This window comes from Fructobacillus tropaeoli (assembly GCF_016860625.1).
Lineage (GTDB): Bacteria > Bacillota > Bacilli > Lactobacillales > Lactobacillaceae > Fructobacillus > Fructobacillus tropaeoli.
The window spans coordinates 1-57,187 of record NZ_BOJU01000002.1; the positions used below are offsets into that span (position 1 = coordinate 1).

At 43.1% G+C, this 57,187-nt stretch carries 59 protein-coding genes and 1 pseudogene (1 of these 60 cut by a window edge); 2 read left to right on the forward strand and 58 right to left on the reverse strand.

Annotation, left to right across the window (positions count from 1 at the left end; all coding sequences use genetic code 11):
- Positions 1-212 precede the first annotated feature (212 nt).
- The 32 genes from FT12353_RS02125 to FT12353_RS02280 form a co-directional block, all read right to left on the reverse strand.
- On the reverse strand, positions 213-2,003 hold the full coding sequence (locus FT12353_RS02125; RefSeq protein WP_203617842.1) for a VirD4-like conjugal transfer protein, CD1115 family: 1,791 nt from the start codon (positions 2,001-2,003) through the stop codon (positions 213-215).
- Positions 2,003-2,545 (reverse strand): DUF3801 domain-containing protein, encoded by a 543-nt coding sequence (locus tag FT12353_RS02130; RefSeq protein WP_203617844.1) that lies wholly within the window; start codon positions 2,543-2,545, stop codon positions 2,003-2,005. Before FT12353_RS02130 ends, FT12353_RS02125 begins: the two co-directional genes overlap by 1 nt.
- Positions 2,546-2,765: 220 nt before the next feature.
- Positions 2,766-2,870 carry a putative holin-like toxin gene (locus FT12353_RS08610; RefSeq protein WP_059393014.1) on the reverse strand — a complete coding sequence of 35 codons (105 nt, stop codon included), beginning with the start codon at positions 2,868-2,870 and terminating at the stop codon, positions 2,766-2,768.
- Positions 2,871-3,041: 171 nt separating this feature from the next.
- Positions 3,042-3,896, reverse strand: coding sequence for an aldo/keto reductase (locus FT12353_RS02140; RefSeq protein ID WP_203617851.1), 855 nt, complete (start codon positions 3,894-3,896; stop codon positions 3,042-3,044).
- A gap of 291 nt (positions 3,897-4,187) precedes the next feature.
- A complete protein-coding gene (locus FT12353_RS08490) occupies positions 4,188-4,319 on the reverse strand; it encodes a putative holin-like toxin (protein WP_308438118.1) in 132 nt (43 codons plus the stop codon).
- 156 nt (positions 4,320-4,475) lie between these two features.
- Complete coding sequence (locus FT12353_RS02150) at positions 4,476-4,850, reverse strand: ASCH domain-containing protein (RefSeq protein WP_203617859.1); 375 nt, start codon at positions 4,848-4,850, stop codon at positions 4,476-4,478.
- Positions 4,828-5,904, reverse strand: coding sequence for a hypothetical protein (locus tag FT12353_RS02155; RefSeq protein ID WP_203617861.1), 1,077 nt, complete (start codon positions 5,902-5,904; stop codon positions 4,828-4,830). The genes FT12353_RS02150 and FT12353_RS02155 overlap by 23 nt, the downstream gene beginning before the upstream one ends.
- Positions 5,905-6,013: 109 nt before the next feature.
- On the reverse strand, positions 6,014-8,215 hold the full coding sequence (locus FT12353_RS02160) for a phage tail tip lysozyme (RefSeq protein WP_203617862.1): 2,202 nt from the start codon (positions 8,213-8,215) through the stop codon (positions 6,014-6,016).
- Positions 8,216-8,265: 50 nt separating this feature from the next.
- Positions 8,266-9,363, reverse strand: coding sequence for a hypothetical protein (locus tag FT12353_RS02165; RefSeq protein WP_203617865.1), 1,098 nt, complete (start codon positions 9,361-9,363; stop codon positions 8,266-8,268).
- Between the two features lie 59 nt (positions 9,364-9,422).
- Complete coding sequence (locus tag FT12353_RS02170) at positions 9,423-9,620, reverse strand: hypothetical protein (protein ID WP_203617867.1); 198 nt, start codon at positions 9,618-9,620, stop codon at positions 9,423-9,425.
- Positions 9,607-10,209, reverse strand: a complete 603-nt coding sequence (locus tag FT12353_RS02175; RefSeq protein ID WP_203617875.1) for a hypothetical protein — start codon at positions 10,207-10,209, stop codon at positions 9,607-9,609. The genes FT12353_RS02170 and FT12353_RS02175 overlap by 14 nt, the downstream gene beginning before the upstream one ends.
- Positions 10,210-10,211: 2 nt before the next feature.
- Positions 10,212-12,560, reverse strand: coding sequence for a VirB4-like conjugal transfer ATPase, CD1110 family (locus FT12353_RS02180; RefSeq protein WP_203617883.1), 2,349 nt, complete (start codon positions 12,558-12,560; stop codon positions 10,212-10,214).
- 3 nt (positions 12,561-12,563) lie between these two features.
- Positions 12,564-12,863 (reverse strand): hypothetical protein, encoded by a 300-nt coding sequence (locus FT12353_RS02185; RefSeq protein ID WP_203617885.1) that lies wholly within the window; start codon positions 12,861-12,863, stop codon positions 12,564-12,566.
- A 3-nt stretch (positions 12,864-12,866) separates the two neighbouring features.
- On the reverse strand, positions 12,867-13,670 hold the full coding sequence (locus tag FT12353_RS02190; protein ID WP_203617887.1) for a hypothetical protein: 804 nt from the start codon (positions 13,668-13,670) through the stop codon (positions 12,867-12,869).
- Positions 13,671-13,740: 70 nt separating this feature from the next.
- Positions 13,741-13,968, reverse strand: a complete 228-nt coding sequence (locus FT12353_RS02195) for a hypothetical protein (RefSeq protein ID WP_203617910.1) — start codon at positions 13,966-13,968, stop codon at positions 13,741-13,743.
- Positions 13,969-14,053: 85 nt separating this feature from the next.
- On the reverse strand, positions 14,054-19,576 hold the full coding sequence (locus FT12353_RS02200) for a SpaA isopeptide-forming pilin-related protein (RefSeq protein WP_203617917.1): 5,523 nt from the start codon (positions 19,574-19,576) through the stop codon (positions 14,054-14,056).
- Positions 19,577-19,648: 72 nt separating this feature from the next.
- Positions 19,649-20,584 carry a PspC-like choline-binding domain-containing protein gene (locus FT12353_RS02205; RefSeq protein WP_239061161.1) on the reverse strand — a complete coding sequence of 312 codons (936 nt, stop codon included), beginning with the start codon at positions 20,582-20,584 and terminating at the stop codon, positions 19,649-19,651.
- A gap of 112 nt (positions 20,585-20,696) precedes the next feature.
- Complete coding sequence (locus FT12353_RS02210; protein ID WP_203617924.1) at positions 20,697-21,245, reverse strand: DnaJ domain-containing protein; 549 nt, start codon at positions 21,243-21,245, stop codon at positions 20,697-20,699.
- A gap of 124 nt (positions 21,246-21,369) precedes the next feature.
- Positions 21,370-21,645 (reverse strand): type II toxin-antitoxin system YafQ family toxin, encoded by a 276-nt coding sequence (locus tag FT12353_RS02215; RefSeq protein WP_203617926.1) that lies wholly within the window; start codon positions 21,643-21,645, stop codon positions 21,370-21,372.
- Positions 21,638-21,889: a type II toxin-antitoxin system RelB/DinJ family antitoxin gene (locus FT12353_RS02220; RefSeq protein ID WP_203617928.1), complete on the reverse strand. Its 252-nt coding sequence runs from the start codon at positions 21,887-21,889 to the stop codon at positions 21,638-21,640. Before FT12353_RS02220 ends, FT12353_RS02215 begins: the two co-directional genes overlap by 8 nt.
- A gap of 66 nt (positions 21,890-21,955) precedes the next feature.
- Entirely contained in the window at positions 21,956-22,264 is a 309-nt protein-coding gene (locus FT12353_RS02225; protein WP_203617930.1) for a hypothetical protein, read from the reverse strand.
- Entirely contained in the window at positions 22,257-22,673 is a 417-nt protein-coding gene (locus FT12353_RS02230) for a hypothetical protein (protein WP_203617936.1), read from the reverse strand. Before FT12353_RS02230 ends, FT12353_RS02225 begins: the two co-directional genes overlap by 8 nt.
- Positions 22,663-22,896 (reverse strand): hypothetical protein, encoded by a 234-nt coding sequence (locus FT12353_RS02235; protein ID WP_203617938.1) that lies wholly within the window; start codon positions 22,894-22,896, stop codon positions 22,663-22,665. Before FT12353_RS02235 ends, FT12353_RS02230 begins: the two co-directional genes overlap by 11 nt.
- The gene (locus FT12353_RS02240) at positions 22,893-23,612 is read right to left on the reverse strand and encodes a ParA family protein (protein ID WP_203617940.1); all 720 of its coding nucleotides are present in this window, start codon (positions 23,610-23,612) and stop codon (positions 22,893-22,895) included. Before FT12353_RS02240 ends, FT12353_RS02235 begins: the two co-directional genes overlap by 4 nt.
- A complete protein-coding gene (locus FT12353_RS02245; protein WP_203617942.1) occupies positions 23,593-23,919 on the reverse strand; it encodes a hypothetical protein in 327 nt (108 codons plus the stop codon). Before FT12353_RS02245 ends, FT12353_RS02240 begins: the two co-directional genes overlap by 20 nt.
- A 288-nt stretch (positions 23,920-24,207) precedes the next feature.
- Complete coding sequence (locus FT12353_RS02250; protein ID WP_203617943.1) at positions 24,208-24,951, reverse strand: replication initiator protein A; 744 nt, start codon at positions 24,949-24,951, stop codon at positions 24,208-24,210.
- Position 24,952: 1 nt separating this feature from the next.
- On the reverse strand, positions 24,953-25,165 hold the full coding sequence (locus FT12353_RS02255) for a helix-turn-helix domain-containing protein (RefSeq protein ID WP_203617944.1): 213 nt from the start codon (positions 25,163-25,165) through the stop codon (positions 24,953-24,955).
- A gap of 464 nt (positions 25,166-25,629) precedes the next feature.
- The gene (locus FT12353_RS02260; protein ID WP_203617945.1) at positions 25,630-26,700 is read right to left on the reverse strand and encodes an IS30 family transposase; all 1,071 of its coding nucleotides are present in this window, start codon (positions 26,698-26,700) and stop codon (positions 25,630-25,632) included.
- A 612-nt stretch (positions 26,701-27,312) separates the two neighbouring features.
- Positions 27,313-27,570 (reverse strand): hypothetical protein, encoded by a 258-nt coding sequence (locus FT12353_RS02265; protein ID WP_203617946.1) that lies wholly within the window; start codon positions 27,568-27,570, stop codon positions 27,313-27,315.
- Positions 27,571-27,650: 80 nt separating this feature from the next.
- Entirely contained in the window at positions 27,651-29,726 is a 2,076-nt protein-coding gene (locus FT12353_RS02270) for a DNA topoisomerase (RefSeq protein ID WP_203617947.1), read from the reverse strand.
- A gap of 267 nt (positions 29,727-29,993) precedes the next feature.
- The gene (locus FT12353_RS02275; protein ID WP_203617949.1) at positions 29,994-30,494 is read right to left on the reverse strand and encodes an NUDIX hydrolase; all 501 of its coding nucleotides are present in this window, start codon (positions 30,492-30,494) and stop codon (positions 29,994-29,996) included.
- A 122-nt stretch (positions 30,495-30,616) separates the two neighbouring features.
- The gene (locus tag FT12353_RS02280) at positions 30,617-30,778 is read right to left on the reverse strand and encodes a hypothetical protein (protein WP_203617951.1); all 162 of its coding nucleotides are present in this window, start codon (positions 30,776-30,778) and stop codon (positions 30,617-30,619) included.
- A gap of 119 nt (positions 30,779-30,897) precedes the next feature.
- On the opposite strand from FT12353_RS02280, the gene FT12353_RS02285 reads away from it, so the two are divergent.
- Positions 30,898-32,448 (forward strand): multicopper oxidase family protein, encoded by a 1,551-nt coding sequence (locus FT12353_RS02285; protein WP_203617960.1) that lies wholly within the window; start codon positions 30,898-30,900, stop codon positions 32,446-32,448.
- Between the two features lie 99 nt (positions 32,449-32,547).
- Here the strand turns inward: FT12353_RS02285 and FT12353_RS02290 are convergent, their stop codons facing one another.
- The 9 genes from FT12353_RS02290 to FT12353_RS02330 all read right to left on the reverse strand — a co-directional run bounded on the left by FT12353_RS02290 (position 32,548) and on the right by FT12353_RS02330 (position 42,456).
- A complete protein-coding gene (locus tag FT12353_RS02290; RefSeq protein ID WP_203617962.1) occupies positions 32,548-33,369 on the reverse strand; it encodes an oxidoreductase in 822 nt (273 codons plus the stop codon).
- Between the two features lie 4 nt (positions 33,370-33,373).
- Positions 33,374-34,282, reverse strand: a complete 909-nt coding sequence (locus FT12353_RS02295) for an alpha/beta hydrolase (RefSeq protein WP_203617964.1) — start codon at positions 34,280-34,282, stop codon at positions 33,374-33,376.
- Positions 34,283-34,453: 171 nt separating this feature from the next.
- Positions 34,454-35,272 carry a MetQ/NlpA family ABC transporter substrate-binding protein gene (locus tag FT12353_RS02300; RefSeq protein WP_203617966.1) on the reverse strand — a complete coding sequence of 273 codons (819 nt, stop codon included), beginning with the start codon at positions 35,270-35,272 and terminating at the stop codon, positions 34,454-34,456.
- Complete coding sequence (locus FT12353_RS02305) at positions 35,269-36,435, reverse strand: amidohydrolase (RefSeq protein ID WP_203617968.1); 1,167 nt, start codon at positions 36,433-36,435, stop codon at positions 35,269-35,271. The genes FT12353_RS02300 and FT12353_RS02305 overlap by 4 nt, the downstream gene beginning before the upstream one ends.
- A gap of 371 nt (positions 36,436-36,806) precedes the next feature.
- Positions 36,807-37,748: a metal ABC transporter substrate-binding protein gene (locus tag FT12353_RS02310; RefSeq protein ID WP_168778329.1), complete on the reverse strand. Its 942-nt coding sequence runs from the start codon at positions 37,746-37,748 to the stop codon at positions 36,807-36,809.
- Positions 37,749-37,813: 65 nt separating this feature from the next.
- A complete protein-coding gene (locus tag FT12353_RS02315; protein WP_203617976.1) occupies positions 37,814-38,662 on the reverse strand; it encodes a metal ABC transporter permease in 849 nt (282 codons plus the stop codon).
- Entirely contained in the window at positions 38,655-39,398 is a 744-nt protein-coding gene (locus tag FT12353_RS02320; protein WP_203617978.1) for a metal ABC transporter ATP-binding protein, read from the reverse strand. Before FT12353_RS02320 ends, FT12353_RS02315 begins: the two co-directional genes overlap by 8 nt.
- A gap of 349 nt (positions 39,399-39,747) precedes the next feature.
- A complete protein-coding gene (locus tag FT12353_RS02325; protein ID WP_203617980.1) occupies positions 39,748-40,260 on the reverse strand; it encodes a GNAT family N-acetyltransferase in 513 nt (170 codons plus the stop codon).
- 168 nt (positions 40,261-40,428) lie between these two features.
- On the reverse strand, positions 40,429-42,456 hold the full coding sequence (locus FT12353_RS02330) for a glycosyltransferase family protein (RefSeq protein ID WP_203617982.1): 2,028 nt from the start codon (positions 42,454-42,456) through the stop codon (positions 40,429-40,431).
- A 238-nt stretch (positions 42,457-42,694) separates the two neighbouring features.
- Here FT12353_RS02330 and FT12353_RS02335 point away from each other — a divergent pair, with 238 nt between their 5' ends.
- Positions 42,695-43,447, forward strand: coding sequence for a DUF1003 domain-containing protein (locus FT12353_RS02335; RefSeq protein WP_168778334.1), 753 nt, complete (start codon positions 42,695-42,697; stop codon positions 43,445-43,447).
- 53 nt (positions 43,448-43,500) lie between these two features.
- Here FT12353_RS02335 and FT12353_RS02340 read toward each other — a convergent pair whose 3' ends face one another.
- From FT12353_RS02340 to hisG, 17 genes and pseudogenes are all read right to left on the reverse strand, one after another.
- Positions 43,501-44,676 (reverse strand): pyridoxal phosphate-dependent aminotransferase, encoded by a 1,176-nt coding sequence (locus FT12353_RS02340; protein WP_203617984.1) that lies wholly within the window; start codon positions 44,674-44,676, stop codon positions 43,501-43,503.
- 12 nt (positions 44,677-44,688) lie between these two features.
- Entirely contained in the window at positions 44,689-45,708 is a 1,020-nt protein-coding gene (locus FT12353_RS02345; RefSeq protein ID WP_203617986.1) for a 5-oxoprolinase subunit C family protein, read from the reverse strand.
- Positions 45,701-46,420: a 5-oxoprolinase subunit PxpB gene (gene pxpB / locus FT12353_RS02350; RefSeq protein WP_168778337.1), complete on the reverse strand. Its 720-nt coding sequence runs from the start codon at positions 46,418-46,420 to the stop codon at positions 45,701-45,703. Before pxpB ends, FT12353_RS02345 begins: the two co-directional genes overlap by 8 nt.
- A gap of 11 nt (positions 46,421-46,431) precedes the next feature.
- Positions 46,432-47,658 (reverse strand): annotated as a pseudogene (locus FT12353_RS02355) (NRAMP family divalent metal transporter).
- A gap of 20 nt (positions 47,659-47,678) precedes the next feature.
- Positions 47,679-48,428: a LamB/YcsF family protein gene (locus FT12353_RS02360; RefSeq protein WP_203617988.1), complete on the reverse strand. Its 750-nt coding sequence runs from the start codon at positions 48,426-48,428 to the stop codon at positions 47,679-47,681.
- A 10-nt stretch (positions 48,429-48,438) separates the two neighbouring features.
- Positions 48,439-49,209: a putative hydro-lyase gene (locus FT12353_RS02365; protein ID WP_203617996.1), complete on the reverse strand. Its 771-nt coding sequence runs from the start codon at positions 49,207-49,209 to the stop codon at positions 48,439-48,441.
- Positions 49,210-50,553 carry an acetyl-CoA carboxylase biotin carboxylase subunit gene (locus tag FT12353_RS02370; protein WP_203618004.1) on the reverse strand — a complete coding sequence of 448 codons (1,344 nt, stop codon included), beginning with the start codon at positions 50,551-50,553 and terminating at the stop codon, positions 49,210-49,212.
- Positions 50,553-50,957 (reverse strand): acetyl-CoA carboxylase biotin carboxyl carrier protein, encoded by a 405-nt coding sequence (locus FT12353_RS02375; RefSeq protein WP_203618006.1) that lies wholly within the window; start codon positions 50,955-50,957, stop codon positions 50,553-50,555. Before FT12353_RS02375 ends, FT12353_RS02370 begins: the two co-directional genes overlap by 1 nt.
- Before the next feature lie 148 nt (positions 50,958-51,105).
- Entirely contained in the window at positions 51,106-52,200 is a 1,095-nt protein-coding gene (hisC, locus tag FT12353_RS02380; RefSeq protein ID WP_203618008.1) for a histidinol-phosphate transaminase, read from the reverse strand.
- A 4-nt stretch (positions 52,201-52,204) separates the two neighbouring features.
- Complete coding sequence (gene hisE, locus FT12353_RS02385; protein WP_203618010.1) at positions 52,205-52,519, reverse strand: phosphoribosyl-ATP diphosphatase; 315 nt, start codon at positions 52,517-52,519, stop codon at positions 52,205-52,207.
- Positions 52,520-52,569: 50 nt separating this feature from the next.
- A complete protein-coding gene (gene hisI, locus FT12353_RS02390) occupies positions 52,570-52,941 on the reverse strand; it encodes a phosphoribosyl-AMP cyclohydrolase (RefSeq protein ID WP_203618017.1) in 372 nt (123 codons plus the stop codon).
- The gene (hisF, locus tag FT12353_RS02395) at positions 52,938-53,702 is read right to left on the reverse strand and encodes an imidazole glycerol phosphate synthase subunit HisF (RefSeq protein WP_203618019.1); all 765 of its coding nucleotides are present in this window, start codon (positions 53,700-53,702) and stop codon (positions 52,938-52,940) included. The genes hisI and hisF overlap by 4 nt, the downstream gene beginning before the upstream one ends.
- A complete protein-coding gene (hisA, locus tag FT12353_RS02400) occupies positions 53,662-54,414 on the reverse strand; it encodes a 1-(5-phosphoribosyl)-5-[(5-phosphoribosylamino)methylideneamino]imidazole-4-carboxamide isomerase (RefSeq protein ID WP_203618542.1) in 753 nt (250 codons plus the stop codon). Before hisA ends, hisF begins: the two co-directional genes overlap by 41 nt.
- Complete coding sequence (gene hisH, locus FT12353_RS02405) at positions 54,411-55,028, reverse strand: imidazole glycerol phosphate synthase subunit HisH (RefSeq protein ID WP_203618541.1); 618 nt, start codon at positions 55,026-55,028, stop codon at positions 54,411-54,413. Before hisH ends, hisA begins: the two co-directional genes overlap by 4 nt.
- A 16-nt stretch (positions 55,029-55,044) precedes the next feature.
- On the reverse strand, positions 55,045-55,635 hold the full coding sequence (hisB, locus tag FT12353_RS02410) for an imidazoleglycerol-phosphate dehydratase HisB (RefSeq protein WP_168778346.1): 591 nt from the start codon (positions 55,633-55,635) through the stop codon (positions 55,045-55,047).
- On the reverse strand, positions 55,628-56,914 hold the full coding sequence (gene hisD / locus FT12353_RS02415; protein WP_203618021.1) for a histidinol dehydrogenase: 1,287 nt from the start codon (positions 56,912-56,914) through the stop codon (positions 55,628-55,630). The genes hisB and hisD overlap by 8 nt, the downstream gene beginning before the upstream one ends.
- Positions 56,911-57,187, reverse strand: partial view of an ATP phosphoribosyltransferase gene (gene hisG, locus FT12353_RS02420; protein ID WP_203618029.1) — the final stretch only. Its footprint extends 1,340 nt past the window's final position; the window shows 277 of its 1,617 coding nt (coding positions 1,341-1,617); its start codon lies off the right edge, out of view — the gene reads right to left on this strand; the stop codon is at positions 56,911-56,913. The genes hisD and hisG overlap by 4 nt, the downstream gene beginning before the upstream one ends.

Below are 57,187 nucleotides of genomic sequence, written 5' to 3' on the forward strand. Positions count from 1 at the left end.
GAGATGTTGATGAGCAGCGGCTTTATGAGGCAATTGAGTTGATCAACAATCGACCCATGAAGTTACATAACTACCAGACGCCACTAGAAGTTTTTCGGGGTTGTTCGAATTAAACTTGTAATCTGCCAAATAAAAAGTAGAGAAAACGCTACTTTTCTCTACTTTTCTCTACTTTCCTCTACTTTTATGTTGGTTTGACTATCGAGATAGCCTCACAGTGTCCCGTGATCAATCAGCGGAATGCCTTCTTCTTGACTAGCACGCCACATTTCAGCGAATGGCAGCGCATACCGAACAACTTCATACCAATTCTCATCAGTCGGTTTATTCGCCAATTTAGCTGCCTTGGGATGGTCAAACGTGGAATATTTATAATCCATCAAGACATTTTCGCCGTTAATAAAGACCAGCGCCTTTTGACCATCTAACCGTCCGATTTCATCCGGTGTTAGTAAGTCACGCGCTTGTGTTTGGCGGTTTTCAGAACCACCACCCTTTGAATTTAAGGAATGGTTCCGAATCGAAATGGTTTGTTTTCCAGAACGTTGCGATAAATATTCGATGGTCTCTTTTTCATTACCGCCCAAGAAAAGCAAAGTATCAGCGGTCGCTAAGAGACTGGCCCAACCTTTGTTATACATTGTTTTCAATTGATCCAAGGCTTGCAAAATGACCACAATCGACATTTCACGACTCCGCAAGGTTGCCATGGCTTTATCAATATTGGGTAATTTGCCAATATTGGCAAATTCATCCAAATAATAGCGCACATGTTGTAAGGGCTGTTGGGTCTTCAAAAGCCCTTGGTTCACCTGATCGGCCTTCTTCGATAACGTGGTAATTGAAGTGGCCACTAACATCGAGGCCAGGAAGTTATATGAACTACTTAATTCTGGAATTGAAATAAAGACGGCCGTCTTCTTTTCATTCCAAGAACCAATGTCCATGGTGTCATGCTCAATCATTTGCTGGACAGCTTGGTGATCAAAAGAAGCAAAGACTGCGACTGCATTCCCAACAATCCCGGCTTTGGTTTCGGCTGCACCACCCGTTGATTGAAAACTTTGCCATTGTTTGACCGCATAATTGCCGGGATGCTTTTGTTCCAATTCAATCATCCATTTTTCAACTTGACTGGGCTCCTCTTGATCAACACGTATAATGTTCCGTAACAAATCAGCGACTTGACCGATGTGTGGCAAATAGCCGTTATCACGGCCATCAAACCATAAAAAGGCAATCAATGAGCGCAACAACATGTCCGAAGCCAACTTCCAAAAATCAGGTTTCTGCTCATTACCCGCAATGGAAATCGAGATGCTTTCGAGCACCCGGTCAACATCCAATTCGGTGGGCATATAAGCAAAGACGTTAAAAGTATTGGAATTACTTAAATTCGCCAAATCAAAGACTTTAATTTGATAGCCCGCTTCCCGCAACATTTGGCCAACTTCATGCACCAACAGACCTTTGGGGTCGGTTACGACCATGGAGGCATTCATTTGCATCACATTCGGCTTCACAAATGTGAAGGTCTTTCCAGAACCAGAACCACCAATCACCACCATATTTTTATTACGTTGGACCGGCATTGGTAGGCGGGCATTGAACAGCCCCATCTGACCATTTTGCGTAAGCAATGTATTTTTTTCAAAGTCCTCATCGGCATATTTCTTCATTTCGCGGGTCGTGGCAAAACGGGCTGATCCATGTTCTTCCCCTGCCCGATAAATCCCGTGGTCATTACGATAAATATAAAGCAACATGGCGGATATGAAACCAAGCAGCGCGGCTAAAAAAGACCAGAGAGAAGGAATCAAAAGCAGTGGCCAATGTTGCAAAGTTTTTTGTGATTCGGCGCTATAAGTCAAAAAAGCAAATTCTTTTTCTGCAAAGCCGTTCAAAGGAATTGCAAAAAACCAATTCGTTAAGAAATAAAATAAAATGGCCAAAAACAGACCCAGCCATAGATGTGGGACAATGTGTTTTTTATAGCGTTGCATTAGCGTGCCCTTCCTTTCCCAGCAGTTGGTGCTGCTTGTGCCATGTTTTGTGCTTGCGTTTTCATCGTAGATGCCGTGTGCTTTTCGGCTTGTTTGAACTCTTCGGCAACCGAAGACCGTAAGTCAGGGTCTTTGACAATATCTTGCCAAAGTTTGGCGTCAGGATCATGAATGTCCTTTAGTAAATCGTCCATGGCTTTGTTAATAACCTCTTTGTCTTGAAAACGAAAGAGTAAATCGGTTTTGCCATCATATTGACGAAAGGCAAAGGCCACGCCATGTTCAGCCAGAACTTCTCGTAAACGTTCAAGATTAACCGGTTGATTGAAAGAGGACGGCAACGTGATGATGGACTTGCCTGATTTTTCAGCCATAAATTGATAATAACCGAGTTCACCGGTGCGCTGTCGGTACTGCGCAGCACGATCGGCCAGATAGTGTCGTAGTGACTCCCCCGTTAACACACTAAAGGCTTTTAAGATTTGGATGACAGTAGTTTGCCCGCTGTTCGTAAATTTATGCAGTGCTTCTTTTTGTTCCATAACAGTTCCTTCCCAAATAAAAAAAGTAGAGAAAGCTCTACTTTTCTCTACTTTTCTCTACTTTTCTCTACTTTTTAACTTTGCTTCATTCGTGCTATAATAAAGATATAAAAAAGGAGTAGCTGCTGGACACAACTACTCCTCCTAGTGAACCCGTTAAACGGTGGCTAGCCTAAGTTAATGTTTAATAACCATCATCAGCTCGCTAAAGTAGAGATGGTTATTTTTTTTGACTTAATTTAATTAGGTCAATGACAATACCAATTAACGCTAGAATAAACATTCCAAACGTTAATAGTAAGGTCAAGACGTCCTTGGTGGACATCTGGCATCTCCTTTCCTAGAATGTGGGGATTGGGTCATTACACCATACGCACCACCTCCAATCGAGGATAGCCACCATCTTCACTTGTTTGCGTAATAATATTTTAGTACAAAAACGCCTTAACCATGCAGTCAAGACGCTTTTTTCAACTTAATATTTTTTCATAACAATTTAGATTGACCAACCAGTTAATCGTTCAACAAAAATTGGATCATTATGATCAAAGAAAGCAGATTCTTTTTTGTCCAGACCTTTGATTAAATCCATGTCTTCTTCTGAAAGATTAAAGTCAAAAACATCAAAATTTTCGCGTATACGTTCCTCATGAACGGATTTGGCTAAAACAACAATATCTCTTTGTATTAACCATCTTAAAACCACTTGCCCAACTGTTTTGTTATATTTCTTACCAATTTCCTGCAAAATCTTGTTGTGAAATAGGTTTAACCGTCCCTCAGCGAATGGCGCCCATGCTTCTGGTTGAACAGAATATTTTTTATTCCACTCTTCATCTTTTTCTCGTTGATTCCATGGATTAAATTCGAGCTGATTAACTTGCGGGGTTATTTTAACTAGTTTTGCAAATTCAACAATTTTCCCTGCATCAAAATTTGAAACGCCAAGTGATCGTACTTTTCCGGCATTCAGAGCACTTTCCATTGCACGCCAAGCACCATAAATGTCACCATAAGGCTGATGCAATAATAACAGATCTAAATAATCGAGTTGCATTTTCTGTAAACGCCCGTTAATGGCACTCTCAGCATTTTGCTCTTTGTACTCATTTATCCAAAGTTTGGTCGTAATAAATAAATCTTCGCGTTTAACAATTCCCGTATTAATGGCTTCTTTAACAGCTTCTCCCACTTCAACTTCGTTTTTATAAGCACCTGCTGTATCAATTAAACGATATCCAATCTTAATGGCATGCAGGACTGCCTCTTTGGTTTCACTCTCAGGGATTTGGTAGACACCAAATCCTAATTTGGGCATTTTAACGTTATTGTTTAATATTGAGTACTCCATCAATTCATTTCCTTTCTAATATAGCAATACTTTTTCCATCAAAAATATAAGAAAAAATTTTTTTCATATTAAACCGTTTAAAATCCGGTTTAAATTCAGTAACTTCTCCTTTCTTACAAAGACTATTAAACACCTTAGAGTGAACTCCCAGTCAAGCCAATATTACTTCTTTTGAGTATCTCGTTTCACGTGCTATAATAAAGACATTAAAAAAGGAGCAGTTGCTGGACACAACTACTCCTCCTAGCGAACCCGTAAAACGGTAGCTACCCTAATGTAATATGATAATCATCAAGGCTGTGCTAGAGCGAAATGATGGTTATTTTTTTGACTTAATTTAATTAGGTCAATGACAATACCAATTAACGCTAGAATAAACATTCCAAACGTTAATAGTAAGGTCAAGACGTCCTTGGTGGACATCTGGCTTCTCCTTTCCTAGAATGTGGGGGTTGGGTCATTACACCATACGCACCACCTCCAATCGAGGATAGCCACCATCTTCACTTGTTCACTATGATCATTATTATAACATGTGCGGATTTAGACTAGTCAGAATAACAAATATTTTGGCGAATCTTATAAATAGATAAAAGACTGTGGAGCCGCTTTGAGACTGGCATCAAAATCTTTCAAGGTTTTTGGCTCAATGTATGGGGTTACCTTCCCTAATTGAATGGCGTGAGCCTCTTTTTTTCCTTTAAAATATGCAAATAAATCCCGACGCGATATACCACTATATTTTTTGGTCCTTTGCCAGATTTCAGTCTTACTACCAGATAAAACACCAAGAACCTCTACTTCAGCAACAACCAAGCCCTCAGGTAACGTCGCGTAAATCACCATCGAATCGACATTTTTGTTCTTGAAAACTGTGCGTCTGTATTCAAATTTTTTGGTACCATCTAAAATCTTATAGACATATTCCGGTTTAATCGATAACAAAATTCTCATTGGTGTCCCCCATTTCAAGAATCTCTTTAAATTTTGTTTTTTGTATTGGTTCAATGACTATTCTTTGTTCTTGGTTTATTACGCCCTTTTCTAAAAGTAGTTTTCTATTGGGGTATGTTGCAAAAGAAAAATTATAAATAAATTTAATAATCCATGGATATTTTTTTGTATGCCAAAAATCATTCAGCTCTTCATCTGTAAAAATCGATTTACCTTTAACAAATCGATAAAATACATCATATGAACTGAAATCCCTAATACTTTTGACTTCTGTAATGGTACCAACAGAGGTTATAACTGATCGATAATACGCTGGGCCCATGTTGTCGTTCATACGATAAGCAACAACATGGTCTCCCTCGATTAATTTCATCGCATTTATGGAGGCCGACAAATAAATTTTCTCGATACTGTTTATAGAACTAGTATCTTCAACAAGGGAATGTCTTTCACTTTTTAAGTCCACTTCACCAAACATTTTGTTATGGTATTTTGGGAGAATTGCTAATAAATAATCATTCCCCTCATTTTGTGAAAAAAACGGAAATAATTGATAAACATCATTTTTTCCATTTGGATCTGGCACCATTTTTCTAAAAACTAATTCTTTGCCATTCTTTACCCCATATTTAGAAAAACCGTACTTTTGTAACAAACGTTGTAGTCCCATAGTATTGTCGTTTGCGTATAAAGTGACATATAAATACTTATACTCATTAGAAAGCTCAGCAAATTTTCTCATTACTATTGCTAGAAGTCGCTTGCCTAGAGCAGAGTGATGCTTAAAGTCTACTTTGAACGTACCAATCTTCAAACGTTTACCTGTAAGAGATGGCACAACGTCATCATCAATTTCATGTTCCTTCTTTAAGTAAACAAAAGCGATTAAATTATGGTTTACATCATAAGAAACATATGCTTTTTCATCAAGCGCAGCTTTTCGTCGAAACCATTCATCAAACTCCGAGTAACTCGCTCTTAGTGACTGAAAAAAAGAATCGTTGACGTCTATTTTCGAAAAATTAGTTAATACAATATGGTCTTCTCTTTCCAAAATCTTTTTCTCTCCCTTAATTTATATACATAGATATTACCACATCGCTGCAAACTGTTTCTCTACTTTTCTAAGTATGACCGCTGCTGGATTAAGACGCCAGTCTTTTTTAAGTGGATTGGTTGCCACCATAGTCCTTGGCAATTTCATTGCCTCGCTTCTCATCCGCGTCTTGCTTTTTTTCCTCCTTGGTCTTACCTAGATATTGGTACCAATTTAAGGCCGCGTTGGTTCGATCTTGCAACTTATTGCCAGGATTTCCTTCCCATTGTGTCAAAAACTGTTGGGTTAAATCCTTCACGTCTTGGCTGTCCGAGGACAAAATCGCTTTAGCCACATCGGAGTGCCCGCCATCGTGATTCACTAAGAAATCAATTTGCAAGTCCAAATCATACCACTTCTTGTTTTGAGATTTTGCATAATCCACTAAGGCCGTATGACGTCCTCCTGGTCCCGGCGCGACATCTGTCCATTGTCCCAATCCTAAACCGCGGTGAATGATATTCGCAAAACGACCGTCATAGATTTGTGGGCCGCCAATATTCAACCAATCATCTTTATCATAAGAACCGTCATACTTGCCAACGGGCGCTTTTAGATAATCACCCTCGGCTCGCTTGGGGTTAATCGAACTTTCAACATCAAAATTACCGAGCATGGCGGCAATGCCAGCCTTCTTATAGCCCATCTTGGTCAGCTGATCGTATACTTTTTGCGCATTTTGAGCCTTATCTTTCGAAGGGTCAAAGTTTTCATCAGTCGTTGTCGTAAACTGCGTATAACGAACCTTCTTAAAGTAAAATCCAGGGTTGGCGTCAAACCACTGCTTTTCTAAATCATCAAAGAGACGATATTGTAAATTGATATGATCACCTAAAGTATTTCCAAGTAGATCACCAGCGTTCAAATTAGCACCCTGTTGTAAGCGGCTAAGGTCTACGCCATCAATGGTCAAAACTGCTTGGTCCTGTGTCAACTGCACGGTATGGTCATTCACGAAACGAACCGTTCCACCCATTGGCACTTTTAGCATCGTCCCTTTCGCAATATCGATGGTTGACCAATCGTTTTTAACTTCCTTGCCGTTTTGTTTCTCATACCCCAGTCGGCGACTAATCACCACATTGCCATCATCCGTCAAATTTTCCAATTGATTTCCTAAAACATCAAAACCAATTTCATCACGACTGATTTTCACATCTTGCTGTTCACTCTCTTTTAAAATCCAAGGGTTATGCAAGTCATCTTCAGTCGCAACTTTGTTACCGCTCATCAACTCATCAACCGTTTTTTCAGCGTCTTTGACATGCACGGCATCCCACTGCTTTGCCAAAACATCTTGATACTTGATAACCCCAAAAGGCAATTGCAGACTTTGCTTTTGGTCATGGATATTAAAATCCTCCAACAGCTCGTTATTATAAAACATAAACGGTGCCCAATCCGTATAGTATTGGTGCTGGTCATCAGACTTTTGAGCATCCAGCTGGGTCATGTAGAGCCAAGTATCATTGATTTCGTGATTGTCTTGTTTCAAACCAGGTTGATTAATGCCCCCCACCATAAAAGCCAACAATAACGGCAAACAAACCAGAATACCGACTAAAATTTTAAATTTCAACGAAAACGGATTTAACCATTTCACCCCTTTTTTTAGGCCTTTTCCTAAAAAGCGGCTAACACGAGTGGTTTTTTTGAAGCGGCCCGCAAAACGTCGCATCTGCCGTTTGCTTTTCTTTTTAACAGACCGCCCCAAATCACCCAGTCGCTTCCGTCCACCAAACCATTGTTGCTCATAGGGCGTTTTATAAAAGCCACGGCCCATGACGGCATTTTTACTACGATTAAGTACGTGATAAGTGCCTAACCCAATATTGCCCGCTGTCTTCCCCAGCAAACGGCTACCCGTTTTCACAGTCCGACCATAGGAACGGGCTTGATTGATTGTATTGCTAGCTTGAACGTGTTGCGCTAGTAAATCATCCTCTTGTAGTTTTTGGCGTAAGCTATTTTGTACCCGACCCTTAACAGTTCCTTTCACACCAGCCTTGATGGTGCGACCGGTTCGATTGCGAAAACTCGTGTTGTCCAGTTTTCGATGATGCTTAAATTGCTTTTTTAAAGTCAACACATCCGCTTTTTCATCGGCTAATGTTCGTTTGGCGGTGTCTAAGCCATTACTCCTTTGCTTTTGCTTAAAAGCTTGCTTATAACTTTTTCGAGCTTTCTTATACGCCTTTTTAGTATGCTTCCGGGCGGCTCGGTGCCCCATACCATCATGTTCATGTAACTTCTCTGGATCAATCCGCATTTTTTGTCTCCTCTTGACTGCTCAAAAAAAGCAGCCAGATTTCTGACTGCTTATGAAAAGAGCTGCTTTGCTTCGTGAATTTTGGTTGTTAACTCTTCGCGAGCACTTAACAAGCGTTCCAATTGTTTTTGGTTTTCATCTAATCGCTTTTCCAACATTTGATCATGATCATGTTGAATGGACTGATCGACTTCGACAACCAAGTGGGCCTGGGTCTTATCAAACTGATCATCTAAATCCCGAAGCGCCTGTTCATAGCGTTCCTTTTCGCGGCGCTTGGCTTCTTCTAAATCGCGGGCCGCGGTTTTCTTGACTTGATCTAACAGCTTAATGCGCTTGTCTTCGTATTCCTGTTGCGTTTCCCGCCGAATGGTCCCCGACTGATCAGATTGGTTTAACAAGGCCGACAATTTCGCTTGTTTTTCTTCTAAGACCTTAACCACCGCTGATGAAACATCTTCTTGTAAGGAAGCTAACTCCGGATTTACGGGTGGCACAGTTTCTGCTGGTTGCTGGGGACTTGAGGCAGCTTGTTGCTGGGCTAAGAGTGCGGTTAAGTGTTGGATTTTAAGGTCCTTTTGTTCAGGAGTTTCAACTTCAGCATCTGCTGTGACCGCTCCTGACACTGGAACAGGCGTGGCAGATGATGGTTGTTCACTGGGAACCGGTTGCGACTCGGTGGTAGCGGCATCAGTTGTTTCATCAGTGACGACGACCAAATCTGCATTTTCAGTAGCGACCTTTAAGTCCGCATTTTCTGCCGTGACATCATCTGCATGCGGTACTTGTTCCAAATTATTTGGTTGAGCTGGTTCCGCTGATTGTGAAAAGCGATTGAAAATTGATGAATCATAAGGCAACTTCTTCTTGGTATAAAAATCAGCCAACTGGCTATCAATGTCACCACGAGCCGGTAAATCAAAAATCATGCCAAAGAGATATTCACCAGACGGTGCGCTCTTCAATAGCCCAACTTGGTCTGATAACCCCCGTCTTTCAAGGTCTTGACTCTGTTGTTCCACATAGTTCAAGAAGTCTTCTGTTTCATGAAAGACCTCAGTGGGCACGTACTTCCCAGCACGGACCTCATAACCGTAATGGCTTTCAGTCTTGTGTGATGGGAATAAATGTTTTAAAAGTTTTGGCATCGTTATACTCCTTTTGTGTGAAGTGCATTCCATTTAATCAATGCAAATCGTTGTCACCGTTAATTACGGTCACTTTCCTTCTGCACTAAAGCCACCAAATCTGATAGGCTCATGTCGTTATCTTTCATTGTCGCTTCCAACAACTCTTGGTCAACTTGCGCCAATGCTTGCTTTTTATCGGCTATTTTTTCATTCAGTGTCTTCAACTCTGTTTGCAGGCGCTTTTTCTTTTGTTGTAAACGTTCAGTTTTGGTCATCGTGAGCACTCCTTACTTGGTTTAAATCTTGTGGCTGGTCGTTGCTAGAAGCATCCGACAATGTTTTGCGTTGAATATTGTTAACGAGAGCCTGCCCCTTTTCGGTAGCATACGTCAGTAACAATGTTTCAGACTTACTGGTGCTAGCTGTTTGACTCGGATTATCCGTTTTATTGACTAGTTGCGTATTATGATAGTCAACCGTTACCAGCGCTTGTTGATCCGCTTGGTCAATATAAATCTTGGCATCGTCAAACACCTGATTCACAACATAGCCCTTATAGGCCTGATTTTCAGGCTTGGCTTCCTTAGCCGTTTCAGCTTGGAAAGCGGCCTGAGTCATAAAGCCTTGATACCGGTTTTGATTTTCGCCCAAGTCCTTCTTGGTGTAATAAGCAATCAAAAACTTTTGCACATCGCTTTGCTTAATCGTGGGTTGGCTATTAGTCAATGAACTGGTTTGTTGTATCGTTTGATTGACTTTGGGCACCGAGATGCTCTTCACCCCAATGCCCAACATAATCCCTAAGATAAGTAAGCCGGCAATGGATAGTCGCTTTTTAATCTTCAATTTTTTCAAGTTAAACATTTCTACTCCTTATCTGTATCAACATCCGTGTTTAGTAATTCATACAGTTTTGTGTGTTTTGGAATTGGATTTTTAAAGGGGACCATAATCCCATTCACGCGAATTAACCCAGTTCCCACTTCGGCGCGTTCATTAACGAACTGATCTAAGACATTTTCGTCGAAATGCAATTCTTCTTTCAAAATCTTGAGGTCCGGCGCCTTTTGCCGAAGTAACATCATAAATTCAGTATTGGAAGTCAAGTTTCGGCCCCCTTGGAATTGCGTGATATTACTAATATTTTGCGTAATACCGGTCGGAATCGCCCCATACTTTCGCACACGGGCCCACAAATTAGCAAACCAATTGGCACTGTCTTTATCTTGAAAGTTGACTTGAATCTCATCAAAGAATAGCCAAGTGGAAACGATATTTTGAGAAGCAACCACTTGTTTCCAAATCTGATCCAAAATGACCTGCATGGCAAACGGCTTCATGTTGTCATCCAACTGCTTCGTGTTAAAAATCAAAAATCGACCGCTTAAGTCGATATTGGTCTCGTATGAGAACACATCTTGTGACCCGATTGTATAAGGGCTCGTTGATAATGCCAAATCTTGAGCCACTTTTTCAGGCCGGCTTTTCAATACTGTTTGCCAGTCTACTAAAGTGGGCTTTTCATATTTTTCATACGTCTCATGCGTGACTAAGTCAATCACACCCTTTTGTGCGTCGGACAAGGTCAAAACTTTATCAAACATCGTCGTTAACAGGTTTGACTTTTCTTTCATGAAGTCAAGTTTCTTATCTTCTTCGCGCAGCTTGGTACGATCCGCTAAGTCCATCAGATTGAGGTGATTATCAGTCCCGGTCGAAATATCAAGGATTTGAGCCCCTAATTTTTGACCAATCTCTAAATACTCACTTTCAGGATCCACAATGATAATGCGGTCTTTGGGATGATTTAACAACGTATTGAGCAATTGATACTTTACCGCCACTGACTTACCAGAACCACTGGAACCCAAAACAAGACCAGATGGTGTTAACAAGTCCTGCTTATCCTTACGATCAATCGTAATGACATTACCAGTAATTTGATTTTGCCCAAAAAATTCACCGTGTGGGTTTTGCAATTCCACCGACGTAAAGGGACGTTGCGTTGCGACATTTAACGTGGTCATATCCCGATAAGTTTCAGGATTTTCTAGTAAGAAAGACCGGCCAATGGGCAACGTCGTGTTAAACGCCTCTTCTTGATAATTGTAGGCACTCTCAAAGAAAACCCCTTTAGCTTCCCCCACCGCTTTCACTTCATCAGTGATGGTCTTCAACTCACGACGATTTTTAGCCACCACCATAACGGTCAAGGTTCCGGTAAATAACTTTTGACCGTACTTTGAAAAGTCTTCTTTCAAGGCTTCCGTTGTCTTGCCAATGCCCTTGGCCAGTCCGGAGACAAATTCGGAATCCACCCCATCTTTAGCATTATCTTTTTGTTGGCGACGCTGATCAATCTTATTGAATTGTGAAATGGTTTGCAGTCTTCTTTGCAAATCGCGCATATTATACGGCTGCGCATGGAGAGAAATCGCGATTTCATGTTTGATTTCGGTTAAATTCTTCAGGAAATCATCTTCTAACATCTCCGGGTAATACTTCACGTAGAGTACCCGTGCATACTGTTGATTGAGTTGGAATTGATTGTTATCCAGTTCAATTAACCTGGGGGCTACTAAATCCTTGGCATGAAGTTGGTTAAAATCAGCCTTCTGCATGAGCATACCTGGATTGGTCAGTTGATTGATCAACCGAACGCGTTGTTCACCATCTAAAGCACGCAACGTTAATGGAACCCCTCCTTTACGAAAAGGTTCTTGAAAAGCTAATGTCGCTTTTGATAAGGCAATTTCGGCCGCTGCGGCTCGTTCCTGTTGGGTACTAATAATCGCATAACGCTTCACTTGATATTCATTTTCTTCTGATGAAAAACGTTGTTTCATCATGGCGTTAATTTCTTGTCGATAGACATCATCGGGGGTCCCAGCCATGGGCATTAACAAGTTTTCAATGGCATTTTCGCCCACGTGCTCGTTGACCACTAATAACTGATAATGACTCTTATCGTTTAGGGTATTCAAGGCTTCACCATATGAAACAATGACATCTTGTTGAGCAGCGACGCCTAGTGCTTCAAAAGGAACATCACTTAATTCATAAGCCCGTGAATAATGGTCTGCATCAATTTTCATTAGACCTTCTGCGCTTAAATCTTGAAATTGCAATGTATCTTGTGTACTGCAACCCAAACGTGCTAAACGCTCTTGCTTTCTTTGTTCGGCTACCGATAAAGACTTCTTTTTCTTAAACATGACCTACTCCTTTCCAATTTTCTGATACGTCCGTTTCTTCTCCGTTAAATAAAAGGTAATGGATCGTTTCAACGTGCGATCGTAGTCAAAAAAACGAAGTAAGAACGGCAGTAGTGTGGTGCTCACTAAAACGCCCGTGAGCACCCAGCCATACCAGCCCGGAATTAAAATAAAAGCCCCGGTTGAAAGCACAGCCCCTGGTACCATTTTTAAAATCAGCCCGCCCTGTTTGCGAGTAAATAACCCCCGACCAATCGTTGGTTCCCACTTTGATAAATCTGTATAAAATTCACTACTAGCCATTTCCTAACCTCCAATCAAACGACGTGTCATACTCTGCGAGCCGATCACTGCCCAACCGACCACAAACAACTTGACTAGCGCCAAGGCAGCCGCGGCTTGCCAAGTGCCATAGGATACTTTCCCTGTTAATGGAAAATCCGAATCCGTTTGCCAAGCCGGGATGAGCTTTAAGATAATAATCAAAACCACTGACTGCAATAAAACAATGGCTACTTGTTTCCAATAATTAATCGAAACGGAGCGATAATCTTCATGTAGTGAGGCTGCTAACATAATTGGTGACAAAATTTTGTAAACGCATAAGGTCAAAAAGCGCATAAAGACAATGACGGTCACGAGCATGGAGATAATGGTCGTCCCCAGTGAATTGAGAAAAGAAATTATTCCAAAGATTCCCTTCTGATACCATGACAAATCCACACGTGACATATCCCAAAGGCCGGCATTCGATCCATTACTTTGATTATGTAGTCCGCCAGTTGTGGCAATGGTATGGCCAATGGCATTGGCAAGGTATAACATGGCATCAATAATTTGCGGTGCCAGACCAATCACTAAGGTGGCGATAAAATAACGTAATCCTAAGTTCACCATGACCTCTGATGTCAGTGGCGTTCCTTGGGTTTCCCGAAATCGCTGCGCTGTCTTAGCCCACTCCAATAAAAACATGATGCCTAAAATGGCAAAGCCGATGAACATCAAGGCGTGGGTAATATCATTGACCCAGCTACTGGCCGTAGGATTCCAAGAACTGAGCGATTGTGTTAATTGATTGAGTTTGTCTTTATCTAAAACAACACCATTCATAGTCAATCCTTTCTAATGGGCTTTTCACCCCATTCGGTTGGTTCCGCCAACGTCGATTTAACTCGAAAATTTAAAACGAAATTTTCGAAAGGGCAGCAATAATTCCGGCACCGACACCACCAACAATGGCCGCCGTCGCCGCCCCCCAAATCATGCCTTCAATCCCTTCATCGGTCATACGGGTATCTTCTGATTTACGTCCCTTGGTAAATTTGTTAAAGCCAAACAAGATGCTGAATAAACCAATAACGACGACAACTGATACAACAACACCGACCAATTTAATTAAAATATCCATAATTTCCTCTTTTCTCAAACTTCTTGATTTTTAAACAATAAAAAAAGTAGAGAAAGTTCTACTTTTCTCTACTTTTCTTTAACACTCAAACCGCACTCTGCTTCACATCTTGTGACGCCTTCGCTAAGCGCTTACGCTTACGGTTATTACTTTGAACCTTCTGCCAAGAGCCAAGCCCTACTCCGGCCAAGACTGCCAAACCGGCAACATAAAGCTTGGTTGGATTAGCAGCGGTCTTCATCCCTGTATTTGGCAAGGCCGTGACCGTCTTGCCAGACGATGAAGGCGTCGATTGGGCAGGTTGAACCGTTCCTGCCGTTGGGGCAACGTTTGCATTCAACTGACTCGCTTGTGTTGGTGTGCCAACGTTTTGAGTTGCCGCGCCACTAGTCGCTGTTGGATTAGCCGTGGCAGTTGGCTTGCTCTCTTGTGATTGCGTACCACCATTTTGAGTGGTTGCACCACCCGTTACCGTTGGGTTAGCCGTGGCAGTTGGCTTGCTCTCTTGTGATTGCGTACCACCATTTTGAGTGGTTGCACCACCCGTTACCGTTGGGTTAGCCGTGGCAGTTGCCTTACTATCTTGCGATTGTGTACCACCGTTTTGAGTAGTTGCACCGCCCGTTACTGTTGGGTTAGCCGTGGCAGTTGCCTTACTATCTTGCGATTGTGTACCACCGTTTTGAGTGGTTGCACCACCCGTTACCGTTGGGTTAGCCGTGGCATTCGGCTTACTATCTTGCGTCTGCTCTTGCTTTCCGCCCGTTTGTGACTGGTCACCGCCCGTTACATTTGGGCTAGTCGTTGTTGACTGTTTTTGATCTTGATTGCCACCATTTTGAGTCGTCGCCCCACCAGTTTGATGTTGATTCTCTTCTTGATGTTGTTGACCACCATTAGAAGTTGAATTAGTATTCACAACAGGATTATTGTTAATCACCGGTGAATTGGTATTTGTATTCGTGTTATTGATGTTAATAACCGGTTGGTTATTGCCACCGCCATTGCATTTTCTAGTATCTTCCGACTTGTCGAACAAGAAGAGCTTTGAAAGGTACACATTACCGGTGCCTTCATTAATTTGGGTGACCGGCACGATCATCTTCTTTAATGGTACTGACTGACCCTTTTCAGTGACAGTGAAAACATAGGCCGTTTTATCGGCGTTTAGTTCAATATGAACATAAAGTGGTTCAATATGCTGGTAGCCTTCTGGGGCGTTTTCTTCCCACAACTCATAATCACCGTATGAAATATTGTTGAACTTGTAATAACCATCATAACCATTGGCTTCCGTTTCAGTTGTCACGGTCTGCTTGTCACCCTTGGTACCGTTAATTGGAATCAATGACAATTGAATACCATTGTAACCTGATTGGGAGCTACCTGATGGAGATTGCACGTATTTGAATCCGTCAAAACTAAAGTTAATCACTTGTTCCTTCGAGGTTTCATTTTGCGTAATCACCGGTGTATCTTGGTCCTGATACTTGATGGCGACATTGTACTTTTGACCGTCCAATTGATACCCTTCAGGCGCCTTGGTTTCTTGCCAGTAATAGTCACCCAATGCTAGATGCCTAACACCTGCTTCATGCAAATCATCGTCAATTCGCAATGTCACTTGATCGCGACTAACCTGCTTACCGGACGTAATTTCAGGTGTTGGTTGACCATTTTCTGACCACTTCACCGGTGTACCATCGGCATGGTAAAGTGTGTATTCAGCACCGCTAAGGGTAGCTCGTCCTTGACTGTTATCACCAGTCTGCTTGTCTTGCTTAATGACCGACGTTGAACCAGTTACTTCTTGGTTCGTTCCGGCCGCCATATCAGCTACCAAGGCAACTTCTTGACCGGCATACTTCAACGTTACCTTTTGTGGTGTAAAGCTATTGACATAGCCTTGGCTTGCCTTTGATTCGGTCACATAATAATCACCTAATGGCAAGTTGGCATCGGTTTCGGCGTGCCCATTTGCATCAGTCGTGATTTGAGCAACCACCTTACCTAACGCATTGTCTTGATGAATATCAAAGACATTGCCTGCCAAAGAATAATTACTATTCCAAGGTGTCTTTTTGCTTTCGGAACCAGACTTATCAATGACAGTCTTTCCCTTGACCTCTTGGTTCGTTCCACCCGTCAAAGATAATACGATCGGCACATTTTGACCTTGATACGTAATATCAACATCCTGTGGTTTGAAGGTCTTAACAAAGCCCTTGGAAGCTTGGACTTCTTCAACGACATAGTGACCCAATGGCAAGTCCGTCTTGGTCTTGGCATAACCATTAGCATCCGTGGTCACTTCATCAACGACTTCACCATTGATACTATCTTTGTGAATCTTAAAGACGTTGCCAGCAAGAGAGTAATTGTCATTCCACATCTTGGTACCAGTTTCAGCACCAGTCTTTTGGATGGTAATACCACCCTTGACTTCTTGGTTGGTTTCATACGCCGTGTCAAAGACAACCGGTACTTCCTGACCAACGTAAGACAAGTCCACCTTTTGTGGGGTTGCCGACTTGACAAAGCCTTGACTGGCCTTCGTTTCGACGACAGTGTACTTACCCAATGGCAAGTCCGTCTTTGAGTAAGCCTTACCAGAAGCATCGGTCGTCACATGGTCCACCAAGTGATTCTGTTCATCAAAAATATCGAACTCGTTCCCAGCCAACGTGTAGTTGCCATTAATCATGTTCTTGCCTGATTGGGCACCAGACTTATCGACAATGATTTGACCTTTTACTTCTTGGTTGGTCCCACCAGTAGCCGAGATAACAATCGGTACATTTTGACCTTGATACGTAATATCAACATCTTGAGGCTTGAAGGTCTTCAAGAAGCCTTTAGAAGCTTGGACTTCTTCAACGACATAGTGACCTAATGGCAAGTCCGTCTTGGTCTTAGCATAACCATTAGCATCCGTGGTCACTTCGTCAACTACTTCACCATTGATATTGTCCTTATGAATCTTAAAGACATTACCAGCCAATGAATAGTTGGCGTTCCATTGTTTTGTGCCAGTTTCGGCACCAGTCTTTTGGATGGTAATGCCACCCTTGACTTCTTGGTTGGTTTCATACGCCGTGTCAAAGACAACCGGTACTTCTTGACCAACATAAGACAAGTCCACCTTTTGTGGCGTTGCCGACTTGACAAAGCCTTGACTGGCCTTCGTTTCGACGACAGTGTACTTACCCAACTTCAAGTCGGTCTTCGAATAAGCCTTACCAGAAGCATCGGTTGTCACGTGGTCAACCAAGTTGTTTTGTTCGTCAAAAATATCGAACTCGTTCCCAGCCAACGTGTAGTTGCCGTTTATCATGTTCTTGCCGGATTGGGCACCAGACTTATCGACAATGATTTGACCCTTTACTTCTTGGTTGGTCCCACCAGTAGCCGAGATAACAATCGGTACATTTTGACCTTGATACGTAATATCAACATCTTGAGGCTTGAAGGTCTTCAAGAAGCCTTTAGAAGCTTGGACTTCTTCAACGACATAGTGACCTAATGGCAAGTCCGTCTTGGTCTTGGCATAACCATTGGCATCCGTTGTCACTTCGTCAACTACTTCACCATTGATATTGTCCTTATGAATCTTAAAGACGTTACCAGCCAATGAATAGTTGGCGTTCCATTGTTTTGTGCCAGTTTCAGCCCCCGTCTTTTGGATGGTAATGCCACCCTTGACTTCTTGGTTGGTCTCAAAAGCTGTGTTAAAAACAATAGGTGCTTGTTGACCATTGTATGTCAACGTTACATTCTGAGGAGTGGCCGATTTGACAAAACCTTGACTAGCTTTGGTTTCAATAACCTTATATGTGCCTAGTGGCAATGACTCTTTCGAGTAGGCTTTACCAGAAGCATCGGTTGTCACATGATCAACAACCTGACCATGCTCATCAACAATATCAAACTCGTTCCCAGCCAACGTGTAGTTGCCATTAATCATGTTCTTGCCTGATTGGACACCAGACTTATCGACAATGATTTGACCCTTGACTTCTTGGTTGGTTCCACCAGTAGCTGAGATGACAATGGGTACATTTTGACCTTGATACGTAATATCAACATCTTGTGGCTTGAAGGTTTTGACAAATCCCTTTGAGGCTTGGACTTCTTCAACGACATAGTGTCCAAGAGGCAAGTCTGTCTTGGTCTGTGCCTGTCCTTTATCATTGGTAGTGACCGTATCAACGATTTCACCATTGATCGAGTCCTTATGAATCTTAAAGATATTGCCAGCTAAGGAATAGTTGTCGTTCCACATTTGAGTGCCTGTTTCGGCACCCGTCTTTTGAATAGTAATGCCACCGGTAACTTCCGAATTTGTACCAGAGGCTTTTACATCCAAATTGTCAACCGAATCCACATTAACGGTCACTGGGTTGAAGGTACGAACCAAGCCCTGGCTGGCTTGCTTTTCAGTCACCACATACTTACCAGCTGCCAGAATGTTACCGGTTTCGGCATCACCATTAGCATCAGTCGTAACGGTTGCTACGACCTCACCATCTGCGGTGTCCTTATGAACTTCAAAGACATTACCAGACAAGGAATAGTTCCCATTTGTAAGGTCTTTGGTTGTAATCCCACCATTCTTTAAAATCGACTTATCAATTTTCAAGTTGGCTTTTTTAACATTAACTTGGAGTTCTGAAGTGTTTATACTGGGGTCTTTTGCTGCAAAAACAGGTTGTTGCGGATTAGATAGATTGTTCCCCTCATACGTCCCATAAACATAGTACGGTTGTTGGGAAAGTTCTCGAGGTGTGTTTTTTAATCTTAAGCTACCTGATTGCGCATTTTGAGACGTATTAATTGTTAAATTATTACCATTTATTACAGCATTAATTCCGTCCGTACCAGAAATGTTTTTAAAGTTCTGCAACACACCATTTTTATCCGCTACTGTGGCAGATTGGCCAGCCAAAATGTTCAATGGTGCGGGTGAAAAGTCAGGACGTTGGCCCATCGCTGCGGCGTTTTGCAAAATCTGTTCAGCTTTGGCAATCGCCCCTGAGCTAACAACATTAGAATCCCATCCAGTGATAGTCGCACCGATTGCATTATGCAGGTCGCTTGAATCAATTTTGTCCGATCCATTCATAACTCCTGGAATACCATTCTGACCAGAAATTAATGACCAGACGACCAATTGACCGGCAAAGTATGTTTCACTGTCTGTGGCAGCTCCTTGTGCTTGCGCTAAATACGCGGCATTGTTAATCAGGTTTTGTTGTTGCTTCGTCAATGATTTCCAATATGAGGCGGTTAGATCCTGTTGCCCCTGAGCGGAAGAAGCGTACTCGCCACCTCTTAAATGAGCAAAGGGGTTAATACAAAAGACCACTTGATCATTTACCCGGATATTTAAAACGGGGTCAACTCGTCCGTTTGAAAACGTAATATGGCCTTTAATTGGGTCAGGACTGGCAAAAGATACTCGACCATCAGCTGGTAGTTCATCAGCGTGAACATGATGTCCATTTGTCGCCCCCGTTGTTGCCAGGAAAAGAGCTGACACCATGGCGGTAACCCAGAATTTTCCAGACTTATACAACTTATAATGTTGATGTGATTTAATATTTTCCATTAAAGTTCCTTTCAAATCAATAAAAAAAGGACACCGATAAAAGTGTCCTTTAAATAATAAAACAAGATATTTTTAATATGCACCGTAACTATAAGGTTCCATATCGCCTTGATCCCACATATGATTATTCATATATTGCGTGGCAGCGGTTTCAGCTTCCTTCATGGATGAAAAGTCAGAACTCTTCCAAATAACAGTGCCTTTTTCATTTTTAACCCAACCTGTAAAAGTACGTGCAAGTGTTGTTTGATTAGTGTTAGTCGTTGCAGCCTGCTCAGGCTGTTGTACCACCGGTGCTTTAATGGTTGCCGGGCTGCGGTCAGCGTCTGGGGCACCACCAAAACCAGGTGTGGTTGGTGTTTTGGTGCCAGGAAGCCGCAGGTAATACGTACCATCGTTTCCAAAGTCATAGGTTGTACCATTCATTGGCACACGACCTTGAACGGCCCGACCATTTTGGTCTGTGTAGTAATACATTCCCCATGCCTGACGCCAACCTTCGTTTTGCCGAACACCATTGACGAACCAATAATAAGTACCCATGTAATAACGGAAGCCAGTGAACACTTGGCCATCTTCATACCAACGATAACCCCCATTTGCCGCTGAGCCATCCCAAACATACCCTTGAACTGGGCGTGAATAGTAAGTACCATCATCACCAAAGTTATAAACTTTACCATCAATCACGTGGGTGCCTTGAACAGCCCGGCCATCTTGGTCAGTATAGTAGGTCATACCCCAAGCTTCACGCCATCCTGTGTTTTGACGAACACCGTTCACAAACCAGTAATAGGTCCCCATGTAATAACGGAAACCTGTATAAGGCTGGCCATTTTCTAACCAGTTCCAGCCACCATTAACTTGTGAAACCTCCGGCGAATAAACATAACCATTAGCCTGTTTGTCAGCGGCATGCGCACCAACGCCAGCACTCAGAGTAATCACTGTAGCACCTGCAATCATCAACGATGCTCTCTTGATCAAAAACATTGCATTCAACTTCATTTTTGTTCCCTCCTTAGGGTTCTCACTTCTAAACCATAATATTTCTACCAGTTTATTATAACAAATACTGGGCACAGACAAGTCATTTTGAGCCTTTTCCATCGTACTATTCTCATAGCGAAGGTCCGACACCGGTCGTAATCCAGTTTAAAATTATTAAAATGATGGTCAAACCAATGGCTGCCATAAAAAGAAAAGCAAGTGCGCCAATAATTAAACTTGGTATCATGGCCAAGATTGTAATAATCCAGCATACCGCCAAGAAAGCCCAATAAATCAATAGACCGATGATTTTAATTGGCCAAAACAAAGCGCGCATCGTCAAGTAACAATAATCTTTAAATGTATATTGATATGGCTCTATTGTATAAGTCTCTTCTTGAACATTAGCCGTTCCCTCTTGTTGGGTTAACGCATCCGTCAAATTCGACAAATCACGATACTGATTCAGTTGTTGGTCATAACGACTTCTCGTTGATGGATCCGATAATACCTCGTACGCTTTCTGTATAGAAAGATACTTGGCTTCAGCACCTTCTTCTTGATTGTGATCGGGATGAAACCGCTTTGACAGTGTTCGATACGCTTGTTTAACCATTTCTGGACTAGCATTTTGAGATAATTCTAGTTCATCATAGTAATTAACGAACTCATTTGACATCGATATTTCCTTTCGTAAACCCTTGTTTACTTTTAATAAGTGAACTTATTTAAAAAGAAACTATTTTATAGCTCTTCTGTTTGAAAAAGATGATAACCTTCATGAGCGTATGATTGTTCCTGTTTTATCGAAATAAATCCGAGTGGCTACCCGTATCAATCAATTCGAGATATTGACCATGATAACGATAAACTAACAGCCAATCAGGTTTAATATGCAATTCACGTTCCGGAAAACGATTCACTAAAGCATGATCATTGTAATGCGCAGGAAGTGGCTGATGATTGACCAATTGATCCAAAACAATTTTAAAATCTGCTGGATGGTAGCGACCACCCCTCACAATTTTTTTAAAATTCTTTTTAAATTTGCTTTGTACTCTTACTTTATATTCAGTCATCAGAACTTAAATACTCCCAAGCATCTTCGCTGGAATCAAAGGTCACATAATCATCACTACGAATAGCCTCTTGCAACCTCTCATTAGGTTGATAGAGTTCAAATGGTAGTCCTCTCACTTCTAACGACTTCTTCGCAAAAAGCCGAAAAGCGTCAGAAGCGGTCATGCCCATTTGCTGATACAATTCTTCAACTGCCTTCTTATCTTTTTCGTCCATCCGAAAATGTACTTGTTGTGTGGCCATATTTTTCTCCTTTTAGTGTTCATAAAAGACTCGCTACCACAATGGTACCAATTGACACACAAAAGTTCAATGGCGTTTTAAATGTTTGCCTTGTAAAGCCTTGGTTGTAAAGCACAACACATCATTGACTCGTTCTGCAACCAAAATCTGACCAACTTTCATCGTCTTAATCAGTTGCATACCTTGCGTTAAAGACAGTTTTTCACGAAATTCTCGTTGTTTGCCTTCAACCTCAATTGTTTTAGGGTTTCCAACCAAACCATTAGACCAAACCTCAAATAACCGACCATCTTTTAAGATCGCTGTCGGTGTCTGAGGGCTTTCTTTGACAAAATCACTTAAGCTCCGATAACGGACACGTTTCTCCTCATTCATGAAGTTGCTCCTGTGTATAAGAAGTAACCGCTTGGGCGAGTGCCTGATCTAGCGTAACGCCATGGGCATCCGCATATTTTTTCAGCGATTGAAAAATCTCTTCAGACAAGGTTAAGCTCCGATTAGCAAACTTTTGATCACTCATGATCAACTGACCATTCACGCGCTCTGCCAATAGCAGATCACCCGCGCGAATACTTTGAATATCACACAGTCCTTTTTGCAAATCATGCTTTCGACGAACAACATAGTTTTGACCATCAATTAGCGCCTTTTTCTCAGGACCCAATAACGCTCTGGGATGTAGTTCTAAGATTTCGTGGTTTTTCATCTTAGCAGTCGCTACTTGATTGCTTACGGTAGCAAATCGCCGTAGTTCTTTTAAGCCTACTATTGTTTCATCGGTCATGTTCAGTCTCCTGTTCATAGTAACCAGCGACTGATTCGTGTAACAGGTGTTTCATCGATAGGCCTGTGCGGTCTTTTAAATCCATCAACTGTTGATAGCTTGCCAAATCAATTTTAATCGATTTTTCAAACTGAGGTCGATAGGCAGTTTTCTGCTTTTTCGACAAAACCTGTCGCTGGTGATAGTTTTCTTCTTCACTACTATAACGACTAAAGCGACTCATGACAACACCTCCTTAAAGACTGCTGTAAGTTGCTTAATCAGGTTCTGGTCTGCACATTCAATGATTGGCGTGTCATCTGCGAGTTTTGTTCGCCGTGGCAAATAACCGCGATATTCTTCATATTCGTGCAATTCTTCGAGTAATTCTTTGGATGCATTTTCCGACAAGTTAATCTTGTTAGCCACAAAGGCCAAATTGGCTTGAACGTCAAAATCTTGATTTAATTCCGAAACAAATTTCTTCAAATCCAATAACGCTACAAAAGAGTCTTTTGAGGCTTCTGCTACGCCAATCACTAAATCAGATACAATTAACGCATTTTGCGTTAAGATGCCTTCATCATTTTCAGTATCAATAATCAGATAATCGTACTTATCAATAAGTTCTTTCTCATTTTGTGCCAACCACTTACCAAAAATAATTTCACGTTGTCGGCGAGTATTCAAACATTCTTTTAACTGTTCAACAGTGTTGTGACCTGCAATTAAATCAAGGTTATTTTTCAAATGAATTGGATTCACATCACCGTTTTCAAATAAGTTAATGACGGTCTCATTTAAGTTCGTAAAGTGTCCATAACGATGCGTTAAATTGGCTGAGTCATCGAAATCCATCAATAAAACGCGATGCTTTTGTTTCAAAAATTCTGCTAAATTATAAGCCAGTGTCGTCTTACCAGCCCCACCTTTATTGACATTAATCGTTATGATTTTCATGTTGAACTCCTTTGCCAGCCTTATCAGGTACTTTGGAAAACTCATACAAACTAGTTGCGACTAATTTTTGTGAATAGCGTTTGGCAACCAGCTTATCGGCCACTCGAATATTTTTGATTTTAGAGATTGCTCGTTGAAAGTCCATACGGAACTTCGCATCTGTATAGACGCCCCCAATAATGGCATTATGACGAGTGTAGTATAAGCCATCCGCTCGTAATTCACCACGCTTCCCATTCACTAAAAGAACGGTTGCGTTTCCCTTTTTCCCTAACCGACGTAGGTCATTCATTGTTAATTCATACATACATTTCCCCCTTAGGTTTGTACGGCCACTTATGGCGTTGTGCTTGCTTCTTGCCACTTGTTTGTAGTGGCGAAGAGCGACAGCGTTTTTTATGCAAGTGTTTCAGTCCTAAATCACCTTCACTTATGGTCTGAAACCAGTGTAGACGGGCCTTGTTGTACACAAGTATAGCCACTCCCCTATTCGTATATCCCTAGTCTGCTAATCAGGACGTGGCTTTTTATCAATTGTCAATGTGCAAGGCCTTTTAACGTCTTACCAGGGACAGAGGATTGATAGTGCTTCAAATCATTTTGGTGACTTGAAGCTCGGTAACTGCTTTTTTAAATCAAGGTCTAGTGTTTCACAACAACGTTGGATATAGACCATGTTCGCTGTATCATTATTAGCTGCCTTCGTAATTGCGTCACTAACGAGCAAGGATCCATATTGATTTCTTAACTGTTCAAGTGTTCGTTTTTTAACTGGCGATATGCTGGATCCAGTTTCTTGGGTGTATTGCTCAATCAGTAAATCAATATCCGATTGCGCTTGCGTATATACATAGTCATCATCATCTTTATCTTTAAAATCATTATAGATAGACCCGATATTTCCGGGTTCTTGACCACGATTTTCTCGGGGTCCGGACCCCGAGATTTCCGGGGTCCGCTGTTCATGCGGGTTTGACCCTGTGGATAACTCATTTTCTACGGTGACCATGCCAAGATAAAGACGATTTGGTTTGTTCAGACCCTGCCGTTCTTCTTCAAGCAACCCATGTTGGTTAAGATCTTTTTTGATTGAGCGGGCTTTATCTTCCCCACAATTCAAGATAGTAGCAAGCTCTTTAACCGTGTACAAAAAATAGATCATGCCATCTTTATCGATCCACCCATTTTTTTCTGATAGTTCAAAGCGATGCCTGAGAATAGCATAAGCTGTCTTAGACTCAAGTTTCATTTTTTTATATTTATCAAGCTTGAAAAAAGCTTGTGGCAGTCGGTAAAATTGTTCAAATGCCTGAACTTGTTGAATTGATATTCTTTGCATATTAGACCTCTACCTTTGCCATAAACTCTGATATAGTCATGCCCATTGCTTGAGCAATGCCCGTTGCATGAACAGTGGTGAGAGATTTGACTTGGCCGCGTTCAAGATTAGAAATGATTGTTTGTGTGACCCCAGCTCTTTTCGCAAATTCTGTTTGCGACAGCCGACGTCGATTGCGATATTCTTTAATGAAAATGCCAACATTTTGTTTCATGATTACCTCGTTTATGTATTTTGACTTAAAAAAGCGCAAAAAAAATAAGCCAACGAATATTGGCTTATCACTTTTAGCTAAAGTTAACTTATTTTATGAAAAACAAAATAAAAAAATAAGATAACGGAAGCTAGCTTATGTTACCAAGAAAAAGCACATGATAACCGTTGCTATATAAGCGTTTTAAGCACCTTCGTTACCTTTTATTCTACAAAATACGTGCAACCCTAAAATTAACAACGTAAGTAAACAATCGCTCCCAGGCTTGGTATAAGGCCTTTTTTGTTTGAAAAAAAGTTTTTTGTTTTTCTATCGTCGAAAAAGAATCGGTTATTTTCGCTTCTTTTTTCGCTAAACGCTTTGAATTATAACGTATTTTTCTTCAACTGCCAATCTTGTTAACTTTTAGACCAACGCAAAAAAGCCAGTCCCTTGACTGGTTCAAAAAATTCAATTGTTGCTCTTTAAGCTGGGTTTAAGAATCGCTGGTCAAACGCAACCCGACGATATTGGCAGTGACGTCTAAAAGCCTGTAAACGGCTCCTGTAACGATGAGTACGCATCGGACGAGTGTTGATACTCATGACCACTTTATCGAGCTCTGACTGGCTTATATGAGCGAAATCCGTTTTCTTAGGATAATATTCCCGTAAGAGCTTATTAAAATTCTCGTTGGAACCGCGTTCATACGGCGAATATGCATGCGCGTAATAATATTTCACGCCATGCTGATCCAACATTTGTCGGGTCTGCAAGGCAATGAACTCGGACCCTCGGTCACAAGTCACACTGTCCACACAACCTTTATATTTTTCACAGAAATCTGAAATAGCATTGCTGACGGTATAAGCGGACTTATCCTTAATGACCATCGAGACTGCATACCGACTAAAACGTTCTACAAAAGTTAACAACAAGTGACTGGATTGACGAGACTCAACACCGTCTAGTTCCCAATGACCAAAACGGTTACGGTTTTCAATCACACTTGGTCGAAACTCAATGGAATACTGGTGTGTCGCTCGTTTTTGATCTTCTTTTTTCAGATACAGACTTTTGCGTTCACTCCAACTTAACGCTCGCTTATGATACCGTTGCCGCTTGCCTTTATCTCGTAAGGCCCAGTAATCGAGTCCCTTAATTCTTTTATGATTAACCCAATTGTAGTTGGTTTTAAAGGACACACCAACTCGTAAAGGCCCCTTAGCGATTTGCTCAGGTGACCACTTGTGTTCGAGGATGTATTTTTTAATGAGCTGTTCACGTCTGAGCGTTAATTTAGTTGGAGATTTCTTTTTGTTCCGTTGTTTTTGGTCAGCTAACGTTTGGCCTTCAATGGCTCGGTACATTTTTCTGGATATATGTGTACTTACCTTTCTATCCATTGTAGCATGTAACGTTGTCCGCTGTATTTCTTTCGTAAGGGTTGCTCTGGAGTAACCGATTGTTTTAGCAATAAAACTTAAGTTATACCCTTCTTTTAGTAACGTTTCAATTTGAACTCGTTGTGCGAGTTGTAGATGTTTCTGCCCCATATCGCCTATTCTCCTCTAACATTTGATACCCAAAAATTATAGCAAGCGAAAGCCTTGAATACATACTAAAAAGTAGAGAAAAGTAGATTTTTCTCTACTTTTTTTACTTTGGTCATTATGGTCAAACAAAAAAGCCTGCTGTGTTAACAGCAGGACCGCCCGATTGAAAGGAATATTATTTAAAATGAATGAACAAAAGTTTTTATCTTACATTGTTACTTGTGTTATAGGAAGTAATTTAATAATCATGAAACAGATCACATTCGACAACAAATCTTGTATCAAAAAGGGAGATTTTTGAAAACAAAATACCGATTACAGCTTTCAGGCGGTGGTCGAAACCCTTTTTCGCTCAAAAATATTATTTGAGTTAACTTATTTATACCGCGACTTATTAACCCTGTCAAGCAACAAGGATAACGATAATAAAAAAGCCTACTGACTGATTATCAGTAGGATCGTCTTGCCAAAAAAATGTCTGGAAAAGACAGCAAATTTCACACAAGCAGTAATCGGATAAGTAGCAAGGCGACGTTTCATTTTTACTCCCTCAAAAACCTTTCAGGATATAATCATTATATGCTAAATTCTAAATAAAAGGTAGAGCTTTCTCTACTTTTCTCTACTTTTCTCTACTGCAATTAATTCATAGCGCCCATTTTCTGACAAGAGATCGAGCAAACGATCCAAACTCTTATCCGTAATCGACAGTTGGTCAGCTAAGTGACGCTTTTGAGATAAATTAAGTCCCTCTGGGAATCGTTTCACCATGATATTCGCTACTTTCATCGCGATTTCTAAGTCTGGTAGTCGTTCATAACGCGATCCACGTTCTTGCAAGAGTTTTCGTTCATATTCCTGTTGTAACATGGTAACCACCTTTCCAAAAGTAGCGTTTTCTCTACTTTTCTCTACTTTTCTCTACTTTTCTCATTTTACGCGATTTCTTTTTATCGAGGATTAAATTCTGGTTTAAAGCCGACAAATTTACTGGTCTTGTATGTTTGAATTTCCAGCCTTCCGGCTACTTCAAAGGACTTCCCCTTTTTACTTCTGGCTTTAAAAGCAATTCTTTGGCCATCGAGCAAGTCTTCAATCTCTTGTTCAGTAAATTTATGGCCAGAAAACTTGCTTGAGAATGACACTTCCTTACCCCGCCATATGCCAGTTACCTTTTCCTTAGTGGGACTTTTGGCTTGTTTTTTAGTTTCCTTGGGGGCACCAAGGCTGTCTTTTAGTTTTTTGGCGTTTTCGGTCATGACAGGAATATCATGGTTAACCGTCAAGACAATCGAGTTCATCGCTTGATCAGCACTGACTTCAAACCGGCCAACTTGATCAAAAATTTCAAAGACACGCTTGGTAGTCTTGGGATTGGCTAACCAAGTGTTTTGGGCCAGAATGGCAACAGCTTGACCGTCTGTTGTGAGGTCGATTTTACCCTTTTTATCAATAATATAGGCATTTTTACCACTAGAGAGTTCCCCGTAAGTACTTGTCCGCGTGGCTCCTGTGCCAATCTCATTCTTTTCAAGGAAGGTCTTGAGCCACTGCCATGTTGGCGTTGTTGGCTTTGGATTCTGCCCTTCATGAACAAAGAGGTCCGCTGTTTGCCCTAGGGCTTTTTGCTTGGAGTCGTCCTCATCTTGGTCTTGATTTTGATCCTGGTAGACGGCTTTCCACCCTAACGAAAGTGGATTATTCAGGGTTGCTTTAAAATCAGGATATTCAACGATAGACCCTTTAATCTGCTGGTAAAGGTAATCCTCGGCGAACATCGCTAAAAAGTTTTTCGCTAATGTTTGATAGATCCGCTTAGCAGATGGACCGTATGATTGCAGTGCTTCTAGACTTGCGGGAACCTTTGGCCCAGGTCGGTTAGCACCGTGGGCGCCCTCTTCCTTGACATGTGTTTTACGAGGGTTCCTATGAGTGAGCAAACTTACGTCGGTACCCACTACCTGCGCAATTTGGTCGACTAACGGCAGCATATCTTGGAATTGTTCGGGAGTAATTGTCTTATCTTCAGTTCGTGGATAAGACACGATTTGCGCTTCGTATAGTTTTTGATAGGTGGCGAGAACTTCCTTGGCCTTATAGCCCTCTTTGGCTAAAATGGCCGAGAGCGAGGACAAGTCGAGCAACTTTGGTGGCTTAGTACTTTTTTTAGTCACTGAATCTTGCTGGACCTGTCCTGATTTTGCAAAGGATTCGCCTGCTTTCAAGGCCTCGGGGCTGGGATAGCGGAAGGAAACCACTTCCTGTTTTGAGTCAACTACTCGAGCATAAACATTTCCCTGGTCATCTCGAAAGCGATACTCAAAATACGGGACCTTTTGGTAATTTTTAATGGCTTGGAGTTGTTGATAGATTTTCAACAGCATCGCTGATTTTAACCGCCCTTGCCGTGATACAAGTGAGTAGCCCTGCTTTTTGGTTAATGTCGTTGCCGCCCGGGTTAGCTGCATCGAAGCAAAGTCCCACTTGTTGCGTGTCAGTCCTTTTTGGTAGGCTCCGTGCCGGTCCTTACTTTCAATGGCAGTCAGTTGGTTGAGCGCCTTCACCAAACTTTTTGGACTTTCATCTGCAAAATTAGCTCGAAAAACTTGCCCCTGCCATTTGATGGCATCAATGGCCTCCCAGGCTAGCAGGTCCCCCTCCCCTGACGAATCAGTATCGGTCGCAATGATGAGACCGTCAGCGCCTTTAGCCTTCGTTTTGAGTTCATCAATCAAGCTCTTGGTACTTTCTGATTTTTTACTGCGTGGGTTCCAGGAACGAATGTACGTTCGTTTCCAAGACAAATCCTGCAAGTCCCATGGCAAATCAGCTAGTTTCCATGATTTGTATTTTGCTTTTAAATCAGCCGAGACCTGGTCTTCCGGTTCCCTTAAAGTCATGACATGGCCACGTAGGTTTGTTAACTCATAATCATAGTGGGCAACATGTCCCGTTGTCCCACCTAGTGCCTTTTCGAAATTGCGGCGAGCACTTGGCTTCTCGGTGATAATTAAATACTTGGTCAAGCGTCAACCTCCCTTACGTTGTGTTTAACATTGTAAATCTTTACTGATGAGAAAAACGATGTAGTTATTACCACACCGCTTTTTAGTCAAAAACCTGTTCGAATAGTGACTACCGTACTTTGTTTTCCTAATCAATATTATAGCATGAGTACTGGTACGAACCGGTTAACGCTCTTGCTGACTTTGTCCGATTAATGATTGAACATGCCGTAATTAGGAGTAATGGACCCTTTACGAGACACATTGGTTGGACCGGTTATCAACCACCTAAAAAACTGGTTTCGTCAAAACTTTCCACTGTGAAAAACGGCAATCAGCAGTATTGAAATGCTTGCTGTGTAGCAGGTATTCCTTTGCTTTCAATACTAAGGGTGAACTATTTTGTTCTGTTAACAAATCAAGCGGGACAAACAAGGACCCAAGGGAATCTTGACCGAGAAATTGCAGTGGTGCTTCCGTTAATCCACCGCTGACTCTTTCAACCTCATAAAAGGCTGCAATATGCTGGTTCATATTGAAATCTAAATACTGCCATGGGTAAATAAAACTAGTCGTTCCGATTTGTCTGGCCTTTTCAACCGTCAAATCAGTCTCCTCTTTGACTTCACGGACCAGTGCATGCTCAAGTGGCTCACCCGATTCAAGACTACCACCTGGTAAATCATAGCGGTTCAAATAGGGACCCGCATTCTTCTTAATAACAACTAAACCGCGGTGCTCTTCATAAAGAATGGCATAGACGCCAAAGGCACGGTGATAATGTTCCATACTGATTTTCCCCTTTGTGATTAATAAAAAGCCCACAGGATTTTCAACCATGCACCGATTACGAAAGCGGACATGACTCAGAATTCTTTGGGCTTTTTAGCAAATGTTCAACGTATTCCTTTTTAGCAACCCTTTTGATCAAAGATAATGCTATAGAGCGATTGAACAAACATCCCACCGGCCATGACATACATAGCCAACATATCCTGCATGTGCATGAGTAAATAAAAAGTATAAATCCAAACACAGGCCATAACAAAATGAAAAATACGATTACGTGTCATTCTCACTTCCTCCTCCTTTAGCGGCTACTGATTTGCCGCCTAAATTAAGCTTAGCACAATTGTTAGAAAAAACGACCCGGGTCTTGTATACTAAGAGACAAATAGAAGGAGGAAGTATCATGTCGACTGAAGAAAAGCCTGTTTACCAGGATTACTTTTTTAATGAAACAGCTTATGACTATCATGACGGTGGCTACGTGCCTTTAGAGGTTTACGATGCACCCCATGTACCGCTGACAATTCCTAGTCTCTTGAAGCCTGATCGAGAAACGGATACAGATGTCTGGCTGACAGTCCATGCCCAGTCGGGCGAAACGCAAATTTTACCCGGTGCTAAAACCAAGACCTGGGGTTACAATCAGAGTTTATTGGGGCAAACTATTGTTTTCCGAAGCGGTAAAACCTATCACGTTACGCTAAAGAATAGTTTACCTGAGTTAACGACGTTTCACTGGCACGGCTTGGACGTGCCCGGTCCCTTTATTGATGGTGGTTGCCATGCGCCAATTTATCCCGGTGAGGAAAAAGAGATTACCTTTACCGTCAACCAACCAGCCGCAACCACTTGGTTGCATGCCCACCCTTGCCCATTAACCGGTTGGGACGTCTGGCATGGTTTGGCCACAATGGTCTACGTTGAAGATGACCATGAAGACAACTTGGCCCTACCACACAACTATGGTGTTGATGATTTACCAATCGTTCTCCAAGACCGCCGCTTTCATGAAGACAACCAGTGGGACTATGATGCCGATTATGATCCCGATGGAACCGCTGGCCCAACGGCCCTTATCAATGGAACGGTTAACCCAAGTTTTGATGTGACAACTCAGAAATTGCGCTTGCGCTTTTTGGATGGTTCGAACCGGCGGGAATGGCGCCTGCACCTTTCAGATGATTTAGTGATGACGCAAATCGCTTCCGATGGCGGTCTCTTACCAGAGCCGGTGCAGATGACCAAGTGTATGCTAACTTGTGCTGAGCGAGCAGAGGTTATCATCGACTTTAGTGATTACAAGGCCGGCGACCAGGTAACGTTGTACTCGGATGACACGCCAATTCTGATTTTTAACATCAAGGATTTTGTAGCTGACGACACAACCTTACCGGACAAATTAGCGGAAATCAGCTACCCAGACGTCGATCCAAATGCACTCGTTCACCAAGTTGTCCTGGCCGGAACGGATGAAGAAATCACCATTAACGGTTTGAAGTTTGGGATGATGCGCATTGATGACCGCCAAGAAATCGGCAAGACAGAATACTGGGACATTACGAATACTAATGATTGCTGCGGGGGGATGCTTCACCCCTACCACATGCATGGCGGTTCCTTCCAGATTGTTTCCCGCAACGGCCAAGCCCCCTACCCAAACGAACTCGGTTACAAGGATACTGTTGCCGTCAATCCCGGGGAAACCGTTCGGATTAAGATGAAGTTCAACTTCGCCGGTGTCTTTATGTACCACTGCCATATTATCGAGCACGAGGATGGTGGCATGATGGCACAGATGCAGGTTTACACGCCAGAAGAGCCGGAAAAGAAGTACGACTTAATGGCCATGGATACCCTGATGAACGCCTTGGCAGAAGAACGCGGTTGCGCTGTCGAAGATTTACAGATTAAAAGTCTTGATTCCTACAAAAAGATGGGCATGGATATGTGTTAAAAGCTACCCCATCATCATTTATAAAGGACCTCAGCGTTTATGTACGCTGAGGCCCTTTTAGTATATTGAGGATTATTTGTTAATTAAATCAGTCCTGATTTAGCCTTTCACAACGCGGCGCATCAGCGCATCAAACCATCGCGCTGGTAGGATGGCGCGCAAGAAGACCAATGGTTTGGCTACAAAGCCGATCAAGTAACGAGCCCGAGACTTTTTCTGGTTGACAATTTTCACCAAGGTTTTCGCAATCAGAATTGGCTGAGACAGTAATTGCCCCTGGTATTGCTTTTTCATGCCATTGGCGGTTTGGCGAGCAGCTACTTCGTAGGGGCCACCGGCCGCTGAAGAGGCCAGATGGTCGGCAGCAATCAGGCCCCAATCCGTTTTAATCAGACCAGGTTCAACTAAGACAACGTCAATTCCAAATAGTTTTAGTTCCATTCGCAATGAATCGCTAAAGCCCTCTAAAGCAAACTTAGTGGCATGGTACCAGGCCCCAAAGTAGCTGGCCATTCGTCCGGCCATCGACGAGACATTGATAATCCGTCCGGACTGTTGCTGGCGCATTGTTGGCAAAACTAATTTGATTAACTGGGCTAAACCAAATAAATTAACATCGAACTGACGTTTGGCTTCCTCGAGATCTACATCCTCAACGGCACCATAGGAACCGTAGCCTGCATTGTTAATTAGCACGTCAATGCGACCTTGATCGGCTAAGACGGTCGCGACCGCTTGTCGGCAGGATTCTTCGTCAGTTAAATCGAGTTTGAGGGGATGGACCCCCACTTTTTCTAGGGCAGCGAGTTTCTCGACTCGACGGCCAGCACCATAAACGATGTGTCCTTGTTCTGCTAATAATTGAGTCGTTTGGTAACCGATGCCGCTAGTGGCACCGGTAACAAGAATTACTTTGGGCATTCATTTATCTTTCTTTAATTAGTTGGACCATTTGCTGAATGGCAGCCTTTCCTTCTGGAATCGGAATTTCGGGAAAATCATGGTACATTTCTGGGTATATGGTCGTGTGCACGTCCCAACCGCCATCATCAGCAAGCTCCTGAAACTTCACGGCATCAGGATGCAAGACATCATAGGTTCCCGTAATCACGTTAATAGCCGGCATATTGGCAAAATCAGCATAGAGCGGGCTGATCAATGGATCATCCAAATCAAGCTCACCCTGGTAACCGGCGGCCATAAGATCTAAAACAGCTATTTCTAGCATTGGGTCGAAGGGTTGCACTGCCTTCATCTCATGGTTGGTATCGCTGATATCAAACCATGGTGAAATCAAAATTAGTTGCTTTGGTAAAGCAAGTTTTGCATCGCGTAGCTGTTGCAAAAGAGACAATGCCAGGCCGGCACCGGCCGAATCACCCATTAACACAATTTGATTGGCACCAATTTGTTCCTTTTCCAGTGTTTCCAGGAAAGCATCCTTGGTCCATTGAATGGTTTCTTGTGCCTGGTGCTGGGGCGCCTTTGGATAAATTGGCATGATAATTCGGTGTTGTGTCTGGTCGGCCAACTTTTTCAGCAAACGGTAGTGCATGATTGAAGGTTGGTCCCAATAGCCCCCACCGTGGAGGTAAAAAATCAGCTGTCGGTCGTCTACGTACTTCGGACTGATTTCCAAAACGTCGTTACGACCGTTATACTCTGTCGCTCCAAACAACAACCGATACAAAAAAGCCAATCGATATGGTTTTTGGCTGGCAGTAACCGCCCGTTGATAGGTCTTCTCGTTTGTTAAATCAGGCAGAACATGGAGACCTTGCAAGATGTACTTCATCAGACGTCCGGTCGTGCTTACTTGTCTTTTTTGGGCCATTTGCATTTCTCCAGTCATGAATCGTGTTGCCAATTAACTAGCAAACAGAAATCTTACATAAACCTATTATAGCGGTTAAACGAAGGATGACTCAAATAAAAAGAAGTCAAAACTCGTCACGAGGTCGACTTCTATTAAAACGAATCCCTTGATTTAGGGAATCAAATCTAGTTATTGTGGAATGACCCAATAGTTGTCATCGTTATGCTTCTTCACATAATCGGCAAATTCCTTTGATTCATAGGCCTTTTTGACAGCCTTTGCCCACTTAGTATCTGCATTCTTTTTTGTCGTTGTCGCTACCAAATAGTAGTCGTTTTGAATTTTCTCTGCTACCAGCATCTTCTTTGAAGAGACCTTGGCATTGTAAGCAACTGAACCTGGAAGAATGACATAACTAAAATCATTGGTTACCCGTGGAATCGTTGATGAATCAATTTCCTTAAAGTTTAAATTGTACTTATTTTCTACAATATCATTTTTAGTTGCGGTAATTGGGTTCACCCCAGAACGCAGTTTAATCCAACCAGCTTTTTCCAGTAATTGATCAGCTCGCGCCGTATTAGACGGATCATTTGGTACCGCAATCGTATCGCCATCACTGACAGACTTCAAAGAGTGCTTTTGTGCGGGATACAGGCCCATTGGAACCGTTGGAATCTTTGTTAATGCCGTCAACTTGCCATTCTTTTCCTTATTAAAATTATTCAAATAAGCGGTGTGCTGATCAACATTTAAATCAACCTGGCCCTCATTAAGGGCAATGTCGGCATTTAATAGGTTAGTAAATGACTTATTTTCAACCGTGTAACCCTCTTTTTCCAAAATGGGTTTCACGCCCTTTAAAAAGAGTTCGCTGTAAGGACCGGGTGAACTTGCTAATGTAATCGTTCCTTTTTTACTATTTGACTGGTGCGGATAAAAGGACCAAATTCCAGCAATCACAATCAAAATTAGAATCAAACCGGTCAACCAATATCTTTTCTTCATGCTTCTTCTCCCTTTTCAGCAAAGTAATCTTGTAACCGCAAAACTGACTGATAGTACCAAGTGATGGCGGTCTCTAACCCTGCATCATCTAGGACTAAATCAGAATGGTGCAGGCCCGAGTTGCCCCCACTGCCAATTTCTGCAAAGACACTGGGAACTTTACTCGTATAAAAAGCAAAGTCTTCACCACCAGCTGATGGCGGAAAGTTTACCAAATTAGCATGGTACTGAATATTTTCGGCCAGAATGTCCGTCAGGATTGGATCATTTTCGAGTACCGGCGGACCAGGAATCCACTCAATTTCCGCTGAAACGTCGTATGTTGCCGCTTGACCATTAATAATTTGGTAGAATTTCTCTTTGGCCCGTTCCCGATCATGGTCTCCAAAAGTACGAATTGTTCCTTCAAACCAGGTACTATCAGGAATAACATTCCATGTCTGGCCCCCTTCAATATGGGTCACCGATAAAACACTTTGCCGGTAAGGATCGAGCGAACGGCTAACGATGCTTTGTAAAGCCGTGACGGTGCTAGCCAATGCTAAAATGGGGTCAATGTTTTCATGTGGCTTCGCAGCATGACCGCCAACGCCGGTTAACTTGACGGCGAATTGGTCAACAGCCGCATTGCGGCCACCATTTCCCACACTGATTTGGCCAACGGGTAAGTTCGGGTGGTTGTGGTAGCCGACAATCACGTCCACGCCTTCTAAACCACCACTTGCAATCACCTGCTCTGCACCAACATGGGTTTCCTCTGCGGGCTGAAAAATCAGTCGCACCTTAACAGTCAATTTATCAGCATTTTCTTTAATCTTTTCAGCGGCTCCCAGTAAAGAGGTAAGGTGAAAATCATGACCACAGGCGTGCATGGTACCGGCATTTTCAGAGGCAAAGTCTAGGTTGGTTTGTTCTTGAATCGGCAGCGCATCAATATCGGCACGCAAAGCAACTGTGTGTTGGGCGTCTTCTGGACCGATTTCAGCAATAACGCCAGTCTGTAAGGCTTCTGGGGTGATAATTGTATAGCCCAAATCAGCTAAGTAGGCCTTAATTAATGCCGTTGTCTGATATTCTTGGCTTGAAAGTTCTGGATGCTGATGAAAGTAGTGTCGAATGGCACTCAAATCAGTAATTGTTTCAGTTGCAGTAGTTAATTTCATTAATGCTCCCTTCTCAAAACAAAGAAAAAAGGACTAGTATCCACCATTCCTGATAGACACTAGTCCCCGACATAAAGAACTAAAATTGTTAGATAACAATGTTGTGCGAATCAAATGATGGTTCTCAAATATGGAACATAACGTTCGACAATAAATGAGAACCAAACACAAGATTAAGTACCCATTTATTTTTTCAACATTCGAGAACAGCACATTTGCATCATCATCATTCTTTTTTCGTCCTTTTTCTAATATTGCTTTAATAATAGCATTGAATTTTAATTTGTCAACTGATTAGAACCATTTTATTTTTATCAGTTCTAACGGATTATTCGTACAATTGGCCGTCAAAGACAGTTAAGTCACTAATTTTACTTTGACAAACCTTCTGAAATCTTGTCCAAGTTCCACTTCATCATGCCATAGTAAGTATCGCCGGGCTTGCCTTCCTTGGCTAATGAATCAGTATAAATCTTAGCGTAAATTGGCAAGCCAGTTTCCTTAGAAACCTTGTCCATTGACTTTGGTGATACAGAACTTTCAACAAAGAGAACAGGTACCTTGGTTGCGCGAATCTTTTCCAAAACAGTCTTCATCTGTTCTGGTGTCCCTTGTGACTCGGTGTTAATTTCCCAAATAAAGGCTGGTGTGATGCCATAGGCTGCCGAGAAGTACTTAAAGGCGCCTTCGGAAGTCACCAAAAGCTTCTTATCTGCTGGAATATTGTTAAACTTAGTTTTGGCACTTTCATCTAACTTAGTTAGCTTTTCAATGTATGCAGCAGCATTTTTTTGGTAAGTACTCTTATTCTTTGGATCCTTTTCAATCAAAACCTTTTCAATGTTTTGGACATACTTAATCCCGTTTTGGATATCTAACCAAGCATGGGGATCCATTTCGTTTTCTTTACCGGCGTCTGTCAAATGCTTAGCGGCAACACCATCCGAGACAGCAAAGACTTGTTCATTGGCCTTCTTACCAGCATTTTGGTACATCTTCTTAAACCAGCCGGACCCACCGGTTTCCAGGTTCAAACCATTGTGGAACAAAACATCGGCTTCCTGCGTCGCCTTTACGTCTTGTGGTCGTGGTTCGTACTCATGGGGGTCGGTTCCACGAGGAACAATCGTGTGTAACTTGACCTTGTTACCAGCGACCTCTTCAACCATGTTCCCAATAATTGAGTTCGTCGCAACAACCTGTAACTTACCGCTTCGACTAGTTTTACCCGTCTGGCTTTCACTGACAAAGTAAAAGACACCCGCTAGCAACGCCAGTGCGGCCAGCCCAATAATCGTTAATCGCTTAATCATATTCAATTTTCCTCAATTCCAAGTGCGTTTAATACGCCTTTTATCATCTTCTTTCGCTACAAATTTTAGTTCGCTGCTCGTTTTTTAATTAAAATGCCCTGCTTTGGCGAAAAGAGAAAAGCCAATAAGAAGAACACTGCGGCAGTCAAGACAATCGCCGGACCGGAAGCCCAGTTAAAGGTAAAGCTAAAGTACAATCCAATAACGGATGCAAAAACCGAAAAGGTCGCTGCAATCATAATCATGGATGACATCTTATTTGTTAATAGATAAGCTGTAGCGGCTGGTGTAATCAGCATGGCCACAATCAAAATAATTCCAACCGTTTGCAGTGCGGTCACGGTTACTAAGGTTAAAATCAGCATCAAGCCGTAGTGCAAGACCTGCGTTTTCAAACCGTAAGCTCGGGCAAAGGTATTATCAAAGGACGTAATTAACAATTCCTTGTAGAAAAGCACGACGAACAGTACAACTACCACTAACACAATCGCCGTAGTAATCAGGTCTTGGTCAGAAACGGCCAAAACATTTCCAAAGAGGATATGGTGCAAGTTCGTGGTTGATTCCGCCATTGAAATCAAGATAAAGCCGAGTGCGAAGAAAGAAGAAAAGACAATTCCAATCGCGGTATCATTTTTTAGGTTTGACTTCATCGTTACGAAGCCAATCAACATCGCAGCCAACAGACCGAAAATCGAGGCCCCAATCAGCAGGTTAATCCCAAGCATGTAGGCAACCGCCACCCCAGGTAACACTGCATGCGAAATGGCATCACCCATTAGAGACATTCCACGCAAAATAATAAAGGAACCAACAATTCCAGACATGACACCGACTAAGATGGCGGTAATCAAGGCAGTTTGCAAGAAGTTATACTTCGTTAATCCATCAAGAAAAAGCGTAATACTATTCATGTGCGGCCTCCCCTTCATCAAAAAGAATGTTTGATAGGTCGCCACTAAAGGCGGTGGTAATATTCTTTTTTGTAAACACGTCCTGTGTCTGGCCTTGGGCCACAACCCCGTGATTAATGATGACGAGGTCATCAAAGTAAGTCGTGACCTTGTTCAAATCATGGTTCACAACGATGATTGTCTTACCAGCAGCCCGCCACTTTTTCAAAATCGCCATGATGTCGGCTTCTGATTTCATATCAATTCCAACAAATGGTTCATCCAAAATGATGACATCGGCATCTTGAACAATTGCTCGAGCCACAAAGACTCGTTGCAGCTGACCACCAGATAATTCACTAATTTGTCGCTGACTAAATTCAGCTAACTTAACATCGGTCAAGGCTGCTAAAGCGGCCTCTTCCTCTTTTTTTCCAGGCACTTTAAACAGACCGAGGTTCGGATAGGTCCCAGTTAAAACCGTATCCAAGACGTTAATTGGAAACGTCAGATCAAGTGCTGCCCGTTGTTCAACGTAAGCGATGCGCTTGAGTTGCTTTGCAATTGGTTGGTCTGCCAAAGTGGCCGTTCCGGACTGCTTGCTGGTCAACCCTAAAAGCCCTTTAATCATCGTCGATTTACCGGCACCATTGGGGCCAATAATTCCGGTGATTTTTCCAGGTTCAAATTGGATTGACAGGTTCGTGAAGACGGGGGCGCTATCATAGGCGACCGTCATATCGCGGACTTTGATCATAATCTTTTGCTCTCCTAATGCTAGTTAGCATATATTCGAGTATTGATTTTAAAATATTCTGTTTTCAGCCTAAACTTTTCGCACGCAAAAAAGGCGCGTTTAAAATCTACAGTCGAAGTAGTGCGTCGTAACATTTACGTTTTTATTTTTTGAAATTGATGGACTATCAACTGGCTGCTTCTTGGCTGACACAGCTAGTTGATAATCCCCAACTACTTTTCTAGAATATCATGGTTATTTAGAACAATCAAACAGAAAAAATTCATATATTTAAATTAATTTATAATTTTAAAACACTTTTATGCCGTTTTTTAGCATAAAAGCGTGGATTATCAAACGAATATTAAAATTAAATGACTGAGGTTTCCTGCCCTAATATTTTCATCGAACTTAAATAATCGGCTACGGAACAATCCAAATTACTTGTCAAAAGATGAAAGTCTCTTTCCATATTGTGAGCAATGTTTTCAGTGTCAATAAAGCCATTTTTCAAGTAAAAATGATAACGGGCTTCACGCTGCTGCTGGTTATCAGCATCCTCCAGCGTACTTTCAGATTCCAGAATAATCCCCTTTGGATAGCGTTCTTTCAAAGCTGATAGTGTTTTGCCACCAATCCCCTGTCCACGAATTGATTGATCAACAGCTAAGTAAAGGACAAAAGCTTTCTCCTTTAAGTCAACAAAATAAGCAATCCCGACGTTTTGTTCGCCATCAGTAATCACCACCATTTTGATTTGATGATTATCGGCTGCCTTTTGCTTTAACTCTTGAAAAGCAATTCGTTCGTTTGGTGGAAAAGCCTCACGATAGATTGTTTGCCAATAATCGTGATTAGTCTGATTTAGAGAGATAAGTTGCATGTTTTCTCCTTTATTTTCGTTATCATTATAAGTCAGCTTATAATAAAAAGTCCGATTTGAAAACGTTATATAAAATCAGAATAGCATGGATGCTTGGTGTCGTCAAACACAGCTAAAAAGCCACCCCCCTTAAAATTTGGGAGAGTGGCTGGCTTAACAACGGGCAAATTACCGTAGCACTGGTTGATTATTCACATCCAGAAGCTCAAACGGTTTCCGGTCATAGATGTCCATTTCGTATGGCAGATAATATTGCTTACCATCGATTGTCACGCTTGAACCATGAAAAAGCTGCTTATACAATGTCGGTTGCCGATACAAAATCAGTGGTCGTCTGGCTTTGGTCTCATCTCGCTGAATCACGACCTCAACATTTTGGTTGGCCACAAAACGCTTTTCTAAGACATAGTGACCATTCCTAGGCGTCAATTGCTGACCGGTACTCAGCGAAACACTTTGCCCAGGTTCAGGCCGGATATCCACCTTTAAGACATTAACCGTCTCTGGCACTGGTAATGAAAAACGCAATTCTGCTGGCGCCTTCACTGGTTGTAGGATGGCTAAGCGAATTGGATATTCCATGTTTCCGTAGGCAATTCCAGGAATACTCTTCGCTGAGAAAAGTGTCAATCCTAAGAAAAGGATGCTCGTAACGGGCAGAACCAGGAGTTTTGTCCAATTAACGTTCGATTTTGATCGGACAATTTGCAATGCGGGTAGGCGCTGAACGCCGCCCACCATGCCAATTAGAGTGACTACTGGGTAGATCATGGGCAAAAAGTAGCGTGGTTCGACTTCCCAAATAAAAGTATGAAAGATTGTCAAACCGATGGCTGCAATCCCCACTAGGTAGGAAAAGGCTCTTTGGGCTGATGTAATTGGTTGATCCCCATAAGGTTGCCAAACTTTAATTAATAGCTGGCCACCTGCCAGTAAGACGGTAGTCGTGGCAATGATGGCAAAAAAGGTCGTTAGCATCATCTGATGGTGGAGATAATATCCCGGTGCCTTAGCATAACCACTCGCATAACGGCCAAAGCCAAAGAGTGGCGTTCCAAGCAAAGTCTGTGACTTATCCAAAGCTAATTTGAACCAACCGCCAAGGCCAAGCATTTGTAGGCGGTCCTTGATGGAGTCGGTCGTTAGATAGGTTTTCTTTTCGAGCTTGCGCTCAATGTCAAGACTCTCGTCATTGGAATCGTAAGCACCCTTACCACTCGAACCAAGTAGATTTAATCCCATATTGATCCAATGAGTTGCCGGTAAGGCAATTTTCTTCTGTGCGCTTTGACTGTAGCCGTTTGAGCTGGCAATTGACTTTGTTGCCACTGTTGCCGTGATAACCCCCAAAGCAAGAGAAAAGGCAATCACCACCACCCGCCACCTTTCGGGCATCTTCAAGAAAAAAGTCATGAAAATCAGAACCGCCACCGCTGGCAGTAAGATGACCATATTGGGCTTAATGGCGTACAGCAAAGCATAAACCATGATCATGGCCAGATTGGCCCCCACTACTACCAGCCTTCTTTGACTGGTGAGTCCAACAGCTACCAAATAAAAGACAACCGTGGTACAAGAGATGGCCCAGGTATCCGTATAGGTCACCATATTGGGGTAAAGGTACATCACTGGGTAAAAAAGTAAGATGACAGCCGTCAAGGCAATCGCTCGGATATTTTTACTTAAGCGCCAGCTCGTTAGCAAGGTGAAAATTGTCACCATGGCTAACAAGAAAAAGTTCATCAGCCGCAATGCCAATTGAATGGAAAGACCAACTGACTGGGCGAAGGCCATGACCTTACTAATTAAAACCGTAAAGAAAACGAGGTTGGGATAAACGTAAAAGTATTCCTGACTCCCGTCAAAGTTGCTATGCCAATTCTGATTGCCATGTAAGAGTTCGGTTGCCTTAATTTGAACGTTCAATGGATCTGAAACATCATTGATTTGAAAATGAAGGGCAACATAAAGCAATAATAAGAGGTTGAGGGCGGTACAAAGGATCGTAACAGTCAGCAAAAATACTGGTTTTTTAACAAAATCAAGACGCGTAATCGCTGAATAGCCGGCCATCAAGGCCGGAATCAACAGCAAAATAGCAATCAGATTTTCAAGGTGCTGGTTCAATGCCTGATTTAACAGTAACAATACGATAAAAGCAGAAAAAGCAATTTGAAAGCCACGCTTAATAAACATCAATTTCCCTCAAATTCTCGCCTGATTAAAGAGCGGAGTTCTTAACTAGATTATAGCATTTTTCCGTTAACCAACTGCTTGTAAGACTAAATTCTATTTTTTTAAATTTTGTTAAATTAGTTCTTAGTGTTAACTGCCGAATTGTTACTATGTTAAGATAATACTAATGAGCACGTATTAAATAGCGACGTTCTGACATCGCCTAGTGACTTAGTACATATTAGAGAGGCTGAGAATCATGAAAAAGAACGAAAAAGTACAGGCAAACGATGCGCTCTGGTGCCTGGTTGATCATCGTGAATACGATTTAATCGATGGTAATTTTATCCATGAATTGGATCCCTATATCGCAACACTGATTCAAAAAGATTATCCGAAGGTTGCCAACAATAGCTTTATTTGTAGTGAACATCTTGTGCGTTACCGGCTCCAAAAAATGGATAAGATGATTAGCGAGGATTCACACAAAAATCGGCAGATCAATGAACGGATGACGCGACTAATGTCCAAGGATAGTTATCGCGTGATTGATGTTGAAAAGCAATTGGAAACCACGTTAACATTCGGTCAAAAAGTAGCCGATGCCGTTGCCCGCTTTGGTGGTTCATGGCCTTTTGTGATTACCTTTATTGGCATCATCATTGTCTGGATTTTCATTAACTCCGTTCACCTCTTCGGCCTCCACTTTGATCCATTCCCATTCATCCTTTTAAACCTCTTCTTGAGTATTATCGCGGCCATCCAGGCGCCTTTAATCATGATGAGCCAGAACCGGTCAAGTACCTATGACCGAATGGAATCAAAAAACGATTACCACGTTAACTTGAAATCCGAAGAGGAAATCAGAATTCTCCACTCAAAGATTGATCACCTCATCCAACAAGATCAACCGAATAATATGCAAATTCAAAAAATGCAAATGGAGATGCTTGCTTCGATTAATAACCAACTAACTGAAGTTCGCAAACAGCAAAAAGACGAAAAATTATAAGTTTACTTATCAAAAAGAGACTCACTTAACCATTCTTAAGTGAGTCTCTTTTTTTAATTAGTAAAAAAACTTTTGAAGCGTTGAATTGCTTTTGTCAAATCTTGTTCTGATTTGGCATAAGACAGGCGCAAGTATCCGGGCATTCCAAAGCCCTCACCGGATGGTACGGCCACGAGCTGCTCCTTCAATAGTGCCATGGAAACCTCATTTGTATTTTGGTAACCGTGTTCTTTCATAAAATCAGGGTTAACTTTAAAGAAGATATAAAACGACCCCTCGGGTTTAAAGGGAATACTAATATTTGGAATATTCAGCATCGCCGTGTACATATAGTTCAAGCGGTTTTCAAATGTCGCCTTCATCTTTGCCACACTGTCTTGGGGACCGTTCAGAGCCTCAATGGCAGCGTACTGAGCAGCAACGGTCGGATTTGAAGTCAGATGTCCCAAAATTTTATTCATTGCTTGAATAATTTCACTATCTGCCAGGGCCCAACCAATCCGCCAGCCGGTCATGGCATAGGCCTTGGAAACACCATTAATCACAATCACTTGGCTATTCTTAAGATCCGCTAGTTCGAGAACTGAATGGAATTGTGTCTGGCCATAAACGAGTTTTCCATAGATTTCATCCACCAGCAGGTAAACGTCATGTGCTTTCGTCCAGTCAACGATGGCCTGGAGTTCTTCAACGGTGTAAACCGCCCCACTTGGATTATTTGGTGTATTCAAAATTAACAGCTTTGGCCTTTGATCTAATTGCTCCAACTGTTCAATCGTAATCTTAAAATCAGAATCCTCTGTTTGCACCACCTGCATGCTACCACCGGCCAGTTTTACTTGTTCCGAATAACTAACCCAAAACGGCGCTGGGGTCACAACTGAATCACCAGGGTTAATTAAAACCTGCATCAAAGTGAACAGTGCTAATTTTGCACCCGTTGTCACGGCGATTTGGTCAGCAGCAACGGTCACATCGTAATCTGCTTTTACCCGATTGGCAATTGCTGTTTTTAACTCGCTTAAGCCACTAGTGGCCGTATAAAAATCAGTCTGATGACTGTTAATCGCCTGAATGGCCGCTTCACTAATATTAGCGGGTGTCTGGAAATCCGGCTCCCCCTGGCTAAGGTTGACGACATCCTCTCCAGCTGCGAGCATCTCTTTAGCGGTTTTTCCCATCGCTAATGTTGGTGATGCGGCGATTTTACTGACACGGTTGGCTAACATTTTTTCTCCTTTTTACTGCTGTTGGTACAGCATCCTAATTCTTTCGGCCATCATTCGACTGGGGGTAACTAAATGCCACAAGTGCGCATGATAGATCTCGTCGATGGCATTTGCTTGGATCCATAACTGTTCCCAGGCAGTTTCCAATGAAACTTGTCGGAACTGCAAGGCCTTTTTAACGGGCCACTGGGCTAACACGCCTAAATCAGCAGCAATCACCTTGGCAATCACTGGGTAACCACCGTGAGTCGCACGATCAGCAAGTAAAATAATTAATTTTCCATCACGGGAAACTTGGATACCGCCATTCAAATTAGCTCCCGAAAGCAAATTTTCTGATTTAAACGAGAGCTCCGGGCCCTCGATTCGGTAACCCATTCGATTAATATGCTGACCAAGCTGGTATGGCGTCGTTACAAATTTATGCCATTCTTTTTGATCAAACCACTCCTGCTCTGGTCCAGGAACAACATCAAGACTGTCTTGCTGAAGAAAACTCGAGGGAATATCGATTTTCGTTTTGGTTAACCGGCTATCAATTTGCTCGATTTGTTGATAATCGGCAATACAAATTCGATCACCCTTGGCTAACTGACGACCATGAAAACCGCCTAAATTAACGGAAATACTTGTTGATTGTGAACCCAAAATGCTTGGGACCTGGATACCACCAGCGACCGCTAGATAGGCAAACCGCCCTTCCAATAAATGGCGAAAATTCAAAATGTCTCCCTTTTGCACGTAGACGGGACGGTCTTGCATAATTGTTTCACCATTCAACGTTGGCTCTACTCGGGCACCGGTAATTGCCACCACCGTTGGGGCGGTGAACTCTACCACACCACCAGTTATCGCAAACTCCACACTAGCCTTATTTTCACTCGGATGGTTACCAACAAGGGCATTCCCATATTCGTAAGCATAGGCGTCCATCGCACCAGAGTTTAAAAAACCTTCGCCCTGGTGGCCAATCCGTCCTTTATCTTGGACGGTTGCTAAAATACCGGGATCAACCATGATCATTTTATTCATTGGTCTTCTCCTTTGAAAAATAATCGTTTACACTCACATTTTTTAGTTGGCGAAATTTTTGCTCATCGATTGGTAAAAACTTGATGGCGTCGCCTGCATGAAAGATAACCGTGGGCTGCTGTGAATCAAACATCTTCAAGGGGGTTTGCCCAATGATTTGCCAGCCACCCGGTGAAGTTACTGGATAATAGCCAGTCTGTTCGCCACCAATGGCAATCGATCCGGCAGGAATTTCTAACCTGGGTGTTGCTTTGCGGGCCGTGTGTAACCGTGGATCAAGACCACCCAAGAATGAAAAGCCAGGTAGAAAACCAAGCATATAGATTCGGTACTCACGATTGGCGTGCAGGTCAATCACCTCATCGATTGATAGGTCGTGAATGCCAGCCACTTCCTTTAAATCAAGGCCAACTTTTTCGTTGTAAAGTACTGGAATTTCAAAGACTGATGTGGTGCGAACCGACTGATTTTGCGTCTTTAACATCAGCTCATGCGCTAAAATTTCCTTAAAATTGTCTAAGTCGATGACCAAGGGATCAAACATAAAACTAACTTCACGATAAGCCGGCACGATATCCAAAATACCCGGAATATGCAGTGCTTCAATCCTTCTAGCGATGCTTAAGATACGTTCACTTACCTCTTCAGACATGACGTTAGGAAATTCCAAATTAATACAGGTATCACCTGCCATTTTCATTTTGGGTTCCATGCGGCCTCCTTTTAAAATGTTGTGATTAGCGTTTCAACACCGGAAAAGGTCATGAAAGCGACTACAATCCAACCAAGAACACTTAACAAGATTGGATGCTTATATGCCATACCCATAATTTTCGTTTTGCTGGCACCAATCAAAAGAATACCCAAGGCGACTGGTAAAATCAGGCCATTAACGGCCCCCACAATCACAAGAATTTGGGCCGGCTTACCAATCAAATAGAAGAACAATGTTGACAGGACGATAAAGGCAAGCACCAAGATTGGTCGTGCTTTTTCGAATTTTTGATTACCAGCGGCATCATTTGAATAGTTCAGAAAAGAAACAGAAGTAAAGGTTGATCCCAAGATTGACGTCATGCCGGCTGCAAACAGTAATAGGCCAAAAAACTTAAAGCCAAAATTACCAGCAGCAATTTTAAAGATATCGGCTGCGGGATTCAGCGCATTCAACTTATGGCCAGCCATGACAACTGCCAAGCCAGCTAGAAAGAGCATAATCCGGATAACGGATGCGATACCGATGCCCGTCAAGGCGCCTTCATTGACATACTTCAACCCTTCTTTTCCACGAACACCCCCCTCCAATAAGCGGTGGCCGCCAGAAAATGAAATATAACCCCCAACTGTTCCACCGACAATCGTTACGATTGAATAAAAATCAATACTCGTTGGCGCAAAAGTGTGTGTTAAGGCGCTGCTAACGGGAACGGTTGTAACCGAAAGAATGTAAATCAAAATGGCAATTTTAACGACTGCTAGAACTTGAACCGTGTGATCCATCACAACAAGTGCGTTGCGAACCAAAAAAATAACGATGGCAAAAATGGCGGCCAACACAGCCCCATTTTCTGGCGAAATGCCAAACAGTACATTTAGTCCTAAGCCGGCTCCGGCAACATTACCGATATTAAAGAAAAAGCCACCAACAACAATTAAAAAGGTTAAAAAGTAGCCCAATCCTGGGAAAATTTCGTTGGCAATTTACTGGGCATGCTTACCAGAAACGGTGATAATTCGCCAAATGTTCAGTTGAACGATAATATCAATCACAATCGTTGCCAAAATCGCAAAACCAAAGTTTGGCCCCAGTTTACTAGTAAAGGTTGCCGTTTGAGTTAAAAATCCCGGGCCGACAGCGGCCATGGCCATCACGAAGGCCGCCCCCATTGCTACTGAGCGGGCGCTGCGCTTTTGTGGCGCTGTTTCATTTACAATCGCTTTACTTTCCATATCAATGCTCCGTTTTATCTTTATAGTTGACTAGTAATCGAAATTCCCTCTTTGGTTAATGCTTCTCGAATCCGTTTGACCAAGGAAATAGCCGCCTGGTTATCGCCATGCACGCAAATCGAATCAATGGCTGTTGGCAAGACATCGCCATTAACGGCGGTAATCGCCTGGTCTTGAATCATTTTGACTACTCGTTTGGCAGCGATAGCTGGATCGGTAATAATGGCGTTTTCTTTGCTGCGTGAAACGAGTGATCCATCTGCTTCATAATTCCGGTCGGCAAAGGCCTCTTGCGCAAATTTCATTCCAGCGGCTTTGGCTGATTTGATTAATTCGCTGTTAGCTAAGCCATAAACGACCGTTTGCTCATCAGCGGCTTTGATGCCAGCAACAACGGCATCCGCGACTTGGCGATCTTTTGCTGCTAAATTATAGAGTGCGCCATGCGCCTTGACGTGATGGAGTCGGTGCCCCGGCACAAAAGCAGCTAAAGCGCCAACTTGATACTGCACCAGTGCCTCAATTTCTGCTGGCGCCATCTCAATTTTTCGGCGACCAAACCCCTGAAGGTCATGGAAGCCTGGATGAGCCCCAATCGCCGTTTGATTTTGTAACGCCAAGGCCACCGTATTTTTCATAACGGTTGGGTCCCCGGCATGAAAGCCACAGGCAATATTGGCTGATGTGACCTGCTTTAGGACTTCCTCATCGAGGCCGATTTTATATTTTCCAAAACTCTCGCCCAAGTCCGAATTTAAATCAATTTGCATCGCTTTCTCCTTAGATGATTAATTCACGGTTTGCTAAATCAGTAACCAGCATGTGGCCTGGAGCATGAGTAATCGCCAGGTGTGGCTTGGTGTTCATGACCACTGCCTGAGGCGTCACGCCGCAGGCCCAGAAGACAGGAATTTCACCCTCTTTAATCGTGACGGCATCACCAAAATCTGGACTGTCTAAGTGCGTAATCCCAATTTCTTCTGGATGACCGATTTGAATTGGGGCCCCATGGACGCTTGGAACCCGACTAGTTACCTGAACCGCTTTGGTCACCTGGCTGGCCGGAATTGGCCGCATACTAACCACCATATTGCCGGAAAACTGACCGGCACTCTCTAATGGAATATTCGTTTGATACATTGGCACGTTCACTTTTTCTTCAATATGCCGAATTTCAATTCCAGCTTCCAGCAGCAGGTCTTCGAATGAAAAACTGCAACCAATTAAAAAACTGACAAAGTCATCTGACCAATACTTTTCAATTGATAGGGGCTCCTCGACTAAAACGCCATCCTGGTAAACCCGATACTTTGGGATATCTGTCGCGATATCTAGGTCCTGACCTAATCTTTTTAACCCGCGTTGCCCCAATTCACTCACTTCCAATATTGGAATCGGTTTTGGATTGCGCTGCGCTAACAATAAGAAATCATACGCGTCTTCTTTTGGTAAAATAATCAAGTTTGCCTGTGAAAAGCCCGGGCAGATGCCAGCGGTTGGGCTGACAAATTGATTATTGCGGACCAAATGACGAAATTCTGCTGGTGCCATTTAATTTTCTCCTTCCAGCTGACGGTCAAGCCAATTGATATCCGTTCGGCTATCTTCAGCAATAAAATCAGGATGATATAAGATTTTGCTTAACAAATCTAAATTCGTTTCAACGCCCAGGATAACGGTCTCATCAATGGCTACTCGTAAGCGTTTCAACGCATTTTCTCTTGAAAAATCAGTCGCAATGATTTTTAAAATCATGGCATCGTAATTCGATGGCACCCGATAGCCTTGATAGATGGCCGTTTCGTTGCGAATACCAAGACCGGCTGGTAGGTGCAAGCCGGTAATTTTTCCAGCGCTTTTAGCGAGAACTCTGGCCTCGATTGCTACTACGGGTTGTTCATGGTGTGCAAGGGCTTGGATACTCGTTCCAAAGGCCAATGCCAACTGGGCACCAATCAAGTCAATCCCCGCCCTTTCCTCTGTCACGGCATGTTCCACCTGAATCCGGGTGTTCATTTCCATAAAGTAATAGCGACCAGGTCCCTGATAAAGAAACTCAAAGGTACCGGCACCTCGGTAGTTCAAACTTTCTGTAGCCTTCAATGCCAGTGAAAACATTTCCTGACGTGTGCTTTCATCCAGATAAACGCTTGGTGCTTCCTCAATCATCTTTTGATGGCGGTGCTGAATGGTGCAATCGCGATCGCCAAGCACCAACCCGTGACCGTTGCCATCGCCTAGAACTTGAATCTCAATATGACGGGGCCGGTCAACAAATTTTTCCAAATACATACGTTTGTCATTGGCGACGGCCATCACTTCCTGCTGGGCTAGTTGAAATTCGCCAGTAAAACTTTCTGATCGCTCAACCACCCGCATGCCTTTTCCGCCACCGCCGCCGACTGCTTTGAGCATCACCGGATAACCGATTTCTTCAGCTTGCTTCAGACCCCGGGGTGCTTCGGTAAATGATTGATGGCTCCCGGTCACAATAGGGACGCCGATCTTGGCCATTTCCTGTCTCGCAGCTGATTTATTCCCCATTATGCGAATGGTTTTGGCAGTTGGTCCAATAAAAATAAAACCTTTTTCTTCAACAAGCTGTGCAAAATCAGCATTTTCTGATAGCAAGCCATAGCCCGGGTGAATGGCAGTACAGCCTGTAATTTCGGCTGCGGCTAAGATGGCATCCTGGTTAAGATAACTTTCAGCAAGACTCGCTGGCCCCACTTTAACTGCCTCGTCAGCCATTGCCACATGTAGGGCATTTTGATCAGGCTCCGCATAAACAGCAACCGTTTGCAGGCCCAATAATTGAGCCGCTCGAATAATGCGGACAGCGATTTCACCACGGTTGGCGATTAAAATTTTATTCTTTCTTTTTTTAATTTCCATCACGGCACAATCCTAAATAAATTTTGACCATATTCAATGGCGTCCCCGTCAGCCACAAGGACTGCATCGATTCGGCCATTAACCCCGGCTGTGATTTCAGTCATCATTTTCATGCTTTCGATAATGGCAACGACCGTCTCTGGCGTCACCAGGTCACCAACCTGGACAAATTTGTCCGACTCTGGTGATGGCGCGGAATAAAAGGTCCCGACAAGAGAAGAAGAAATGAACTGCTCAGCTGATGCGTTCGTTTCGATCCCTTTCGTTGACTGACTAACGGTGGCCTGTTGCCCTGGTTCCTTACTCAGTTCGATTTCATAATCCTTATTTTTAAAGTGAAGATGGGTTAGATTGTTCTCAATTAACAAACTAACAAATGAATTAATGTCTGTATTGTTCATCATTTTCCTCATCAATCTCATAATAGTCTCATCATTATTTAACATATTAGGTTTTAAAAAATCGATTTTACATTATTTGGTCAGCTTTCATGACACAGATTAGAATCACTTTAGCGCTATTTTTCTCATATATCTTCTAAAAAAGCCGATATTAAACCGGCTTTTCTTCTTTATTTTCTTCTCGGATTTTAACCAACAATTGTCGCATTCGTTCATTATCAGCTGGCTGCCCCAGGGTAATTCGGACCCAACTTGGGCTTAAACGCTGGCTGATTTGCAGACCCTCTTTCAAGAAAGATTGTCCATAGCGCTTGGCGTCCCCCACTTGCACCCATAAAAAGTTTGTTTGTGAAGGGTAAAATTCAAACTGATTTTCTCGCAGAAAATCTTCAAACTTGTTGCGTTCAGCCTGAACCTTGGCAACCGTTTTTTGCAGGTAATCTTGGTCCAAAACAGCAGCCGTGCCGGTCTCAATTTGAAAATCAGACAAGTTATAGGGCAAACGAACAGCATTCAATTTTTGAGCTAATGCTGTGTCCATCATGCCGTAACCAATCCGCAGGTTGGCCAATCCGTAGGCCTTCGATAAAGTGCGTAAGATAATCAGATTTGGATAATCAACCAAAAGTGGCACGACGGTATTGTCGCTTGTATCGGCAAAATCGATGTAGGCCTCATCAACGACTAAATAAACGGACTCTGGTAATTGCTGCAAGAGTCCTTGAATATCTGCAGCTGATTCCAAAACACCTGTCGGATTGTTGGGATTCGCCAACCAAACCATCGATGTCTGGTCATCCACCGCAGCCAAAATGCCCTCAAAGTCCACATGACCAGTGCTGGCATCAATGGCAACCGACTTCGTTTCTGCCTGCTCAATTTGGGCATGAATGGCATATTCACCAAAAGTTGGTGCAGGGACAATGATATTTTGTCCCGGTTCTAGCGCTAGCCGGGTTAACAATTGAATCAACTCATCGGCACCTACACCGAAAACCAACATTTCGGGATCAACTTGGTTTAATTGAGCTACCGCCTGGCGCAATTTTTGCGCGGAGCCATCTGGGTAATAGTTCAACCGGTCAAAGGTCACTGCCGCTAACGCTTCTTTAACTTTTGGTGTTGGACCATACACCGACTCGTTGGCCGACAAACGGGCCAACGTTTCCAATTGGTACTGGTCTTTAATGGCTGCAAGGGGTTGTTCTGCCTGGTAGGCTTTTAATGCTGCAACTGATTTTTTCATAAGTTCACCGCCAATCTGATCGTTCGTGTAATTTGGACTTTTGGCCGACCCGCGAGCCAAGTTCTGCTTGAATGTCTGCTAAGCTAATCCCCTGATCAACCAATAGGACCATCAAGTGGAAAAACAGGTCGGCGGTTTCATAAGTTAGTTCTGCTCGGCTGTTTTTGGCACCAACAATCACCTCGGTGCTTTCTTCACCAACTTTCTTCAAAATTTTGTCCAGTCCTTTATCGTAAAGGTAAGCGGTATAAGACCCCTCTACTGGGTTCTCCTTTCGTGCCAAAACTTGGTCATAGAGTTCTTGTATTGTTTGTTCCATTTTGTTTTCCTTTCAAAGAAGTAGCGATAGACGGTTTTGACGAGCTTATCTCACGACTGACTGCCCACTGTGTTTTGACTGAACTGATTTTCCAGTGAGTCAATTTTATTGAAAAAACAGGAGTAAGCATTGGTGTGGCAGGCCGGTCCTGCTGGTTCAACTTCAATTAAAACCGTATCTTGGTCGCAATCCAACGTCATCGAAATCACTTTTTGGGTATTGCCCGAGGTTGCACCCTTGTGCCAAAGTTCTTGCCGTTCGCGCGACCAAAACCAGGTTTGGCGCGTCGCAATCGTCTTCTCATAGCTTTCTTGGTTCATATAAGCGAGCATCAGCACGGCCTTGGTCTTAGCATCGACTACAATTGCTGGAATCAAGCCGTTCTGATTTGCCTTATTAAAATCAGCTGTTACCTGGGTCATAGGCGGACCTCCACTTGTTCTTCTTTCAAACTTCGCTTCAAATCAGGAATGGCGATTTGGTTATAGTGAAAAACCGAAGCAGCCAAGGCGGCATCAACAGATCCGTCTGCAAAGACATCAACAAAATCCTTGGTCGTGCCAGCCCCGCCAGAGGCAATAATTGGCACATCGACAGCTGCGGTTAATTGCTGATAGAGTCGCAAATCATAGCCCTTTTTCTGGCCATCAGCATCAATACTCGTCACCAACAACTCTCCAGCGCCAGCCCGAACTAGCTCTTGCGCCCATTTGATTGCATCGAGCGCCGTTGGCTTCGTCCCTCCTGCGATGTAAACCCGGTAAAAGCCATTAACGGAGTCCCACTTCGCATCAATTGCCCCGACCATTGCTTGGGCACCAAAAACTTGTGCCCCGGCCGTCACTAAACCTGGATTCTTGACAGCAGCCGAATTTAGAAAAATTTTGTCAGCCCCCGCCTGGATCAAACTCGTCATTTCATCCAGTGAGCGGATTCCGCCGCCAACCGTCAATGGAATGAAAATTTCTTTTGAGACCTGGTCGACAACTGATTTCATCGTGGCCCGGCCTTCAATCGTGGCCGTGATATCTAAGAAGACCAGTTCATCAGCACCCATTTCTTGGTAACGCTTGGCCAATGCCACCGGATCGCCAACGGCGCGAATCTGGTCAAAGGAAATCCCCTTGACGACTTGGCCGTTTTTAATATCCAAGGCTGGAATAATTCGTTTCGCTAACCCCATCTTCTGCCTCCTTTAAATCAGCCAACGTTAAATCACCGTCGTATAGTGCGCGACCGACAATCATATCGACCAACCCGCTTTCCTGTAGCGTTGCAATATCGGCCAGTGTGCTGACACCGCCACTGACAACAAAACGACTTGCGGGAAAGTCCTGCTGCAATTGCTTTAGTAAGGCCACATTTGGACCTGAAAGCGTTCCGTCACGGCTAATATCAGTCACGATAAAGTTTGTCACTCCCAAGGCGGTCATGGCTGAAACGACTTCTGCAAAACTTTGCTGACTGGCTTCAGTCCAGCCGGCCGTCTTCACCTGACCATCTTGACCATCAACACCGACCACAATTTTTTCTGGGCCAAAGCGGGTAACCGCTTCCTGCACCAATTCAGGATTCGTCACGGCAATCGATCCGAGAATCACCCGATTAATCCCGAGTTGCAGGTAATCATCAATCTGTTGCAGGGTGCGAATCCCACCGCCCAATTCAAGGAAAATATCGCTATTTTCTCGTAAGCGTCGAATCAAATCAGCGTTAACGGACGACCCTTTCTTGGCGCCATCCAGGTCAACCAAGTGAACCTGCCGTAGGCCTGCCGCTTCAATGGCCTGCAGTTGGATGAGTGGATCTGTTTCGACCACCATCTTCTTTTGGTAATCACCTTGATAGAGACGAACCGATTCGCCGCCAAGCAGGTCAATCGCTGGAAAAATCATACGCTCACCACCATTTCTTGGAAACTTTGCCATAATGACAGCCCATCCAGCCCTGATTTTTCAGGGTGGAACTGGACACCAATCACATTTTTATTCACCACAATGCTTGGCACTGCAATCTGACCGTAAGGCACCGTAGCCGCAATATATTTTTTGTCTGTTACCACATAATAGCTGTGGACGAAGTACGTATACTTATCATCAATCGTCTTAGCCAACGGATTTTCCAACCGAACCTCGTTTTTGTTCCAGCCCATTTGTGGCACTTTATAATTTTTTTGTTGGGGTAAGGCAACTACCTGACCTGGAATCAAACCCAAGCCCTCCGTTTCACCAAACTCTGTCGATGAATCAAACAAAAGTTGCATGCCCAAGCAAATGCCCAACAGTGGGCGGCCTGATTTTGCATAGTCCTTAATGGGCTCCATTAATTCAGCTGCTTTGAGTTGGTCCATCGCCTTCGCAAAAGCCCCCACGCCCGGCACCACCAGGCCGTCCGCACTGGCAATGTCTGCCGGATCCTTTGAAATCTTGACCGACATGCCCGTATATTCAATGGCCTTGGCCACATTCAACACATTTCCAGCGCCATAATCAACAATCACAATCGTCATCTGATCCTCTTCTTTCTCAAATCGTCCCTTTGGTCGAATTGACACCCTTGATTTCCGGATTAATCGTCACGGCTTGGCGCATCGCCCGCCCCATTGCCTTGAACATACTTTCAATTTTGTGGTGAGTGTTACGACCATACAAAACTTCGATGTGGACATTGGCTCGTAGCTGGTCGCTAAAGCCCTGCCAAAAGTCCTCCACGACTTCCGTTTCAAAGGTTCCAAGTCGTTGGGCTGTTAAATCAGCTTGGAAGACGAGGTATGACCGACCAGATAAGTCAACCACCGCCCGGGTCAACGTTTCATCCATCGGCACAAATTGGGCACCATAACGTTCAATGCCAACTTTGTCTCCCAACGCTTTCGCAAAGGCCTGGCCCAAAGCGATGCCGATATCTTCTGTCGTGTGGTGACTATCAACTTCCAAATCACCCGTGGCCTTAATTTCCAGGCCAAAGCGACCATGCTTAGCAAACAAATTGAGCATGTGGTCTAAGTAGCCAATCCCACTGGAAATTGTTGCGGGACTTTGGTCATCCAGGTCCAATTTCAAGCTAATTTGCGTTTCCTTTGTATTGCGAATAATCGTTGCCTGTCGTTTAGTCATCTGCATTCACCCGACTTTCAATTGCTCGTGCGTGCCCTTCTAGTCCCTCTTCTCGTGCTAAGGCCGTTACGAATGGCGCATCTTTTACGAGCGCTTTTTGGTCATATTCTAAGTATTGAATTTTCTTTTGAAAATCCCAAACCCCCAAGGCCGAAGAAAAACGAGCTGTCCCTCCGGTTGGTAAGATGTGGTTTGGTCCAGCCAGATAGTCCCCAAGTGGTTCAGAGGCTAAAGGTCCTAAAAAGACGGAACCAGCATTTTGGATTTGATCAAGATACGAACTTGGGTTCTTCAATTGAATTTCCAAGTGCTCGGGGGCCAGCTTATTCATCGTATCCAACATTTCTTGAACTGTTTCCACCAAGTAAATCACGCCGTTGTTGGCAATTGATTGACTGGCAATCTCGCGCCGAGGTAGTTTGGCCAATTGTTCATCGACCTCTTTCATCACTCCCTGTGTCAGGTCGGCCGAATTGGTCACGAGCATGGCTTGTGCCCGCACATCGTGCTCAGCCTGGGATAATAAATCAGCGGCCACATTCTTGGCATTGGCCGTCTCATCGGCCAGGATGGCGATTTCTGAAGGGCCGGCAATCATGTCGATGGCCACGGTCCCATAGACCTGGCGCTTTGCTTCGGCGACATAGGCATTTCCCGGTCCCGTAATTTTATCGACTTGCGGAATTGTTTCGGTCCCAAATGCCAGCGCTGCAATGGCCTGGGCACCACCGATTTGGTAAATTTCATCAACACCAGCAATCGAAGCCGCCACGAGGACCGCCGGATTAATTCCCTTCGCTTGTGGTGGCGTCACCATTACAATTTGGTTCACGCCGGCAATCTTAGCTGGAATGGCATTCATCAAAACAGAAGATGGATAGGCGGCCGTCCCGCCCGGAACATAAATTCCAACGGCAGCTAGTGGCGTCACCTTGGTGCCCCGAATCACACCCGGACGACTTTTGTCTTCAAAGGACTGAGCCCGTTCCAACTGGTGAAAGGACCGAATATTTTCGGCGGCTTCTTTCAACGCCGTGACGACCTTTTCGTCAACTTGATCAAAGGCGGCTTGAATCGCAGCCGCTGGCACCCGGAGGTCGTTTAATTGAACGCGGTCAAAGGCTTGACTATATTCCTTTAATGCTTGGTCACCCTTTTTTTGGACCGTGGCAATGATATCTTGAACTTGCTGCGTCAAAACTTCATCCTGCCGATTCGTATCTGATCGCTGTCTCAATTCGGCTAAGGCCGTTGGCGTCATCTTTTCAATAATTTTCATTCTTTTACCTCTTCTTTCGGTGCAACTAGGTTTGCTAAGCGCTTAATAACGGTCGTTAACTCATCTTGGTACTGGAGTAAGGAGCCCTTACGAACCAGGAAGTGAGTCGCTACCGGGCCAACTCGATCGAAAATTTGTAAATGATTTTCAACCAGTGTTCGACCAGTTTGGGTAATATCAATAATGGCATCAGCCAGGCCGGTAATCGGTCCCAATTCAACGGACCCTTCGAGCTTGATTAATTCAACATCCTCGCCCTGGTCGTGAAAGTAT

What these genes read in the sequence shown, in the direction of transcription:
- FT12353_RS02125 (WP_203617842.1), bottom strand. Translation starts at nt 2,003, where the DNA reads ATGCAACGCTATAAAAAACACATTGTCCCACATCTATGGCTGGGTCTG.
- FT12353_RS02130 (WP_203617844.1), bottom strand. Translation starts at nt 2,545, where the DNA reads ATGGAACAAAAAGAAGCACTGCATAAATTTACGAACAGCGGGCAAACT.
- FT12353_RS08610 (WP_059393014.1), bottom strand. Translation starts at nt 2,870, where the DNA reads ATGTCCACCAAGGACGTCTTGACCTTACTATTAACGTTTGGAATGTTT.
- FT12353_RS02140 (WP_203617851.1), bottom strand. Translation starts at nt 3,896, where the DNA reads ATGGAGTACTCAATATTAAACAATAACGTTAAAATGCCCAAATTAGGA.
- FT12353_RS08490 (WP_308438118.1), bottom strand. Translation starts at nt 4,319, where the DNA reads ATGTCCACCAAGGACGTCTTGACCTTACTATTAACGTTTGGAATGTTT.
- FT12353_RS02150 (WP_203617859.1), bottom strand. Translation starts at nt 4,850, where the DNA reads ATGAGAATTTTGTTATCGATTAAACCGGAATATGTCTATAAGATTTTA.
- FT12353_RS02160 (WP_203617862.1), bottom strand. Translation starts at nt 8,215, where the DNA reads ATGCGGATTGATCCAGAGAAGTTACATGAACATGATGGTATGGGGCAC.
- FT12353_RS02165 (WP_203617865.1), bottom strand. Translation starts at nt 9,363, where the DNA reads ATGCCAAAACTTTTAAAACATTTATTCCCATCACACAAGACTGAAAGC.
- FT12353_RS02170 (WP_203617867.1), bottom strand. Translation starts at nt 9,620, where the DNA reads ATGACCAAAACTGAACGTTTACAACAAAAGAAAAAGCGCCTGCAAACA.
- FT12353_RS02175 (WP_203617875.1), bottom strand. Translation starts at nt 10,209, where the DNA reads ATGTTTAACTTGAAAAAATTGAAGATTAAAAAGCGACTATCCATTGCC.
- FT12353_RS02180 (WP_203617883.1), bottom strand. Translation starts at nt 12,560, where the DNA reads ATGTTTAAGAAAAAGAAGTCTTTATCGGTAGCCGAACAAAGAAAGCAA.
- FT12353_RS02185 (WP_203617885.1), bottom strand. Translation starts at nt 12,863, where the DNA reads ATGGCTAGTAGTGAATTTTATACAGATTTATCAAAGTGGGAACCAACG.
- FT12353_RS02190 (WP_203617887.1), bottom strand. Translation starts at nt 13,670, where the DNA reads ATGAATGGTGTTGTTTTAGATAAAGACAAACTCAATCAATTAACACAA.
- FT12353_RS02195 (WP_203617910.1), bottom strand. Translation starts at nt 13,968, where the DNA reads ATGGATATTTTAATTAAATTGGTCGGTGTTGTTGTATCAGTTGTCGTC.
- FT12353_RS02200 (WP_203617917.1), bottom strand. Translation starts at nt 19,576, where the DNA reads ATGGAAAATATTAAATCACATCAACATTATAAGTTGTATAAGTCTGGA.
- FT12353_RS02205 (WP_239061161.1), bottom strand. Translation starts at nt 20,584, where the DNA reads ATGAAGTTGAATGCAATGTTTTTGATCAAGAGAGCATCGTTGATGATT.
- FT12353_RS02210 (WP_203617924.1), bottom strand. Translation starts at nt 21,245, where the DNA reads ATGTCAAATGAGTTCGTTAATTACTATGATGAACTAGAATTATCTCAA.
- FT12353_RS02215 (WP_203617926.1), bottom strand. Translation starts at nt 21,645, where the DNA reads ATGACTGAATATAAAGTAAGAGTACAAAGCAAATTTAAAAAGAATTTT.
- FT12353_RS02220 (WP_203617928.1), bottom strand. Translation starts at nt 21,889, where the DNA reads ATGGCCACACAACAAGTACATTTTCGGATGGACGAAAAAGATAAGAAG.
- FT12353_RS02225 (WP_203617930.1), bottom strand. Translation starts at nt 22,264, where the DNA reads ATGAATGAGGAGAAACGTGTCCGTTATCGGAGCTTAAGTGATTTTGTC.
- FT12353_RS02230 (WP_203617936.1), bottom strand. Translation starts at nt 22,673, where the DNA reads ATGACCGATGAAACAATAGTAGGCTTAAAAGAACTACGGCGATTTGCT.
- FT12353_RS02235 (WP_203617938.1), bottom strand. Translation starts at nt 22,896, where the DNA reads ATGAGTCGCTTTAGTCGTTATAGTAGTGAAGAAGAAAACTATCACCAG.
- FT12353_RS02240 (WP_203617940.1), bottom strand. Translation starts at nt 23,612, where the DNA reads ATGAAAATCATAACGATTAATGTCAATAAAGGTGGGGCTGGTAAGACG.
- FT12353_RS02245 (WP_203617942.1), bottom strand. Translation starts at nt 23,919, where the DNA reads ATGTATGAATTAACAATGAATGACCTACGTCGGTTAGGGAAAAAGGGA.
- FT12353_RS02250 (WP_203617943.1), bottom strand. Translation starts at nt 24,951, where the DNA reads ATGCAAAGAATATCAATTCAACAAGTTCAGGCATTTGAACAATTTTAC.
- FT12353_RS02255 (WP_203617944.1), bottom strand. Translation starts at nt 25,165, where the DNA reads ATGAAACAAAATGTTGGCATTTTCATTAAAGAATATCGCAATCGACGT.
- FT12353_RS02260 (WP_203617945.1), bottom strand. Translation starts at nt 26,700, where the DNA reads ATGGGGCAGAAACATCTACAACTCGCACAACGAGTTCAAATTGAAACG.
- FT12353_RS02265 (WP_203617946.1), bottom strand. Translation starts at nt 27,570, where the DNA reads ATGTTACAACAGGAATATGAACGAAAACTCTTGCAAGAACGTGGATCG.
- FT12353_RS02275 (WP_203617949.1), bottom strand. Translation starts at nt 30,494, where the DNA reads ATGGAACATTATCACCGTGCCTTTGGCGTCTATGCCATTCTTTATGAA.
- FT12353_RS02280 (WP_203617951.1), bottom strand. Translation starts at nt 30,778, where the DNA reads ATGACACGTAATCGTATTTTTCATTTTGTTATGGCCTGTGTTTGGATT.
- FT12353_RS02285 (WP_203617960.1), top strand. Translation starts at nt 30,898, where the DNA reads ATGTCGACTGAAGAAAAGCCTGTTTACCAGGATTACTTTTTTAATGAA.
- FT12353_RS02290 (WP_203617962.1), bottom strand. Translation starts at nt 33,369, where the DNA reads ATGCCCAAAGTAATTCTTGTTACCGGTGCCACTAGCGGCATCGGTTAC.
- FT12353_RS02295 (WP_203617964.1), bottom strand. Translation starts at nt 34,282, where the DNA reads ATGGCCCAAAAAAGACAAGTAAGCACGACCGGACGTCTGATGAAGTAC.
- FT12353_RS02300 (WP_203617966.1), bottom strand. Translation starts at nt 35,272, where the DNA reads ATGAAGAAAAGATATTGGTTGACCGGTTTGATTCTAATTTTGATTGTG.
- FT12353_RS02305 (WP_203617968.1), bottom strand. Translation starts at nt 36,435, where the DNA reads ATGAAATTAACTACTGCAACTGAAACAATTACTGATTTGAGTGCCATT.
- FT12353_RS02310 (WP_168778329.1), bottom strand. Translation starts at nt 37,748, where the DNA reads ATGATTAAGCGATTAACGATTATTGGGCTGGCCGCACTGGCGTTGCTA.
- FT12353_RS02315 (WP_203617976.1), bottom strand. Translation starts at nt 38,662, where the DNA reads ATGAATAGTATTACGCTTTTTCTTGATGGATTAACGAAGTATAACTTC.
- FT12353_RS02320 (WP_203617978.1), bottom strand. Translation starts at nt 39,398, where the DNA reads ATGATCAAAGTCCGCGATATGACGGTCGCCTATGATAGCGCCCCCGTC.
- FT12353_RS02325 (WP_203617980.1), bottom strand. Translation starts at nt 40,260, where the DNA reads ATGCAACTTATCTCTCTAAATCAGACTAATCACGATTATTGGCAAACA.
- FT12353_RS02330 (WP_203617982.1), bottom strand. Translation starts at nt 42,456, where the DNA reads ATGTTTATTAAGCGTGGCTTTCAAATTGCTTTTTCTGCTTTTATCGTA.
- FT12353_RS02335 (WP_168778334.1), top strand. Translation starts at nt 42,695, where the DNA reads ATGAAAAAGAACGAAAAAGTACAGGCAAACGATGCGCTCTGGTGCCTG.
- FT12353_RS02340 (WP_203617984.1), bottom strand. Translation starts at nt 44,676, where the DNA reads ATGTTAGCCAACCGTGTCAGTAAAATCGCCGCATCACCAACATTAGCG.
- FT12353_RS02345 (WP_203617986.1), bottom strand. Translation starts at nt 45,708, where the DNA reads ATGAATAAAATGATCATGGTTGATCCCGGTATTTTAGCAACCGTCCAA.
- pxpB (WP_168778337.1), bottom strand. Translation starts at nt 46,420, where the DNA reads ATGGAACCCAAAATGAAAATGGCAGGTGATACCTGTATTAATTTGGAA.
- FT12353_RS02360 (WP_203617988.1), bottom strand. Translation starts at nt 48,428, where the DNA reads ATGCAAATTGATTTAAATTCGGACTTGGGCGAGAGTTTTGGAAAATAT.
- FT12353_RS02365 (WP_203617996.1), bottom strand. Translation starts at nt 49,209, where the DNA reads ATGGCACCAGCAGAATTTCGTCATTTGGTCCGCAATAATCAATTTGTC.
- FT12353_RS02370 (WP_203618004.1), bottom strand. Translation starts at nt 50,553, where the DNA reads ATGGAAATTAAAAAAAGAAAGAATAAAATTTTAATCGCCAACCGTGGT.
- FT12353_RS02375 (WP_203618006.1), bottom strand. Translation starts at nt 50,957, where the DNA reads ATGATGAACAATACAGACATTAATTCATTTGTTAGTTTGTTAATTGAG.
- hisC (WP_203618008.1), bottom strand. Translation starts at nt 52,200, where the DNA reads ATGAAAAAATCAGTTGCAGCATTAAAAGCCTACCAGGCAGAACAACCC.
- hisE (WP_203618010.1), bottom strand. Translation starts at nt 52,519, where the DNA reads ATGGAACAAACAATACAAGAACTCTATGACCAAGTTTTGGCACGAAAG.
- hisI (WP_203618017.1), bottom strand. Translation starts at nt 52,941, where the DNA reads ATGACCCAGGTAACAGCTGATTTTAATAAGGCAAATCAGAACGGCTTG.
- hisF (WP_203618019.1), bottom strand. Translation starts at nt 53,702, where the DNA reads ATGGGGTTAGCGAAACGAATTATTCCAGCCTTGGATATTAAAAACGGC.
- hisA (WP_203618542.1), bottom strand. Translation starts at nt 54,414, where the DNA reads ATGATTTTTCCAGCGATTGACCTGCTTGGCGGCGAATCGGTTCGTCTC.
- hisH (WP_203618541.1), bottom strand. Translation starts at nt 55,028, where the DNA reads ATGACGATTGTGATTGTTGATTATGGCGCTGGAAATGTGTTGAATGTG.
- hisB (WP_168778346.1), bottom strand. Translation starts at nt 55,635, where the DNA reads ATGACTAAACGACAGGCAACGATTATTCGCAATACAAAGGAAACGCAA.
- hisD (WP_203618021.1), bottom strand. Translation starts at nt 56,914, where the DNA reads ATGAAAATTATTGAAAAGATGACGCCAACGGCCTTAGCCGAATTGAGA.